The organism is Enterobacter sp. NFIX59 (assembly GCF_900113755.1).
GTDB classification, from domain to species: Bacteria; Pseudomonadota; Gammaproteobacteria; order Enterobacterales; family Enterobacteriaceae; genus Enterobacter; species Enterobacter pseudoroggenkampii.
The window spans coordinates 128,743-184,814 of record NZ_FOQN01000002.1; the positions used below are offsets into that span (position 1 = coordinate 128,743).

At 58.8% G+C, this 56,072-nt stretch carries 55 protein-coding genes and 2 tRNA genes (1 of these 57 running past the window's edge); 27 read left to right on the top strand and 30 right to left on the bottom strand.

The genetic code is table 11. From position 1 onward, the window contains the following. Position 1: 1 nt before the first annotated feature. The 11 genes from BM007_RS09350 to mltB form a co-directional block, all read right to left on the bottom strand. A tRNA-Arg gene (locus BM007_RS09350) sits at positions 2-78 on the bottom strand. A gap of 4 nt (positions 79-82) precedes the next feature. Further along, positions 83-175, bottom strand: a tRNA-Ser gene (locus BM007_RS09355). Positions 176-517: 342 nt separating this feature from the next. Continuing rightward, positions 518-703 (bottom strand): carbon storage regulator CsrA, encoded by a 186-nt coding sequence (csrA, locus tag BM007_RS09360; RefSeq protein ID WP_000906486.1) that lies wholly within the window; start codon positions 701-703, stop codon positions 518-520. Positions 704-944: 241 nt separating this feature from the next. After that, complete coding sequence (gene alaS, locus BM007_RS09365) at positions 945-3,572, bottom strand: alanine--tRNA ligase (protein ID WP_090418365.1); 2,628 nt, start codon at positions 3,570-3,572, stop codon at positions 945-947. Positions 3,573-3,703: 131 nt separating this feature from the next. After that, positions 3,704-4,204 carry a recombination regulator RecX gene (gene recX, locus BM007_RS09370; protein ID WP_024907697.1) on the bottom strand — a complete coding sequence of 167 codons (501 nt, stop codon included), beginning with the start codon at positions 4,202-4,204 and terminating at the stop codon, positions 3,704-3,706. Between the two features lie 68 nt (positions 4,205-4,272). Beyond that, positions 4,273-5,331, bottom strand: a complete 1,059-nt coding sequence (gene recA, locus BM007_RS09375) for a recombinase RecA (RefSeq protein ID WP_024907698.1) — start codon at positions 5,329-5,331, stop codon at positions 4,273-4,275. 89 nt (positions 5,332-5,420) lie between these two features. After that, positions 5,421-5,918 carry a nicotinamide-nucleotide amidase gene (pncC, locus tag BM007_RS09380; RefSeq protein ID WP_090418368.1) on the bottom strand — a complete coding sequence of 166 codons (498 nt, stop codon included), beginning with the start codon at positions 5,916-5,918 and terminating at the stop codon, positions 5,421-5,423. Positions 5,919-6,047: 129 nt separating this feature from the next. Then, positions 6,048-6,926 carry a metal ABC transporter substrate-binding protein gene (locus tag BM007_RS09385; protein WP_090418372.1) on the bottom strand — a complete coding sequence of 293 codons (879 nt, stop codon included), beginning with the start codon at positions 6,924-6,926 and terminating at the stop codon, positions 6,048-6,050. A gap of 14 nt (positions 6,927-6,940) precedes the next feature. Beyond that, on the bottom strand, positions 6,941-7,801 hold the full coding sequence (locus BM007_RS09390) for a metal ABC transporter permease (RefSeq protein WP_024907701.1): 861 nt from the start codon (positions 7,799-7,801) through the stop codon (positions 6,941-6,943). Beyond that, positions 7,798-8,451 carry a metal ABC transporter ATP-binding protein gene (locus BM007_RS09395; RefSeq protein WP_024907702.1) on the bottom strand — a complete coding sequence of 218 codons (654 nt, stop codon included), beginning with the start codon at positions 8,449-8,451 and terminating at the stop codon, positions 7,798-7,800. Before BM007_RS09395 ends, BM007_RS09390 begins: the two co-directional genes overlap by 4 nt. Positions 8,452-8,763: 312 nt before the next feature. Further along, entirely contained in the window at positions 8,764-9,864 is a 1,101-nt protein-coding gene (mltB, locus tag BM007_RS09400) for a lytic murein transglycosylase B (protein WP_024907703.1), read from the bottom strand. Positions 9,865-10,115: 251 nt separating this feature from the next. Here mltB and srlA point away from each other — a divergent pair, with 251 nt between their 5' ends. From srlA to gutQ, 7 genes are all read left to right on the top strand, one after another. Further along, positions 10,116-10,679: a PTS glucitol/sorbitol transporter subunit IIC gene (srlA, locus tag BM007_RS09405; protein ID WP_003862164.1), complete on the top strand. Its 564-nt coding sequence runs from the start codon at positions 10,116-10,118 to the stop codon at positions 10,677-10,679. Next, on the top strand, positions 10,676-11,635 hold the full coding sequence (locus tag BM007_RS09410) for a PTS glucitol/sorbitol transporter subunit IIB (RefSeq protein ID WP_024907704.1): 960 nt from the start codon (positions 10,676-10,678) through the stop codon (positions 11,633-11,635). Before srlA ends, BM007_RS09410 begins: the two co-directional genes overlap by 4 nt. Before the next feature lie 12 nt (positions 11,636-11,647). Then, on the top strand, positions 11,648-12,010 hold the full coding sequence (gene srlB, locus BM007_RS09415; RefSeq protein ID WP_024907705.1) for a PTS glucitol/sorbitol transporter subunit IIA: 363 nt from the start codon (positions 11,648-11,650) through the stop codon (positions 12,008-12,010). A gap of 14 nt (positions 12,011-12,024) precedes the next feature. Next, complete coding sequence (srlD, locus tag BM007_RS09420; RefSeq protein WP_061714567.1) at positions 12,025-12,804, top strand: sorbitol-6-phosphate dehydrogenase; 780 nt, start codon at positions 12,025-12,027, stop codon at positions 12,802-12,804. Positions 12,805-12,871: 67 nt separating this feature from the next. Further along, entirely contained in the window at positions 12,872-13,231 is a 360-nt protein-coding gene (gutM, locus tag BM007_RS09425) for a transcriptional regulator GutM (RefSeq protein WP_032648019.1), read from the top strand. Positions 13,232-13,294: 63 nt separating this feature from the next. Beyond that, positions 13,295-14,068 (top strand): glucitol operon DNA-binding transcriptional repressor SrlR, encoded by a 774-nt coding sequence (locus tag BM007_RS09430; protein WP_090418383.1) that lies wholly within the window; start codon positions 13,295-13,297, stop codon positions 14,066-14,068. Continuing rightward, the gene (gene gutQ, locus BM007_RS09435) at positions 14,061-15,026 is read left to right on the top strand and encodes an arabinose-5-phosphate isomerase GutQ (RefSeq protein ID WP_090418389.1); all 966 of its coding nucleotides are present in this window, start codon (positions 14,061-14,063) and stop codon (positions 15,024-15,026) included. Before BM007_RS09430 ends, gutQ begins: the two co-directional genes overlap by 8 nt. Here gutQ and norR read toward each other — a convergent pair. Further along, the gene (gene norR, locus BM007_RS09440) at positions 15,023-16,537 is read right to left on the bottom strand and encodes a nitric oxide reductase transcriptional regulator NorR (protein ID WP_090418392.1); all 1,515 of its coding nucleotides are present in this window, start codon (positions 16,535-16,537) and stop codon (positions 15,023-15,025) included. The genes gutQ and norR overlap by 4 nt on opposite strands. A 186-nt stretch (positions 16,538-16,723) precedes the next feature. Here norR and norV point away from each other — a divergent pair, with 186 nt between their 5' ends. The 5 genes from norV (at position 16,724) to BM007_RS09460 (ending at position 23,183) form a co-directional block, all read left to right on the top strand. After that, positions 16,724-18,172 (top strand): anaerobic nitric oxide reductase flavorubredoxin, encoded by a 1,449-nt coding sequence (gene norV, locus BM007_RS09445; protein WP_090418394.1) that lies wholly within the window; start codon positions 16,724-16,726, stop codon positions 18,170-18,172. Then, a complete protein-coding gene (gene norW / locus BM007_RS09450) occupies positions 18,169-19,302 on the top strand; it encodes an NADH:flavorubredoxin reductase NorW (RefSeq protein WP_090418402.1) in 1,134 nt (377 codons plus the stop codon). The genes norV and norW overlap by 4 nt, the downstream gene beginning before the upstream one ends. A gap of 244 nt (positions 19,303-19,546) precedes the next feature. After that, positions 19,547-19,705: a hypothetical protein gene (locus BM007_RS23220; protein ID WP_162837374.1), complete on the top strand. Its 159-nt coding sequence runs from the start codon at positions 19,547-19,549 to the stop codon at positions 19,703-19,705. Positions 19,706-19,892: 187 nt separating this feature from the next. After that, entirely contained in the window at positions 19,893-21,383 is a 1,491-nt protein-coding gene (gene nagE, locus BM007_RS09455) for an N-acetylglucosamine-specific PTS transporter subunit IIBC (protein ID WP_061714563.1), read from the top strand. Between the two features lie 132 nt (positions 21,384-21,515). Then, the gene (locus BM007_RS09460) at positions 21,516-23,183 is read left to right on the top strand and encodes an SgrR family transcriptional regulator (protein WP_090418405.1); all 1,668 of its coding nucleotides are present in this window, start codon (positions 21,516-21,518) and stop codon (positions 23,181-23,183) included. Here the strand turns inward: BM007_RS09460 and BM007_RS09465 are convergent. The 4 genes from BM007_RS09465 to BM007_RS09480 all read right to left on the bottom strand — a co-directional run bounded on the left by BM007_RS09465 (position 23,156) and on the right by BM007_RS09480 (position 28,095). Next, positions 23,156-24,178 (bottom strand): HoxN/HupN/NixA family nickel/cobalt transporter, encoded by a 1,023-nt coding sequence (locus tag BM007_RS09465; protein ID WP_090418407.1) that lies wholly within the window; start codon positions 24,176-24,178, stop codon positions 23,156-23,158. The genes BM007_RS09460 and BM007_RS09465 overlap by 28 nt on opposite strands. After that, complete coding sequence (gene hypF, locus BM007_RS09470; protein WP_090418409.1) at positions 24,156-26,396, bottom strand: carbamoyltransferase HypF; 2,241 nt, start codon at positions 26,394-26,396, stop codon at positions 24,156-24,158. Before hypF ends, BM007_RS09465 begins: the two co-directional genes overlap by 23 nt. Before the next feature lie 5 nt (positions 26,397-26,401). Further along, positions 26,402-26,947 carry an electron transport protein HydN gene (gene hydN / locus BM007_RS09475; RefSeq protein WP_029739520.1) on the bottom strand — a complete coding sequence of 182 codons (546 nt, stop codon included), beginning with the start codon at positions 26,945-26,947 and terminating at the stop codon, positions 26,402-26,404. A 134-nt stretch (positions 26,948-27,081) separates the two neighbouring features. Next, entirely contained in the window at positions 27,082-28,095 is a 1,014-nt protein-coding gene (locus BM007_RS09480; protein ID WP_032648032.1) for a LacI family DNA-binding transcriptional regulator, read from the bottom strand. Positions 28,096-28,309: 214 nt separating this feature from the next. On the opposite strand from BM007_RS09480, the gene ascF reads away from it, so the two are divergent. Together ascF and BM007_RS09490 are read left to right on the top strand one after the other, a co-directional pair. Continuing rightward, on the top strand, positions 28,310-29,761 hold the full coding sequence (ascF, locus tag BM007_RS09485; protein WP_090418411.1) for a PTS cellobiose/arbutin/salicin transporter subunit IIBC: 1,452 nt from the start codon (positions 28,310-28,312) through the stop codon (positions 29,759-29,761). Between the two features lie 18 nt (positions 29,762-29,779). Then, on the top strand, positions 29,780-31,204 hold the full coding sequence (locus BM007_RS09490) for a 6-phospho-beta-glucosidase (RefSeq protein ID WP_090418413.1): 1,425 nt from the start codon (positions 29,780-29,782) through the stop codon (positions 31,202-31,204). A gap of 54 nt (positions 31,205-31,258) precedes the next feature. Here BM007_RS09490 and hycI read toward each other — a convergent pair whose 3' ends face one another. From hycI to hycA, 9 genes are all read right to left on the bottom strand, one after another. Continuing rightward, complete coding sequence (gene hycI, locus BM007_RS09495; protein WP_090418416.1) at positions 31,259-31,744, bottom strand: hydrogenase maturation peptidase HycI; 486 nt, start codon at positions 31,742-31,744, stop codon at positions 31,259-31,261. Continuing rightward, entirely contained in the window at positions 31,737-32,147 is a 411-nt protein-coding gene (locus BM007_RS09500; RefSeq protein ID WP_048993001.1) for a formate hydrogenlyase maturation HycH family protein, read from the bottom strand. The genes hycI and BM007_RS09500 overlap by 8 nt, the downstream gene beginning before the upstream one ends. Further along, entirely contained in the window at positions 32,144-32,911 is a 768-nt protein-coding gene (locus BM007_RS09505; protein WP_090418419.1) for an NADH-quinone oxidoreductase subunit B family protein, read from the bottom strand. The genes BM007_RS09500 and BM007_RS09505 overlap by 4 nt, the downstream gene beginning before the upstream one ends. Continuing rightward, on the bottom strand, positions 32,911-33,453 hold the full coding sequence (locus BM007_RS09510) for a formate hydrogenlyase complex iron-sulfur subunit (RefSeq protein WP_048993003.1): 543 nt from the start codon (positions 33,451-33,453) through the stop codon (positions 32,911-32,913). The genes BM007_RS09505 and BM007_RS09510 overlap by 1 nt, the downstream gene beginning before the upstream one ends. Positions 33,454-33,462: 9 nt before the next feature. Next, positions 33,463-35,172: a formate hydrogenlyase subunit HycE gene (hycE, locus tag BM007_RS09515; protein ID WP_047353825.1), complete on the bottom strand. Its 1,710-nt coding sequence runs from the start codon at positions 35,170-35,172 to the stop codon at positions 33,463-33,465. A gap of 15 nt (positions 35,173-35,187) precedes the next feature. Continuing rightward, the gene (locus tag BM007_RS09520; RefSeq protein ID WP_061714555.1) at positions 35,188-36,111 is read right to left on the bottom strand and encodes a respiratory chain complex I subunit 1 family protein; all 924 of its coding nucleotides are present in this window, start codon (positions 36,109-36,111) and stop codon (positions 35,188-35,190) included. A gap of 1 nt (position 36,112) precedes the next feature. After that, positions 36,113-37,927, bottom strand: a complete 1,815-nt coding sequence (hycC, locus tag BM007_RS09525; RefSeq protein WP_090418422.1) for a formate hydrogenlyase subunit 3 — start codon at positions 37,925-37,927, stop codon at positions 36,113-36,115. After that, a complete protein-coding gene (locus BM007_RS09530; protein WP_023308971.1) occupies positions 37,924-38,532 on the bottom strand; it encodes a 4Fe-4S dicluster domain-containing protein in 609 nt (202 codons plus the stop codon). Before BM007_RS09530 ends, hycC begins: the two co-directional genes overlap by 4 nt. Positions 38,533-38,602: 70 nt before the next feature. After that, positions 38,603-39,067, bottom strand: a complete 465-nt coding sequence (gene hycA / locus BM007_RS09535) for a formate hydrogenlyase regulator HycA (RefSeq protein ID WP_032648183.1) — start codon at positions 39,065-39,067, stop codon at positions 38,603-38,605. Positions 39,068-39,278: 211 nt separating this feature from the next. Here hycA and hypA point away from each other — a divergent pair, with 211 nt between their 5' ends. The 10 genes from hypA (at position 39,279) to BM007_RS09585 (ending at position 49,206) form a co-directional block, all read left to right on the top strand. Continuing rightward, positions 39,279-39,629, top strand: coding sequence for a hydrogenase maturation nickel metallochaperone HypA (gene hypA, locus BM007_RS09540; protein ID WP_090418425.1), 351 nt, complete (start codon positions 39,279-39,281; stop codon positions 39,627-39,629). A gap of 3 nt (positions 39,630-39,632) precedes the next feature. Further along, positions 39,633-40,496, top strand: a complete 864-nt coding sequence (hypB, locus tag BM007_RS09545; RefSeq protein WP_090418428.1) for a hydrogenase nickel incorporation protein HypB — start codon at positions 39,633-39,635, stop codon at positions 40,494-40,496. Next, the gene (locus tag BM007_RS09550) at positions 40,487-40,759 is read left to right on the top strand and encodes a HypC/HybG/HupF family hydrogenase formation chaperone (protein ID WP_024909236.1); all 273 of its coding nucleotides are present in this window, start codon (positions 40,487-40,489) and stop codon (positions 40,757-40,759) included. The genes hypB and BM007_RS09550 overlap by 10 nt, the downstream gene beginning before the upstream one ends. Positions 40,760-40,761: 2 nt before the next feature. After that, positions 40,762-41,883, top strand: coding sequence for a hydrogenase formation protein HypD (hypD, locus tag BM007_RS09555; RefSeq protein ID WP_090418430.1), 1,122 nt, complete (start codon positions 40,762-40,764; stop codon positions 41,881-41,883). Then, positions 41,880-42,890, top strand: coding sequence for a hydrogenase expression/formation protein HypE (hypE, locus tag BM007_RS09560; RefSeq protein WP_090418433.1), 1,011 nt, complete (start codon positions 41,880-41,882; stop codon positions 42,888-42,890). Before hypD ends, hypE begins: the two co-directional genes overlap by 4 nt. A 57-nt stretch (positions 42,891-42,947) precedes the next feature. Then, positions 42,948-45,020 (top strand): formate hydrogenlyase transcriptional activator FlhA, encoded by a 2,073-nt coding sequence (gene flhA, locus BM007_RS09565; RefSeq protein ID WP_090418436.1) that lies wholly within the window; start codon positions 42,948-42,950, stop codon positions 45,018-45,020. 152 nt (positions 45,021-45,172) lie between these two features. After that, positions 45,173-46,171: a siderophore ABC transporter substrate-binding protein EitA gene (locus tag BM007_RS09570; RefSeq protein ID WP_032648061.1), complete on the top strand. Its 999-nt coding sequence runs from the start codon at positions 45,173-45,175 to the stop codon at positions 46,169-46,171. After that, a complete protein-coding gene (locus BM007_RS09575; RefSeq protein WP_048993019.1) occupies positions 46,171-47,208 on the top strand; it encodes a FecCD family ABC transporter permease in 1,038 nt (345 codons plus the stop codon). Before BM007_RS09570 ends, BM007_RS09575 begins: the two co-directional genes overlap by 1 nt. Beyond that, positions 47,208-47,969, top strand: coding sequence for a siderophore ABC transporter ATP-binding protein EitC (locus tag BM007_RS09580; RefSeq protein WP_090418439.1), 762 nt, complete (start codon positions 47,208-47,210; stop codon positions 47,967-47,969). Before BM007_RS09575 ends, BM007_RS09580 begins: the two co-directional genes overlap by 1 nt. 16 nt (positions 47,970-47,985) lie before the next feature. After that, a complete protein-coding gene (locus BM007_RS09585) occupies positions 47,986-49,206 on the top strand; it encodes an MDR family MFS transporter (protein WP_090418442.1) in 1,221 nt (406 codons plus the stop codon). A gap of 5 nt (positions 49,207-49,211) precedes the next feature. Here the strand turns inward: BM007_RS09585 and BM007_RS09590 are convergent, their stop codons facing one another. Beyond that, positions 49,212-49,556: a nitrous oxide-stimulated promoter family protein gene (locus BM007_RS09590; protein ID WP_024909244.1), complete on the bottom strand. Its 345-nt coding sequence runs from the start codon at positions 49,554-49,556 to the stop codon at positions 49,212-49,214. Between the two features lie 175 nt (positions 49,557-49,731). Here BM007_RS09590 and BM007_RS09595 point away from each other — a divergent pair, with 175 nt between their 5' ends. Together BM007_RS09595 and mutS are read left to right on the top strand one after the other, a co-directional pair. Continuing rightward, entirely contained in the window at positions 49,732-49,962 is a 231-nt protein-coding gene (locus tag BM007_RS09595) for a SymE family type I addiction module toxin (RefSeq protein ID WP_024909245.1), read from the top strand. A gap of 113 nt (positions 49,963-50,075) precedes the next feature. Continuing rightward, positions 50,076-52,637, top strand: a complete 2,562-nt coding sequence (gene mutS / locus BM007_RS09600) for a DNA mismatch repair protein MutS (RefSeq protein WP_024909246.1) — start codon at positions 50,076-50,078, stop codon at positions 52,635-52,637. Between the two features lie 139 nt (positions 52,638-52,776). On the opposite strand, the gene BM007_RS09605 is transcribed toward mutS, so the two are convergent. The 3 genes from BM007_RS09605 to BM007_RS09615 are packed head-to-tail and all read right to left on the bottom strand — an operon-like array spanning position 52,777 to position 55,028. Next, positions 52,777-52,998, bottom strand: a complete 222-nt coding sequence (locus BM007_RS09605) for a non-oxidative hydroxyarylic acid decarboxylases subunit D (protein ID WP_003862116.1) — start codon at positions 52,996-52,998, stop codon at positions 52,777-52,779. Positions 52,999-53,008: 10 nt separating this feature from the next. Next, complete coding sequence (locus BM007_RS09610; protein WP_090418445.1) at positions 53,009-54,436, bottom strand: non-oxidative hydroxyarylic acid decarboxylases subunit C; 1,428 nt, start codon at positions 54,434-54,436, stop codon at positions 53,009-53,011. Then, positions 54,426-55,028: a non-oxidative hydroxyarylic acid decarboxylases subunit B gene (locus tag BM007_RS09615; RefSeq protein ID WP_024909248.1), complete on the bottom strand. Its 603-nt coding sequence runs from the start codon at positions 55,026-55,028 to the stop codon at positions 54,426-54,428. The genes BM007_RS09610 and BM007_RS09615 overlap by 11 nt, the downstream gene beginning before the upstream one ends. Before the next feature lie 171 nt (positions 55,029-55,199). Here BM007_RS09615 and BM007_RS09620 point away from each other — a divergent pair, with 171 nt between their 5' ends. Then, a complete protein-coding gene (locus BM007_RS09620) occupies positions 55,200-55,607 on the top strand; it encodes a MarR family winged helix-turn-helix transcriptional regulator (protein ID WP_024909249.1) in 408 nt (135 codons plus the stop codon). On the opposite strand, the gene BM007_RS09625 is transcribed toward BM007_RS09620, so the two are convergent. Then, positions 55,604-56,072: the 3' portion of a LysR family transcriptional regulator gene (locus BM007_RS09625; RefSeq protein ID WP_090418929.1), read on the bottom strand. Its footprint extends 419 nt past the window's final position; only the last 469 of its 888 coding nucleotides appear in the window; its start codon lies beyond the right edge, outside the window — the gene reads right to left on this strand; the stop codon is at positions 55,604-55,606. The genes BM007_RS09620 and BM007_RS09625 overlap by 4 nt on opposite strands.

A 56,072-nucleotide genomic window follows, 5' to 3' on the forward strand; every position in this document is an offset into this window, starting at 1 on the left:
ATGGTGCATCCGGGAGGATTCGAACCTCCGACCGCTCGGTTCGTAGCCGAGTACTCTATCCAGCTGAGCTACGGATGCAAAATGGCGGTGAGGCGGGGATTCGAACCCCGGATGCAGCTTTTGACCGCATACTCCCTTAGCAGGGGAGCGCCTTCAGCCTCTCGGCCACCTCACCACACAACGCCTCTTTCGAGTGCTTCGAGTTACTCGTTAAGAGCTTCTCGTCGCTGCGTGGCGCATATATTACTTTCTGGGACTTATAAGTCAAACAATTTTCCAAAAGCTTTTATCGTTTGCACAAATCACACGCAATTCGCATGTAAAAGCCGCAAAGAGGGTGTTTTATAAGCGGATTTTGCAGGCATCTTCACAGAAAACCTATGCAGAAATGGCGGCGTAAGAGCGAGTTTAGGGTAACGGAGTGGTTAAAAAGAGAGCGTTTGAAATTAAACGGTAACGTTGAGCAGGAAAAATGACAGGAGGGTTGCGTCTCGCCCGACAGCGAGACGCGACAATATCAGTAACTGGACTGCTGGGATTTTTCAGCCTGGATACGCTGGTAGATCTCTTCACGGTGGACAGATACTTCTTTAGGAGCGTTAACACCAATACGTACCTGGTTACCCTTTACCCCTAAAACTGTCACGGTGACCTCATCCCCAATCATGAGGGTCTCACCAACTCGACGAGTCAGAATCAGCATTCTTTGCTCCTTGAAAGATTAAAAGAGTCGGGTCTCTTGTATCCCGGCATTATCCATCATATAACGCCAAAAAGTAAGCGATGACAAACACGTAAAGTGTAAGCAGTCACGGCATCACATTCTGTTAAACGTAAGTTTAGCCGATATACACAAACTCAACCTGACTTTATCGTTATCGATAGCACAGTGAACAAGACGCCATAACGTTACCGCTATGGCGTCTGTTTGTGCTTTGTAGTTATTACAGTTTCGCGCTTACCCAGCTTTCAACGCTGGCCAAAGCTTGCGGGAGTGCCGCCGCATCCGTACCACCGGCTTGCGCCATGTCCGGACGACCGCCACCCTTGCCGCCCACCTGCTGAGCGACCATACCAATCAGTTCCCCTGCTTTTACGCGGTCAGTCACATCCTTAGAGACGCCCGCAATCAGAGAAACCTTACCTTCTGCCACTGTCGCCAGCACGATAACGGTAGAACCAAGCTGGTTCTTGAGATCGTCGACCATAGTACGCAGCATCTTAGGCTCAACGCCCGCCAGATCGCTGACCAGCAGTTTGACGCCCTTAATGTCTACAGCCTTGCTGGAGAGGTTTGCACTCTCCTGCGCCGCAGCCTGCTCTTTCAGCTGCTGCAACTCTTTTTCCAGCTGACGCGTGCGATCCAGCGCAACGCGCACTTTCTCGCCCAGGTTCTGGCTATCGCCCTTCAGCAGCTGCGCGATGTCGTGCAGCTGATCGCTCTGCGCATGCAGGCTGGCAATCGCACCTTCACCGGTTACCGCTTCAATACGACGCACGCCTGCCGCCGTACCCGACTCGGAAACAATGCGGAACAGGCCAATGTCACCGGTGCGCGAGGCGTGCGTACCGCCGCACAGCTCGGTAGAGAAGTCGCCCATGCTCAGCACGCGAACGCGCTCGTCATATTTCTCGCCAAACAGCGCCATCGCACCTTTTTTCTTCGCGTCCTCGAGATCCATGACATGGGTCTCGATTGGCAGGTTGCGACGGATCTGCGCGTTCACCAGATCTTCCACCGCGCGGATTTCAGACGGTTTCATCGCTTCAAAATGCGAGAAGTCGAAACGCAGCACTTTGTCGTTAACCAGAGAACCTTTCTGTGCAACGTGAGTACCGAGTACGTCGCGCAGGGCAGCGTGCATCAGGTGGGTTGCTGAGTGGTTCAGACGAATGCGCGCGCGGCGAGCTTCATCCACGTTAGCCTGTACGCCCTCGCCCACTTTCAGAGAACCGGAAACCAGTTTGCCCTGGTGACCAATCGCCTGACCGTATTTCTGGGTGTCGCTGACGCTGAAGCTGAAACCATTGCCTTTCAGCTCGCCTTTATCGCCAACCTGACCGCCGGATTCCGCATAGAACGGCGTTTTGTCCAGAATGACCACCGCATCCTGACCCGCGCTGATGCTGTCTACGGCTTTACCGTCAACAAACAGGGCGGTCACTTTGCCGGTCAGTTCCAGCGCCTCATAACCTTTGAATTCTGACGCGCTATCAACGCGGATCATCGCGTTGTAGTCTGCGCCGAAGCCGCTGGACTCGCGCGCGCGACGACGCTGCTCTTCCATCGCGGCTTCGAAGCCCGCTTCGTCAACTTTGATGTTGCGCTCGCGGCAAACGTCCGCCGTCAGGTCAACCGGGAAGCCGTAGGTGTCGTACAGGCGGAAAGCGGTTTCGCCATCCAGCGTGTCGCCCTTAAGTTTCGCCAGCTCTTCGTCCAGCAGCGCCAGACCGCGCTCCAGTGTACGCGCAAACTGCTCTTCTTCGGTTTTCAGAACCTGCTCTACCTGCGCCTGCTGGCGTTTCAGCTCGTCACCGGCCGCACCCATCACGCCAATCAGTGGCCCAACGAGTTTATAGAAGAAGGTGTCCTTCGCGCCCAGCATGTTACCGTGACGGATGGCACGACGAATGATACGACGCAGCACGTAGCCACGGTTTTCATTCGACGGGATAACGCCGTCGGCAATCAGGAACGCGCAGGAACGAATGTGGTCTGCGATAACGCGCAGCGATTTGTTGTTCAGATCGGTCGCACCGGTCACTTCGGCAACGGCTTTGATCAGAGTGCTGAACAGGTCAATCTCATAGTTGGAGTTAACGTGCTGCAGTACCGCGGCAATACGCTCCAGACCCATACCGGTATCAACGGAAGGTTTCGGCAGCGGCTCCATCGTACCGTCGGCCTGACGGTTGAACTGCATGAAGACGATGTTCCAGATCTCAATGTAGCGATCGCCGTCTTCTTCCGGGCTGCCTGGAGGGCCGCCCCAGATGTGGTCGCCGTGATCGTAGAAGATCTCGGTGCACGGGCCGCAAGGACCGGTATCACCCATCTGCCAGAAGTTGTCAGACGCGTATGGTGCGCCTTTGTTATCACCGATGCGAATAATGCGCTCGCGCGGGATCCCGACTTCTTTTTCCCAGATTTCGTAGGCTTCGTCATCGGTTTCATAGACGGTAACCCACAGACGCTCTTTCGGCAGGTTGAACCAGTTTTCACCGGTCAGCAGTTCCCACGCATATTGAATGGCATCGTGTTTGAAGTAGTCGCCGAAGCTGAAGTTACCCAGCATTTCGAAGAAGGTGTGGTGACGCGCGGTGTAACCGACGTTTTCCAGGTCGTTGTGTTTACCGCCCGCACGCACGCAACGCTGTGAGGTTGTGGCGCGGGAATAATTACGCTTGTCGAGACCAAGGAACACATCCTTGAACTGGTTCATCCCGGCGTTGGTAAACAGCAGAGTCGGATCGTTGTTCGGTACCAGGGAGCTGCTGGCAACAACCTGGTGTCCCTTACTATGGAAAAAATCGAGAAACGCCTGACGGATCTCAGCGGTGCTCTTGCTCATAATTATCCTGAAATCAAGCTAACGAAATGTCGTAGCCAGCCTGTATCGGTAAACCGTTGGACAGACCAGCTACTGGAAAAAGTGGGAATAAGATAAGTTTTCTTTAGTGGGAAGTAAAATCCCGCATGCGTTCAATCGGCAAAATTACGCCAGATATCCTGAATATCTTCCATCAGAAAGCCGCGGTAGAGCAAAAAGCGCTGGATTTTGACTTTTTCTGAAAATTCACGTGGCAGCGGTTCGCCGTACTTACGAATGGCCTGATCTTTTGCCAGCTCGCACCAGTCAATGTCGCATTCGCGCATCGCTTTTTCGATGGACTCCCGGGCTACCCCTTTCTGGTTTAGCTCCTGCCGGATGCGCGCGGGCCCGTATCCCTTGCGGCCACGGCTGGCGAGAAACCGCGAGGCAAAACGCTCGTCATCAAGATAGCGATGCTCATAGCACCATGCGATGACGCGGTCATAATCTTCCGCGGTGGCATCAATCTCTTCCGGGCCGTTTTTACTCATCACCGGTGCCGACAGTTTTCGCCGCAGCTCCTGTTCACTGTGGTCACGAACGGCCAGGATGCGCACCGCGCGATCAAGTAGGCGTGCATACGCGGGTCGACGTGTTGTCGGTTCACTCATAAAAAACCTGCTGATTCAGAAATGCAAAAAGGGCCGCATCAGCAGCCCTTCATTGTTAAACGAAAGAATTAAAAGTCTTCGTTAGTTTCTTCAGCATCCGCGCTATCAACCGCGAAATCTGGCGTGGAGTCCTGGTTGTTCAGCAGAAGCTCACGTACCTTCTTCTCGATCTCTTTCGCCGCAGCCGGGTTCTCTTTCAGCCAGGAGATGGCATTCGCTTTACCCTGACCAATCTTGTCACCGTTGTAGCTGTACCAGGCGCCCGCTTTTTCAATCAGCTTCTCTTTCACGCCCAGGTCAACCAGCTCACCGAAGAAGTTAATACCTTCGCCGTAGAGGATCTGGAACTCGGCCTGTTTGAACGGCGCGGCAATTTTGTTCTTCACAACCTTCACGCGGGTTTCGCTACCCACCACGTTCTCGCCCTCTTTCACCGCGCCGATACGGCGGATATCCAGACGGACAGAGGCGTAGAATTTCAGTGCGTTACCACCGGTCGTGGTTTCCGGGTTACCGAACATCACACCAATTTTCATACGGATCTGGTTGATGAAGATCAGCAGCGTGTTGGACTGCTTCAGGTTACCGGCCAGCTTACGCATCGCCTGGCTCATCATACGTGCCGCGAGGCCCATGTGAGAGTCGCCGATTTCACCTTCGATTTCGGCTTTTGGCGTCAGTGCGGCAACGGAGTCGACCACGATAACGTCAACGGCACCAGAACGCGCCAGCGCGTCACAAATTTCCAGCGCCTGCTCACCGGTGTCCGGCTGAGAACACAGCAGGTTGTCGATATCTACACCCAGCTTACGGGCATAAACAGGGTCCAGCGCGTGCTCGGCATCGATAAACGCACAGGTTTTACCTTCGCGCTGTGCCGCGGCAATCACCTGCAGCGTCAGGGTGGTTTTACCGGAGGACTCTGGCCCGTAGATTTCTACGATACGGCCCATAGGCAGACCGCCAGCGCCCAGCGCGATATCCAGAGAAAGCGAACCGGTGGAGATGGTTTCCACATCCATGGAACGGTCTTCACCCAGGCGCATGATGGAGCCTTTACCGAATTGCTTTTCGATCTGGCCCAGTGCTGCCGCCAACGCTTTCTGTTTGTTTTCGTCGATAGCCATTATTACTCCTGTCATGCCGGGAGAAGCGACTGTGCTTCACCGTGGATTTCTGTTCTGTTGGTGCAATTATACTGTATGGTCATACAGTATCAAGTGTTTTGTAGAAATTGTTGCCAGAGCGTTTTTAACGCATAAACGGTTGCCTGACGACGCACGCTTTCGCGATCGCCGCTGAAGCACTCCCGGCGGGTGATCCCTTCCCCTTTGGACGTGGCGAACCCAAACCAGACGGTGCCAACAGGCTTCACGTCGCTGCCGCCGTCCGGGCCCGCAATGCCGCTAATGGAAATCGCGTAATCGGCCCGCGCCGCTTTGAGCGCACCAATGGCCATCTCGATCACCACCGGTTCGCTGACCGCGCCATGCTGTTCCAGCGTGGATTCGCGCACGCCAGTCATCTGTGCTTTAGCTTCGTTACTGTAGGTCACAAAACCGCGTTCAAACCAGGCGGAACTGCCGGCAATATCGGTAATCGCTTTCGCCACCCAGCCGCCGGTGCAGGACTCCGCAGTGGTGATTGTCGCGCCACGCTGCTTCAGCGCAAGGCCCACTATCTCGCTAAGCTGCATCAATTCATGGTCAGTCATTCTCGCTCCAGGCATCAGAAAAACGTGCTGCACAAGATAGCACTTTCTCGTCAGATGTGGGGATGCACTTCAGGTTTTACGAGGGGGCTTCAGAAAAAAGCCGGTACGGACGCACCGGCGGTGGAAAGGTTATTTCATGCTGTCAGCGAGAGTGTTCACATTGTGGCGAAACGCCTTAACGTAGGTGTCTGCCACCCCACCTTTTGCCGACAACGCTTCCGGATAAAGTTCGCCCCCAGGCTGCGCGCCCGTCGCCGACGCAATCTGTTTAACCAGACGCGGATCGAGCTGATTTTCCATAAACCAGGTTTTTACGCCGTCGGCTTTGATCTGATTGATAATCTCAGCCACCTGCGCCGCGCTGGCTTCGCTCTCAGACGACAGCCCCTGCGGCGCCATAAACGTCACGCCGTAGGCGCGGCTGAAATAGCCGAACGCATCATGGCTGGTCAGGACCTTGCGCTTATCCTTCGGGATCGCGCTAAAACGCGTTTTAGCCCAGCTATCCAGCTGGTTAAGCTGCGTGATATAGGGTTTACCGGAGGCTTCCAGCGCGGCTTTGTCCTGCGGATCGGCTTTCACCAGCCCGTTCAGAATATTTTGCGCATACAGCGCCCCGTTCGCCGCGCGGTTCCACGCGTGCGGATCGGTCACGGTCTTTCCATCTTCCTCAAGCGTGTGGGTTTTCACCCCGGTTGAGGCGACGACCAGCTGTCCTTTGAACCCGGAGGCTTTCACCAGACGGTCAAGCCAGCCCTCCAGCCCCAGGCCGTTCACCACCACCACATCGGCCTTGCTCAGCGCCGCGCTGTCTTTCGGCGACGGTTCGAAGGTATGCGGATCGCCGTCCGGCCCGACCAGCGTCGTCACCTTCACATGATCACCGCCCACCTCCTGGGTGATGTCCCCCAGTATCGAAAAGCTGGTGACCACATTCAGTGTTTTCGCCATCACGCCGTGCGACATCATCCCCAGCGCAAGCGCCACTACTAATCCTGTACGTTTCATCGTTTCCCCTTGCGTTAAAAATACGCCCGCAGACTGCCAGCAAGCCTGCTTCGCGTACCCAATAAAATGGAAATAAAGAACAGCGCGCTGGCGGTGAGCACAATGGATGGCCCGGCCGGTAGACTCATCGCCCAAGAGAGGCTCAGCCCCAGCCATGCGCAGAAAATACCGCTGATACCCGCCATCAGGAGTAACGCCGGTAGCGTGCGTACCCAGCATCGTGCCGCCACGGCCGGCAGCATCATCAGCCCGACGGCCATCAGCGTGCCAAGCACCTGAAAACCGGCCACCAGGTTAAGCACCAGCAGCGCCAGAAACAGTCCGTGCAGCAGGCCAGGCAGCCAGCGGGCGTTCACCTGTAGCCAGGCGGTGTCAAACGCTTCGGTAACCAGTCCGCGATAGAACATCGCCAGTACGATAAGGGTGAACATGCACACGCCCGTGACAAACAGCGCGGCGTCGTTGTCCACGGCGAGGATGGAGCCAAACAGCAGATGCAGCAGATCGACATTCGACCCGCGAAGCGACACCAGCGTGACCCCCAGCGCCAGTGAGCCAAGATAAAACCCGGCAAAGCTGGCATCTTCTTTCAGCGGCGTGCGGCGACTGACCAGGCCGGCCAGCAGCGCCACGGTAATGCCCGCGATAAAACCGCCGATACTCATCGCCAGCAGCGACATACCGCTGAGCAAATAGCCCACGGCAACACCCGGTAAAATGGCGTGAGAAAGGGCATCGCCCATCAGGCTCATCCGGCGCAGCTGAAGAAACACGCCAAGCGCGGTAGTGCTGACGGAGAGCGCCAGGCAAACCACCAGCGCGCGACGCATAAAGCCGTACTCAATAAACGGCTGAAAAAAGAGATGCCAGATCATGCCACCCTCACCCGCTCGGTTTTCCACTGGGGAACGTCAGCATCCAGCCGCAACGTCTGCGGGAAATGGCGCGACACGCGCTCGCTGTCGTGCAGTACCGCGAGCAGCGTTTGCCCCTGCATATACATCTCCAGCATCACATCCATCAGCACGTTGCAGGTGGCCTCATCGACCCCGGTAAAGGGTTCATCCAGCATCACCAGCGGCGCCTGCTGCACCAGGACGCGGGCAAACAGCATGCGCTGGAACTGGCCGCCGGAGAGCTCATCGATGGTGGATAACGCCATGGATGCCAGCCCAACGCGCTCAAGCGCACTGGTAATGCGCAGCCGCGTTTCGCGACGAAACCCGGAGAAAAGCGAAATGCCCGGCCAGCAGCCCATGCTTACGACGTCCTGCACGGTCAGCGGAAACTGCGCCTCCAGCGCGTGACGCTGTGCCAGCCAGCCGATTACCGGACGCTTACCCTGCCAGCGGAAGCCACCGCTGACGGGCGGGATAAATCCCGCCAGCGTTTTCAGCAGCGTGGATTTCCCGCAGCCGTTAGCGCCGATAATGGCGGTCATGCTTCCGCGCTCAATCGTGCCCGAGAGGGGTCGCGTAACGGGCAGGCGTTCATAACCCGCGACCAGTTCATTCATCACGATCATGGCAATGCCACCGCCCAGCGCACGGCCAGCCCGATAAAGACAACAAGCACCAGCGCCAGCAAAAGCCGGACCAGAGCAGACAGAGAAAAAAGGGACGTTGACATGTCGACACCGCATTAAATGTTATAACATAACAATAATAAAAGACGGTTAAGATGTAAATGGAGGGTTTAAAAGGGAGTGTGGCGAAATGTTTCTGCAAAACTTCCCTCTCCCGTGGGAGAGGGTCAGGGTGAGGGCATCAGGCCGCACCGTGCGCGCAGCCATGCCGGGTGGCGGCGTTGCCTTACCCGGCCTTCCCGTCGGAGCAGCTTACTGACTAAACGGTGACGCCGCCGGCACGCGGGCCTGCGATACCGCCAGCCCCAGCTGCCATACGGCCATCGCATAGTGAGTGCTGTGGTTATAGCGGGTAATGGCGTAGAAGTTCGGCAGGCCGTACCAGTACTGATAGCCCGTTCCGACATCCAGACGCAGCAGGCTCGCCTGTTGCGCATTACCCAGCGACTGCGTTGGCGTTAAGCCTGCCGCGGTCAGCTGCGAAATGCTGTAGTTGGTTTTGAAGCCATTTTCCAGCCCCGGCGCCTGACCGTTCGCCTGCACCGCCACCTGGCCGCCCGGCACCCAGCCGTGCGCTTTGAAGTAGTTCGCCACGCTGCCGATGGCATCCACCGGATCCCACAGGTTGATGTGACCATCTCCGTTAAAGTCGACGGCATACTGTTTATAGGACGACGGCATAAACTGGCCGTAGCCCATCGCGCCGGCAAACGACCCTTTCAGATCGAGCGGATCGTCCTGCTCGTTGCGCGCCATCAGCAGGAAGGTTTCCAGCTCGGAAGAGAAATACTCCGCGCGGCGCGGGTAGTTAAAGGAGAGCGTCGCCAGCGCATCCAGGATGCGGGTTTTACCCATCACGCGGCCCCACCGGGTTTCCACGCCAATAATCCCGACAATGATTTCAGGCGGTACGCCGTACACCTGCCACGCGCGGTTGAGCGCATCTTCATACTGATTCCAGAACACCACGCCGTTTTGCACGTTGTCCGGGGTAATAAACTGTTTGCGATAGCGCAGCCACGCTCCGTTTGGCCCGCTCGGCACCTGGGCCGTCGGCGCCTGCCTGTCCATCAGGCGCAGCACGTAGTCCAGACGCTTGGCCTGAGACAAAATTTCGTGCAGCTGCTGTCTGTCAAAGCCGTGTTTGCTCACCATTTTATCGATGAACTGCTCGGCCGCCGGGTTATTCGCGAAGTCGCCGCCCATCTGCATCATATTGTGCTGCGGCTCCAGCAGGAATCCTCCGGAAGGCGCGCCCGCCGTTTGCTGAACGGCTTCGGTCTTAGGTTTGCTACTACAGGCAGACAGCAGAATAAGCGCAGGCAACAGCGCTGCATAACGACGCTTGAACATGAGACATCCATTTAACGGGTTCGATAAGAACCCAGTATGGTAAAGCATCCGCAACACCTCAAGGAAGCGGTACGCACCTCCCCCACGCAAATCCGCGCTTTTTAACACCGAAAATCATTCATCACGTCAATTAACTTTCAAAATAATACATTTTTCTTTCATTGTGAGATCTAACTAACACTTTAAAACCTTTCAAAGTGATTATTATTAGCCGCAGATAGACAAAAACAAACGCCCCACAGGAGAGAAGAATGATAGAAACCATCACCCACGGCGCCGAGTGGTTCATCGGGCTGTTTCAGAAAGGCGGAGAAGTGTTCACCGGCATGGTGACCGGGATCCTGCCCCTGCTGATCAGCCTGCTGGTGATCATGAACGCGCTGATCAACTTTATCGGCCAGCAGCGTATTGAACGCTTCGCCCAGCGCTGTGCCGGGAATCCGCTGTCCCGCTACCTGATACTGCCCTTTATCGGCACCTTCGTGTTCTGCAACCCGATGACCTTAAGCCTCGGTCGCTTCATGCCGGAAAAGTACAAGCCGAGCTATTACGCCGCCGCCTCCTACAGCTGCCATTCGATGAACGGCCTGTTCCCGCACATCAACCCCGGCGAGCTGTTTGTGTATCTCGGGATCGCCAGCGGTCTCACCACGCTTGGCCTGCCGCTCGGCCCGCTGGCGGTGAGCTACCTGCTGGTCGGCCTGGTCACCAACTTTTTCCGCGGCTGGGTGACGGACCTCACCACCGCCATTTTTGAGAAAAAAATGGGCATCCAGCTTGAACAGAAAGTCCATCTTTCAGGAGCCACAGCATGAACCGGATCCGCATTGAGAAAGGCACGGGCGGCTGGGGCGGCCCGCTGGAGTTCGACGCCACCGAAGGCAAAAAGATTGTTTACATCACCGCGGGGACGCGCCCGGCGATCGTCGACAGGCTGCGCGAGCTAACCGGTTGGGAAGCGGTCGACGGCTTCAAGGAAGGGGAACCGCCGGAAGCGGAAATCGGCGTGGCGGTGATCGACTGCGGCGGCACGCTGCGCTGCGGCATCTACCCGAAGCGCCGCATTCCGACGGTGAACATTCACTCCACCGGAAAATCCGGCCCGCTGGCGCAGTACATTCTTGAAGACATTTATGTCTCAGGCGTGAAGGAGGACAACATCACGCTGGTGAATGGCAACCCCGCGCCGCAAAAAGCGGCCCCGCGCGAGTACGACACCAGCAAGAAAATCACCGAGCAGAGCGACGGCCTGCTGGCGAAGGTCGGGATGGGCATGGGTTCCGCCGTGGCGGTGCTGTTCCAGTCCGGGCGCGACACCATCGACACGGTGCTGAAGACCATTCTGCCGTTTATGGCGTTCGTCTCGGCGCTGATCGGCATCATTATGGCCTCCGGCCTGGGCGACTGGATTGCCCACGGCCTCGCCCCGCTCGCCAGCCACCCGCTCGGGCTGGTAACGCTGGCGCTGATCTGCTCCTTCCCGCTGCTGTCGCCGTTCCTCGGCCCGGGCGCGGTGATTGCCCAGGTCATCGGCGTGCTGATTGGCGTGCAGATTGGTCTGGGGAACATCCCTCCGCACCTCGCCCTGCCCGCCCTGTTTGCCATTAACGCCCAGGCGGCGTGCGATTTCATCCCCGTGGGGCTGTCGCTGGCGGAAGCGCGCCAGGACACCGTGCGCGTGGGCGTGCCGTCCGTGCTGGTCAGCCGCTTCCTGACGGGCGCGCCGACTGTGCTGATTGCCTGGTTTGTCTCCGGCTTTATTTATCAATAAGAGGTTCCTGCGATGACCGTGATTTACCAGACCACCATTACCCGCATCGGCCAGAGCGCGGCCGACGCGCTGAGCGACCAGATGCTAATCACCTTCCGCGAAGGGGCGCCTGCGGATATCGAAGAGTTTTGCTTTATCCACTGCCACGGCGAGCTGAAGGGCGAGCTGAAGGCAGGAAGCCAGCTGGAGCTGGGCGAGGCACGCTATGCCGTCACCGCCGTCGGCGACGTCGCTGAACAAAACCTGCGCGAGCTGGGCCACATCACCCTGCGTTTCGACGGCCAGCCGCAGGCGGAGTATCCCGGCACGGTTCACGTTGATGGTCCGGTTCCGCAGGCTGTCACCCCAGGCTGCACGTTAAAATTTGTTGCGTAATTAAGGAGAAACACATGAGTCAGGTTGCCGTTGTCATTGGTGGAGGACAAACCTTAGGCGAGTTCCTCTGCCGTGGGCTTGCCGCTGAGGGCTATCGCGTGGCGGTAGTGGACATTCAGAGTGAAAAAGCCGCCCGCGTGGCGGACACCATTAACACCGAGTTTGGCGAAGGGATGGCGTACGGGTTTGGTGCCGACGCCACCAGCGAGCAGAGCGTGATGGCGCTGGCCCGCGGCGTGGACGAGATTTTTGGACGCACCGACCTGCTGGTCTACAGCGCGGGGATTGCGAAAGCGGCCTTTATCAGCGATTTCGAACTGGGGGATTTTGACCGCTCGCTGCAGGTGAATCTGGTGGGCTATTTCCTCTGCGCCCGCGAGTTTTCCCGTCTGATGATCCGCGACAGCATTCAGGGGCGCATCATTCAGATCAACTCAAAATCAGGGAAAGTGGGCAGCAAGCATAACTCCGGCTACAGCGCGGCGAAGTTTGGCGGCGTGGGGCTGACGCAGTCTCTGGCGCTGGATCTGGCCGAATACGGCATTACCGTGCATTCGCTGATGCTGGGCAACCTGCTGAAATCGCCGATGTTCCAGTCCCTGCTGCCGCAGTACGCCACCAAGCTCGGCATCAAAGCGGAAGAAGTGGAGCAGTACTACATCGATAAAGTGCCGCTCAAGCGCGGGTGCGATTACCAGGACGTGCTGAACATGCTGCTGTTTTACGCCAGCCCGAAAGCCTCGTACTGCACCGGACAGTCGATTAATGTCACCGGTGGGCAGGTGATGTTCTGATCGAGCGGCCTGATGCCCTCACCCTAACCCTCTCCCACAGGGAGAGGGAATACAATAAGGAGCCGATATGGTCACCGCACTCATCACCGTTGCCGCCCTCGCCTGGCTCTGCCAGATGGCGTTCGGCGGCTGGCAAATCCACCAGTTTAACCGCGCGTTTGATGCCCTGTGTCAGAAAGGTCGCGTCGGGGTCGGACGTTCCGGCGGACGCTTCAAACCGCGGGTCGTCGTGGCTATTGCGCTGGATGAAAACAATAACGTCTGCGATTCACTGCTCATGCGCGGCATGACCGTCTTTGCCCGTCCGGTGAAAATACAGGCAATTAACGGCATTTCGTTGCAGGAATTGCAGCCTGATGTGATCTTTCCCCATGATCCACTCTGTCAGAATGCACTATCATTAGCGCTTAATCTGAAACATGGATAATTTCGTTGTGAAAGCTATAGACTTGCGAAATTATCATTTCGCAACCTAAGGAACGAAGCGCCTATGAAACCTCGTCAGCGGCAGGCGGCCATTCTCGAACATCTGCAAAAGCAGGGAAAATGTTCGGTAGAGGATCTGGCCCACTACTTTGACACCACCGGCACGACGATACGCAAGGACCTGGTATTGCTCGAAAACTCTGGCGCCGTCATTCGAACCTACGGCGGCGTGGTGCTCAATAAGGATGAAGCGGACCCGCCTATCGATCACAAAACGCTGATCAACACCCACCAGAAGGCGCTGATTGCCGAAGCGGCGGTAAAATTTATCCACGATGGCGACTCCATTATCCTTGACGCCGGCAGCACCGTCCTGCAGATGATCCCGCTGCTCAGCCGCTTTAACAACATCACGGTGATGACCAACAGCCTGCACATCGTCAACGCCCTGTCAGAGTTCGACAGCGAGCAGACCATCCTGATGCCCGGCGGCACCTTCCGCAAAAAATCCGCCTCATTTCACGGCCAGCTGGCGGAGAACGCCTTCGACCACTTCAGCTTTGATAAACTGTTCATGGGCACCGACGGCATCGACCTGAACGCGGGGGTTACGACGTTCAACGAGGTGTTCAGCGTCAGTAAAGCCATGTGCAACGCCGCGCGGGAAGTAATTTTGATGGCAGACTCGTCGAAGTTTGGCCGCAAAAGCCCCAACATTGTCTGTAGCCTGGAAAGCGTCGACAAGCTGATTACCGACGCGGGTATCGACCCGGCGTTCAGGAAAGCGCTGGAAGAGAAAGGCATCGACGTGATCGTAACCGGAGAAGGATATGAGTGATTTTCTGTTAGAAACGGGCCGCCAGACGCTGATGCTGGAACTGCAGGAAGCCAGCCGCCTGCCGGAACGTCTGGGCGAGGATTTTGTCCGTGCCGCCAACACTATTATCCACTGCGAAGGCAAAGTGATCGTGGCAGGCATCGGTAAATCCGGCCATATCGGCAAAAAGATTGCCGCGACGCTCGCCAGCACCGGCACCCCGGCGTTCTTCGTGCATCCTGCAGAGGCGCTGCACGGCGATCTGGGGATGATAGAAAGCCGCGACGTAATGCTGTTTATCTCCTACTCCGGTTCGGCCAAAGAGCTGGACCTGATTATTCCGCGCCTGCAGGAAAAATCGGTCGCCCTGCTGGCGATGACCGGGAAATCCCGCTCGCCGCTGGCGCTGGCCGCCAAAGCGACGCTGGATATTTCCGTTGATCGTGAAGCCTGTCCGATGCACCTCGCCCCGACATCCAGCACCGTCAACACGCTGATGATGGGCGACGCGCTGGCGATGGCGGTAATGCAGGCGCGCGGCTTTAACGAAGAAGATTTCGCCCGCTCGCATCCGGCGGGCGCGCTCGGGGCACGCCTGCTCAACAAGGTTCACCACCTGATGCGCACCGACGATGCTATTCCGCAGGTCAAACTCGATACCAGCGTCATGGACGCGATGCTGGAGCTGAGCCGCACCGGCCTGGGGCTGGTAGCGGTGTGCGATGACGACGGGTACGTCAAAGGCGTGTTCACCGACGGCGACCTGCGCCGCTGGCTGGTGGGCGGCGGCAAGCTGGAAACCAAAGTGTCGGACGCCATGACACAGGGCGGGCTGACGCTGAACGCCGAGAGCCGCGCCATTGAAGCCAAAGAGGTGCTGATGAAGCGCAAAATCACCGCCGCGCCGGTGGTGGATGACGCCGGCAGACTGTGCGGTGCCATCAACCTGCAGGATTTCTATCAGGCCGGGATTATCTAACCCTTCAGTCCGAGACGCTTCGCCAGCCGGTGCAGGTTGGCGACGTCCATCTCCAGCGCCCGGGCGCACGCCGCCCAGTTACGGTTATTCTGCTCCAGCGCGCGGGTAATCCTCTGACGCTGAAACGCCTCCGTGGCTTCACGCAGATTTTCATTCGCTATCCCTGGCGCCGCCTGCACGACAGCCGGTGTGGTTTCATCCTGCAGCGCAAAATGGCGCGCGTGGATCACCACTTCGTCACCCGAACGCGTCGCTCGCGCCAGCACCACCGCACGGTGGATCGCATGCTCCAGCTCGCGCACGTTGCCCGGCCAGCCGTAGCTCAGCAGATGCGCCCTCGCCCCCGGGCTTAACACCACGCGGGAAAGACCCATCCTGAGACGGCACTGTTCGCAGAAATAGCCCGCCAGCAGCACCACGTCGTCCCCGCGCTCGCGCAGCGGCGGCACGGTAAGCGGGAACACGCTCAGGCGGTGGAACAGGTCGGCGCGGAACTGCCCGGCCAGCACCGCCTCACGCAGGTCGCGGTTGGTCGCCGCCAGCACGCGCACATCCACTCTTAAGCTGCGGTCATCCCCCACGCGCTGGATGTCGCCGTACTGCAATACGCGCAGAAGTTTGGCCTGTAGCGACAGAGAGAGCTCGCCTATTTCATCCAGAAACAGCGTGCCGTTATCGGCCATTTCAAACTTGCCGCTGCGGTTGCTGATGGCCCCGGTAAACGCTCCCTTAACGTGACCAAACAATTCGCTTTCCGCCACGCTTTCCGGCAGCGCGGCGCAGTTGAGGTACACCAGCGGGTTAACCGCGCGCGGCGAGGCTTCGTGAATGGACTTCGCCACCAGCTCCTTACCGGTGCCGGTTTCGCCGAAGATCAGCACGTTCAAATCTGAGGCGGCAACAATCTCAATCTCTTTTTTGAGCTGCGCCATGCCCGGAGAGAGGCCAATCATCTCTGTGTGCGTTATCTGCTCAAACGCCGCCGGGCTGCCGGGAAGAATATTCTGGCTCTCCAGCTGTTCAATCAGCAGCGCGTTGTTAAGCGCCCCGGCGGCCAGTGCCGCAATCAGACGCAGCTCTTCATCGCTAAAGGTGTCGAACTGGTCCGGCGACAGGCCGTCGAGGGTTAACGCGCCAATCAGTTTCTGCCCAGCAAACAGCGGCAGGCCGATACAGGCGTGTACCTTCAGGCTCTCCTGTCCGGGAATAAGCCCGTCGTACGGATCGGGCAAGTCGCTGTCCGCCGGGAAGCGCACCACGTCACCCGCGCGGGCGATAGTTTCCAGACGCGGATGGCCTTCAAGGGTAAAGCGCCGTCCGAGCACATCCTTCGCCAGGCCGTCGATCGCCAGGGGAATAAACTGCCGTCCTTCGTAGCGCAGCAGCGCCGAAGCGTCGCACGCCAGCACGTGGCGCAGCGAGGAGATCAGCCGCTGAAAGCGGTCCTGATGGCCAATACCGGTTTGCAGCTCAATGGCGATCTTCGCCAGCACGTCTACGGAAAAGCTCATGTCTGCCTCGCTGTCATTTTGACAATGCATGTTGTCATAGTGACACTGCTTTGGATAGTCATAATGACTACCCATTACGGATCATAAAAATATTAATTAAGTAAAATCAATAAATTAAAAGTTGGCACGCAACTTGATAAAAGCAAACCATCTTATTTGAAAATGCTGTATCACGTAGAGGTTGCTATGTCTATTCTGGTTAAAAATAACATTCATTGGGTCGGTCAACGTGACTGGGAAGTGCGCGATTTCCACGGGACGGAATACAAAACGCTGCGCGGCAGCAGCTACAACAGCTATCTCATCCGCGAAGGAAAAAACGTGCTGATCGATACCGTCGATCACAAGTTCAGCCGCGAGTTCGTGCAGAACCTGCGCAGCGAAATCGATCTCGACGCCATCGATTACATCATCATCAACCACGCGGAAGAAGATCACGCCGGGGCGCTGACCGAGCTGATGTCTTACATCCCGAACACACCTATCTACTGCACCACCAACGCCATCGACTCGATCAACGGCCACCACCACCATCCGGAGTGGAACTTCCACACCGTGAAAACCGGCGACGCGCTGGATATCGGTAATGGCAAGCAGCTGATCTTCGTGGAAACCCCGATGCTGCACTGGCCGGACAGCATGATGACCTACATGACCGGTGACGCGGTGCTGTTCAGCAACGACGCCTTCGGCCAGCACTACTGCGACGAACGTTTGTTTAATGACGAAGTGGATCAGACAGAGCTGTTCGAGCAGTGCCAGCGGTACTATGCCAACATCCTGACGCCGTTCAGCCGCCTGGTCACGCCAAAAATCACCGAAATCCTCGGCTTCAACCTGCCGGTGGAGATGATTGCCACCTCCCACGGCGTAGTATGGCGTGAGAACCCGACCCAGATCGTCGAGCTGTACCTGAAGTGGGCGGCGGACTATCAGGAAGACCGCATCACTATTTTCTACGACACCATGTCCAACAACACCCGCATGATGGCGGACGCCATTGCCCAGGGCATCAACGAAGTGGACCCGAACGTGGCGGTGAAAATCTTCAATGTGGCGCGCAGCGATAAGAATGAGGTGTTAACCAACGTGTTCCGCTCTAAGGGCGTGCTGGTGGGCACCTCCACCATGAACAACGTGATGATGCCGAAAATTGCCGGTCTGGTAGAAGAGATGACAGGCCTGCGCTTTCGCAACAAGCGCGCCAGCGCCTTTGGCTCCCACGGCTGGAGCGGCGGCGCGGTAGACCGTCTCTCCACCCGCTTACAGGATGCGGGCTTTGAGATGTCCATGAGCCTGAAGGCCAAGTGGCGCCCGGATATCGACGCCCTGGAGATCTGTCGCCAGCACGGTCGCGACATTGCCCGTCAGTGGGCGCTCGCTCCGCTGCCGGAAGTGGCGGCAAAAACACCCGAACAGCAGGAAGCCTGCGCCTGTGCCGCCGCGGCAGCCGCCGATCTCGGCCCGCGCATGCAGTGCAGCGTCTGCCAGTGGATTTACGATCCTGACCTGGGCGAACCGCTGCAGGATGTTGCCCCGGGCACGCCGTGGCGCGACGTGCCGGACAATTTCCTCTGCCCGGAATGTTCCCTCGGTAAGGACGTCTTTGACGAACTGGGTACGGAGGCAAAATGAGCAACGGTATCGTCATCATCGGCTCGGGCTTTGCCGCCCGTCAGCTGGTGAAAAACATCCGCAAGCAGGATGCCAGCGTGCCGCTGACGGTGATTGCCGCCGACAGCATGGACGAGTACAACAAGCCTGATCTAAGCCACGTCATCAGCCAGAATCAGCGCGCCGAAGACCTCACCCGCCAGACGGCGGGGGAGTTCGCGGAACAGTTCAACCTGCGTCTGTTTCCGTACACCTGGGTCACCGATATCGACGCCGCCGCACATGTGGTGAAAGCGAAGGAGAAAACCTGGCAGTACGACAGGCTGGTGCTGGCCACGGGTGCCTCTGCTTTCGTGCCGCCGATTGAGGGCCGCGAGCTGATGCTCACCCTCAACAGCCAGCAGGCGTATCAGGCCAGCGAAACGGCGCTTCGCGACGCACAGCGGGTAATGATTGTCGGCGGGGGGCTGATCGGCACCGAGCTGGCGATGGATTTCTGCCGGGCGGGCAAATCGGTGACCCTGGTCGACCATGCGGCGAGCATTCTGTCGGCGCTGATGCCCGCAGAAGTAAGCAGTCGCTTACAGCATCGTCTGACCGACATGGGGGTGCATCTGCTGCTGAAATCGCAGCTGCAAAGCCTGCGCAAAACCGAAGGCGGTATTCGTGCCACGCTCGACCGCAGCCGCAGCGTTGAGGTGGATGTGGTTATCGCGGCGACGGGCCTGCGCCCGGAAACTGCGCTGGCGCATCGTGCAGGCGCCGAAACAGGCCGTGGCGTGAAGGTAAATAGCTACCTTCAAACCACGCAGCCCGATATTTACGCGTTAGGCGACTGCGCTGAAATCAACGGTCAGGTGCTGCCTTTCCTGCAGCCGATACAGCTGAGCGCCATGTATCTGGCAAAAAACCTGCTCGGCGGCAGCGCACCGCTGAAACTCCCCGCCATGCTGGTGAAGGTTAAAACGCCAGAGTTACCGTTGCATCTTGCGGGGGAGACGCAGCGCAAGGATCTGAGCTGGCAGATTGCCATTGAACCTCACGGAATGGTTGCACGCGGCTCTGACGCCGAAGGTCAGGTACGCGCCTTTGTGGTTAGCGAAGATCGGATGAAGGAGGCTTTCGCTCTGCTGAAATCGCTGCCCGCGTAACCCGTAATCTCTTGCCACGCTCACTTAACCATTGGATTATATTATCCGCTGCCCCGATGTCCCGGGGCTTTTTTTTGCGAATTCTATTCAGGACATAAATACAAACAAGATAAATCACCGCCATTAATCCCTTAACCATTACATCCATCAATATTTAAATACGGAACACCTGATAAACACCAGCCTGTTTTATTCCCTGTTTTCGGCTTACCCTAAAAATAGACCCATTAGCCGGAGACATCCCATGACCACCTTTAGCAAAGAACTCAACTACCTTTCCGCCTATTTTAAACAGGCTAAAAAATCAGAACATATTTTGTTTCGCTGGCTCTACCTCAGCCCGGAGGCGCGCATAGAGCGCCTGCGAGAACTGATGATGCCGGTGAGTAAACGTGATAACTGAAGCACGACCAGTTTAAAACCGGAACAAATTAGTTACTTCATCATTGTTTATGCCATGAACAATTCGCTGATAAAATATAATAAAAATTAATTTATTCCGCATCACATTTTTATTACAGGGACTTTCGCATTAAAATAAAAGGTGTTATTTTTCGTCGTGAATTAAGTCCTTTTTGGAATCCACTCTCATGAACGCATTTAGTTATCTGCAACGTCTGGGTAAAGCCCTGATGTTGCCAATCGCCACCCTGCCCGTTGCAGCGATATTATTACGCCTTGGGCAGCCTGATGTTTTTAATATTCCGTTTATAGCCAGCGCCGGTGGCGGTATCTTTGACAGTCTACCTTTGTTGTTTGCCTTAGGGATCGCCATTGGTCTGGCAAAAGACAACGCCGGTGCTGCAGCCCTCGCAGGGGCGGTGGGTTTCCTGGTGCTTACCAAAGCCACGGCCGTCATAAACTCATCCATTAACATGTCCTTCTTCGCCGGGATCATTGCCGGTGTCGTCGCGGGTCACTGCTACAACCGTTTCTCAAACACCAAACTTCCGGACTTTCTCGCCTTCTTTGCGGGCAAACGCCTGGTGCCGATCGTAACCGGGCTTATTTGCCTGTTCATCGCCTGGATTTGCGGGTATGTCTGGCCTTCCGTGCAGCACGGTATTGATACCTTCAGCCTGTTTGTCTCCCGCAGCGGCGAACCGGGATGGTTTATTTATGGTGTCCTGAACCGCGCGCTAATCCCCTTCGGTTTGCATTACATTCTGCACTCCGTCTTCTGGTTTAGCCTCGGCGACTGCCTGAAAGTGACTTACGATGCCGCCAGCGCGGTACACAATATCTGTCTGGCCCCTGACGTAGTGAAAGGGCTGGTGGTTGGCGGTGCTGTACCGGGTATTGACGGTTCCAGCATCACGCAGATTGCAACCGACCTGACCCGTGGCGACCTTAACCGCTTCTTCGCCGGTGACCCGCATGCAGGCGTTTACATGGCCTGGGCTTACCCGATCTTTATGGGAGGCCTGCCGGGTGCCGCGCTGGCGATGTATTTCGCCGCACCGAAAGCACGTCGCGCTACCGTAGGGGGGATGCTGCTTTCTGTGGCTCTGACCGCTTTCCTGACCGGCATTACCGAGCCCATCGAGTTCTCCTTCCTGTTCCTTGCCCCTGCTCTGTATGCGCTGCATGCGGTACTGGCGGGCGTGAGCATGGTGATCACCAACAGCCTCGGCGTACTGCACGGTTTTGGTTTCTCTGCCGGGCTTATCGACTTCGTTCTCAACTGGGGACTGGCTACTAAGCCGTGGATCCTGATCCCACTGATCGTGCTGTTCTTCGCGATCTACTTTGTCGTATTCACCTTCGCGATCCGCTTCTTTAAGCTGAAAACGCCGGGCCGCGAAGACGACGAGGCTGTAGCGGGTAACTCTGACGATCAAAGCGAAGCCATCACGCAATACATCGCGGCACTGGGTGGCAAAGACAACCTCAGGATTGTCGATGCCTGCATTACCCGCCTGCGCCTGACGCTCGTTGATAACAGCGTGCTGGATGAGCCCGTGCTGAAATCGCTGGGCGCGAAAGGTATTCTCAAAATGGGTACGCAGAATGCGCAGGTTATTCTGGGCCCGCAGGCAGAAAGCATTGCGCTAAAGATTCGGGCACAGCTTGAAATCTGACGCTGCATAATCCAGTTCCCTCTCCGCCCTGGAGGGGGAACAAAACCGGAACACTTTATCAATCCAGACCTTAATTATTCCGCAAAAAAACCTACACTCTCACCATCCACCTTTTATCCTGGGTACGTCGACATGCGCCAGCTTCAGAAAATCCGTCAGTATCAACGGCTTTATCAACACTATGGCGCAGAGCCAAAGCCGACGACTATCGCTGAAGTCGCCGAGGTGGCGCTGTGCAGTGAACGTCATGCACGTACCCTGTTGCGCCAGCTGGCGCAGAGCGGATGGTTAAGCTGGAATGCTCAACCGGGACGGGGACATCGAGCCATCTTGCACTGCCTGACAACCACCAGCGAACTCAGCGCCCCTCTGATGCACGCCTGCCTGGAGAAGGGGGATTACCAGAGCGCGCTGCAGCTGGCTGATGGCGATCCAGCCAGCCTGCATCACATCATCACACCCTTTTTAGGCGGAAAGTGGCTTAAGCACCAGCCAACCCTGCGTATTCCCTGGTATCGTCCACTGACGTCGCTTCATCCGGCGCTTCAGCGTCGTCGCGCTGAGCAGCACATTATCTGCGCCGTACACGCGGGATTAACGCGCTACATGCCCGGTCAGCCGCATCCAGTACCTGATCTAGCCCATCACTGGGAATTCAACGAAGACAAACGCCGCTGGCGTTTTTACCTGCGCAGCGGTGCGCACTGGCACAATGGGCAAGCTATCAGCGATGAAGATATCCTCATTGCGCTGCAACAGGTATTGGCCGATCCGGCACGCAATGCCGGTCTGACTCACGTCTGCAGGGCGTTGCTTATTGCCCCCTGGTGTCTGGAGATACAGCTGACCGTCCCCGATGCGATGCTGGCGCATCGTCTCGCGCACCACGTATGCCGCCTGCCACATCCACAGCAACCGGACATCGGTGCCGGGCCCTTTGCCATTGCGCACCACCATTCTCACTACCTGCGCCTGGAGCGCCAGCCCTGGTATTTTGCTGCCCATCCGCTACTGCATGCGATAGAGTTCTGGCGAACCCGTACGGAGGCGCAAAAGCCGGCGTGGATCACCGTCGGGAAAGGACAAAATGCGCAGGCAGCGGTAACGTCCACCAGCGGCGGATTCGCCTGGCTAATGGTAAACGCCAGGTTACCCGAGCCGCTTGCGGCCTGGCTACGTCAGGAAATTCAGAGCATTACGCATCAACAGTTTCTCCATCGGGATGATTTAGAAACCCAAACGGAAATACTGCCAGGCCTGACACCACCGCAATACCCGCAGGCTTCGGAAGCGATGCTTCCCGCCACGCTTTCGCTGGTTTGCTACCACACACCTGAACTGTGCGAACTGGCCGATATTCTGCGCGCGCGCCTGAAAAAGCACAGCTGCAACGTGACGGTGAAATGGAAAGATCGCGAAGAGTGGCATGGTCATAACGCGCTGGATCAGGCCGATCTTTTGTTGGGTGACTATCTGGCGGGTGAACTGCCAGGCTTTGCCCTGGTGGCGTGGTTTTTTGATGAGCCTGCGTGGGCCACGGCCTTAGGCGAGGACACCTGGCAAGAAGAGAAGCAGAAACTGATGGGTTATTGTGAAAGTGAGGAGACCCTGAATAATCACCTGCCCTCCTTCTTTCATTCCTTGCTGGAAAGCGGCGCCTGTACGCCGCTTTTCCACTACCGCTACCGTCTTAACACCCTGGAAAACGTGCAGGACATTGTGCTGACCGCCAGCGGCTGGCTTGATTTTACCCGCGCCTGGCTACCCCCTGCTCAGGATCGCACCACCAGCGCGTCGTAGCCGCGCCAGCGGTAGTTGACCATGGAGATCAGCCAGCAGGCAACGAACAGCCCGACCACCACAAACCCGGCGTTGCCCAGATTGTCGTTTACCGCGTCAATCAGATCCCAGACGCCGCCGCTGAGGGCAAATTTATCCATCAGCAGACCCAGCGCTTCCAGCCCGCCGATAAACAGCGCCACCACCACGGAGGTGCCGGTGATGGTCATGTTGTAATAGAGCTTGCGCTGCGGCTTGTTAAACGCCCAGCCGTAGGCACCGACCATCAACAGGTTATCGAGGGTATCCACCAGCGCCATGCCGCTGGCGAAGAGCGCCGGGAAGATCATAATTGACCACACCGACATCCCGCTGGAAGCACTGGCGGCAGAGATCCCCAGCACGCCAATCTCGGTGGCCGTGTCAAAGCCGAGGCCAAACAGGAAACCGACCAGGTACATCTGCCAGCTTTTATTGACGAGGCGGAAGGTCTTGCCAAACAGCCAGTTCATGACGCCGCCCTGGGCAGGGAGCGTGATATCGCCCTGCACGGGCCTGCCGTGTTTCAGCGCCTGAAAACTGCGCCAGACGCCGCGCAGGATTACCATATTCACCAGCGCCATCGCCAGCAGGAAGGTCGCGGAAACGGCGGTACCAATCAGGCTGCCAGTTTCGTGGAACCATTCCATGTTTTTCTGAAACGCCGTGGCGGTAGCGGCGATGGCAATGGAGGCCAGCACCACGATGGTGGAGTGCCCCAGCGAGAACCACGCCCCCACGCCGGACGGGCGCGAGCCCTGCTGCATCAGCTTACGCGTCACGGTATCAATGGCGGCAATATGGTCAGCATCAACCGCGTGACGCAGCCCGTAACACCACGCCAGCAGACTTGCCGCCATCAGCGCCGTGCTGCCGCTAAAGGTGTGCCATGCCCATCCCCAGGCCAGCAGGTTTGCCATTACCAGAGCCAGCAGCAGGAGCGCGGCGCGAGGTTCATTGCGTAACAGTCGTAACATTTTTAGTCCTTTGTAAACATGACCGGGCAGCGGCGACCACCGCCTGCCCGAAGGAGATCGCTCCGTCACCTGCGGGCAGGCGCGAAGGAAAAAGAAGCGTAAAGTCAGAAAGGTAATGACGCAGGCGCGCGCGCAGCAGACGGTTGTGCAACACACCGCCGCTGAGACAGATTGTCGACAGCGATAAGCGCCGGGCATGGAACGCAGCGAGCTCCGCCAGCCCTTTTGCCAGCGCGTCGTGAAACGCCCACGCGCGCTCGCAGGGCTCTGCCTGCCAGCTCAGCCACTGCTGCCAGAAAAGCGCGAAGTCTTCCACCGACAGCGTAACCGGGTGTTCGACGCCGTTGCACTGTGCCGCCAGCGCTTCCAGCCTGCAGGCCGCTTCACCTTCCCAGGATTGGGTTTCGATACCCAGCGCGCAGGCGACGGCATCAAACAGGCGACCGCACGACGACGCCCGCGGCGCGTTGACGCCGCGCTGGATAGCCTTCGCCAGCAGCGGCCAGTTCTGACGCTGTACCGCGCGCGTTTCCGGGTACTGCTGCCAGTCAGGGACAAACGCCAGACACTGGGCGAGCAGGTTGCGCCACGGCTGCCGCGCCGCCAGATCGCCCCCCGGCAGCGCAACGGCAGGCAAGCCACCTAAATGCGCGCACTCGAGATAGTTGACACGCAGGCACTCCCCGCCCCACAGCGCGCCGTTTTCCCCCATGCCGATCCCGTCCAGCGTCAGGGCGATAACATCTCCGCCATCGCGCGGCCAGCCGTTTTCGGCCAGGCACGCCGCCGCGTGGGCGTGATGATGCAGCACGGTTTCAACGGGCAGCCCCTGCGCCTGCGCCCACTGGCGCGCACGGTACCCCGGATGGGCGTCGCACACCACGCGCTCAGGACGGAAGGCATAGATGTCCTGCATCGTCGAGAGCGCGCCGTGCCACTGCGCTTCGACACCCTCGTCACCGAGATCGCCAAAATGCTGGCTCAGCACCGCCTGGTTGCCACGCACCAGGCAGAAGGTGTTTTTCATCTCCGCACCGGTGCACAACATGGCGGGGATATTCTCGAATCCCGCAGGCAACGTGATGGCATCCGGCACAAAACCGCGCGCCCGGCGCAGCATCGTGCCATCCCGATCCATCACCGAATCGTCCATCCGCTGAAGAATATCGCGATTGTGCAGCAGGAAGCCGTCCGCAATGTTGCCCAGTTCATCCAGCGCCTGTTGATTACTGATGGCAGGCGGCCTGCCGCTGAGGTTGCCGGAAGTCATCACCAGCGGTCGCTGGCAGTCCATCATAAGAAGGTGCTGCAGCGGGTTCGCAGGAAGCATGATGCCCACGGAATCCAGACCGGGCGCGATACCTTCCGGGAACGCGGGCAGCCAGGCTTTTGGCGTGAGCACAATGGGTGCGGCGGGTGAGCATAGCAGCGCCTGAACCGTCTCCGGCAGGTCATCCGCATGCGGGATCATCACCGCCAGCGGCTTCGCGGGCCGCTGCTTGCGTGACCGAAGCGTCGCGACCGCCTGCGGGTTACGCGCGTCACAGACGAGGTGAAAGCCACCCAACCCTTTAACCGCGACTATACCGCCGCTTTTCAGCATCGCTACCGCTGCGCGCAGAGCAGCCTCGCGCTCAGCAGTCATGTCGCCCGCACGCCACATAAGCGCGGGCCCGCAGTCCGGGCAGGCGACCGGCTGGGCGTGAAAACGGCGGTCGGCAGGATTGCGGTACTCGGCTTCACACGGCCCACAGAGCGGGAACGGCGCCATTGCCGTGGCCGGACGGTCATAGGGCATGGCGCGGATAATGGTAAACCGCGGCCCGCAGTGGGTGCAGTTGATAAACGGATAGCGATAACGGCGTTCGAGTGGGTCGCACATCTCAGCCAGACACGCCGGACAGGTGGCGGCATCCGGCACAATCTGGGTGTCCATCGTCCCGGCCGCGCTGTGGCGGATGGTAAAGTCCTCCGGTACGTGCGCCCAGGTAAACGGCTGCGCTTCCACGCGGTCAATGCGTGCCAGCGGCGGGCAGTCCTGATGCAGCCTCGCGGTAAAGGCCCCCCCATTACCCACGAGGCGCACCAGCACGCCCTCTCCGTCATTGCAGACGTCACCGGTCAACTGAAGCGCCTGCGCCAGCTGCCAGACGAAGGGACGAAACCCGACGCCCTGCACCTTGCCGCGCACGCGCAGCTGAACGCCGTTGCTGCTCATACGGTTCAGAACAGCAGCGATGACGAGGTGTCGAACGCCGCGCGACGGCGCTTTTCGGCGCTCATCTGCTCAAGCTTGTCGCGATCAACGCAGACCAGCGCGTGCGTCGGGCAGGCTTCCATACAGGCCGGGCCGGCGTCGCGGTGGTAGCACAGGTCACATTTGTTGGCTTCGGCTTTGTCCGCGCGCACGCTCAGTCCCATACCGCTGTTGCGCACTACCGGACGGACCACCACCTCCATCGCGCCATACGGGCAGGCGACCACGCAGGTTTTGCAGCCAATGCAGCGCTCCTGCATCACGTGCACAAAGCCTTTCTCGCGTTTAATCGCCCCGTTCGGGCAGACGTTGGCGCACGGTGCGTCTTCGCACTGGCGACAGATGGCGGCGGTGGAAATATTCACGCCTTTGATGACGTGGATGCGCGGCAAAAACGTGTCAGGGGTAAGCGACGCGCAGTCCTGCTCCGCCTGATGGGAAACCACGCACGCCACTTCACAGGTACGGCAACCAATACACTTACTGGCATCGGCCATAATAAAACGGTTCATCTGCTTCTCCAGCATTACAGTTATGCCCGGAGATATTCATAAACCGTGCCAATAATTAAATCATTGATTTTATTTGGTTTTAAAAATAAAAGCGGTGCTGTCATCGTCACTTATGACGATGACAGCTGTCGACATCAGCGGTGCGGGCCGTCAATAACCGAGTCGCGCAGGACAAGCTCGCCGGAGAAAATTTGCTGATATTTAAACTCGCCGCCGTCGAGCATGAAGATCAGGCGGCTGATGGTCTCTTTGATCATCTCCGTTACCGGGATACGTACGCTGGAAAGCGACGGCACAATGTAAGGCGCGATGGCCACGTCGTCAAAACCGATCACCGACACCGCGTCCGGTGCGGCTACGCCGCTGTCGTGCAGCTGCTTCATGGCGCCAATTGCCATGTCGTCATTACTCGCCACCAGCGCCGTAAAGCGTTCACCGCGAGCAAGCAGTTCGGACACCGCCGCCGCGCCGCTGGCGGGGTTCCACTTCCCCTGCGCAATCAGCCCCTCGCGCAGCGGAATACCGTGCTGCGCCAGCGCGTCCTTATAGCCGGAGAGACGCTCAACCCCGGTGGGAGAATCCAGCGAGCCGGTGATAAAGGCGATCTCCCGATGCCCTTTCGCAATCAGCTGTGACACCGCGTCCTGGCTGGAGGCTTTATGATCGGACCACACGCTGTGGCTGCTGTTTTTCCGCAGGCGGCGGTTGAGTACCATAATGGGCTGCTCGCACTTCTCGACGATCTCATCCATCTCTTCCACGCTCAGAAAACGCGGATAGATGATCACCGCGTCGCAGCGCATATCGAGCAAATACTGGATCGCCTCGCGCTCTTCATCCGCGCTGTGCTTGCCGTCCGCGAGGATCAGCTGCCGCCCTTTCTCTTCCGTCATGCGCGCGGCGTGAAACAGCAGCTCGCTAAAGTAGACGCCGTGATAAAGGGTGTTCGTCACCACCAGGCCCAGCGTCTGGGTACGTTTGGTCGCCAGGTTGCGCGCCAGCAAATTTGGGCGATAGCCGCTCTCTTCAATGGCCTGAAACACCCGATCTTTGGTCTCCTGGCTGACATAGCCATTGCCCGACAGCACCCGGGACACCGTGGCTTTCGAAACGCCTGCCCGCTTCGCCACTTCAAGCATCGTGGTCATGTTGTTATTCCGTCTGCATCTGATGGAGCGCAGTGTACTGCACTGCAGAAAAATTGTCGCAGCGGTGAAATCACGCTTTTGGCTCCTGCTGGTGATCGGTGTCACGAAATAAAAAAATGGTCAAAAAGCGATCTTGTTTCATCAAAAGAAACTCATGATGATTATGTGGAACCGGTTTCCTACATTTCTCAAAACGATAACAGGATCACATCCGATGGCCAAAAATTACGCTGCGCTGGCGAACGACGTTGTCAGCGCGCTGGGTGGCAAAGAGAACATCGTCGCCGTCACCCACTGCATGACGCGACTTCGTTTCGTTCTGAAAGACGAAAGCCTTACCGATACCGCGCGCCTGAAAAGCATCAGCGGCGTGCTCGGCGTGGTGCGCACCGACAACCAGTGCCAGGTCATCATCGGCAACACCGTTTCGCAGGCGTACCGCGAAGTGGTGAGCCTGCTGCCAACCAGCCTGCAGCCTGCCGTACCGGAAGGCCCGCAAAAGCTGACGCTGCGTCGCATTGGCGCCGGGATCCTCGACGCGCTGATCGGCACCATGTCCCCGCTGATCCCGGCGATCATCGGCGGCTCAATGGTCAAGCTGCTGGCGATGATCCTTGAGATGACCGGCGTGCTGCCAAAAGGCGCGCCGACGCTCACTATTCTGACCGTCATCGGCGACGGCGCGTTCTTCTTCCTGCCGCTGATGGTGGCGGCCTCGGCGGCGGTGAAGTTCAAAACCAACATGTCGCTGGCCATCGCCATTGCGGGCGTGCTGGTGCACCCGAGCTTTATCGAGCTGATGGCGAAAGCCGCGCAGGGCGAACACGTTGAGTTCGCCTTTATCCCGGTGACGGCGGTGAAATACACCTACACCGTCATCCCGGCTCTGGTGATGACCTGGTGCCTGTCATACATCGAGCGCTGGGTGGATCGCATCACCCCGGCGGTAACCAAAAACTTCCTCAAGCCGATGCTGATCGTGCTGATTGCCGCCCCGCTCGCCATCGTGCTGATTGGGCCGCTGGGCATCTGGATCGGTAGCGCCATCTCCGCGCTGGTTTACACCATTCACGGCTATCTGGGCTGGCTCTCCGTGGCCATCATGGGCGCGCTGTGGCCGCTGCTGGTCATGACCGGGATGCACCGCGTGTTTACGCCAACCATCATTCAGACCATTGCCGAAACGGGCAAAGAAGGGATGGTCATGCCGTCGGAAATTGGCGCCAACCTGTCGCTCGGCGGTTCGTCGCTGGCGGTGGCGTGGAAAACCAAAAACCCGGATCTGCGCCAGACGGCGCTGGCGGCGGCGGCCTCCGCCATCATGGCGGGGATCTCTGAACCGGCCCTGTACGGCGTGGCGGTGCGTCTGAAACGTCCGCTGATCGCGAGCCTGATCAGCGGCTTTATCTGCGGCGCGGTGGCGGGCATGGCCGGTCTTGCCAGCCACTCGATGGCGGCACCGGGGCTGTTTACCAGCGTACAGTTCTTCGACCCGGCGAACCCGATGACCATCGTCTGGGTGTTTGGCGTGATGGGTCTGGCAGTCGTGCTGTCGTTTGTTCTGACCCTGATACTGGGCTTTGAGGATATTCCGGTCGAAGACGACGCCGAAAAAGCGCGCGCCCTGCAGACCGCACCGGTACAGAACAACGCAGCAAAAGCATAAATTGAAAGCGAGGTAAGAATGTCTGTGTTTCCACAAGGATTTTTATGGGGCGGCGCGCTTGCCGCCAACCAGAGTGAAGGCGCTTACCGTGAGAGCGGCAAAGGGCTGACGACGGTCGATATGATCCCCCACGGCGCGAATCGCCTGGCGGTGAAACTCGGTAAGGAAAAGCGTTTCTCGCTGCGTGACGACGAGTTCTACCCGAGCCACGAGGCGATTGATTTTTACCATCGCTATAAAGAGGACATCGCCCTGATGGCGGAGATGGGCTTTACTGTGTTCCGCACCTCGATTGCCTGGAGCCGCCTCTACCCGAACGGCGACGAACCGCTGCCGAACAAAGAGGGTATTGCCTTCTACCGCGCGGTGTTCGAGGAGTGCAAAAAGTACAACATTGAGCCGCTGGTGACCCTGTGCCACTTCGACGTGCCGATGCACCTGGTGACGGAGTACGGCTCGTGGCGCAACCGTAAGATGGTCGATTTCTTTGCCCGCTATGCCCGCACCTGCTTTGAGGAATTTAACGGGCTGGTGAAATACTGGCTGACCTTCAACGAAATCAACATCATGCTGCACAGCCCGTTCTCCGGCGCGGGGCTGGTGTTTGAGGAAGGCGAAAATGAAGATCAGGTGAAATACCAGGCCGCGCACCACGAGCTGGTGGCGAGCGCGCTGGCGACTAAAATTGCTCACGAGGTGAACCCGGAAAACCAGGTCGGCTGCATGCTGGCGGGCGGAAACTTCTATCCGTACTCCTGCAAGCCGGAAGACGTGTGGATGGCGCTGGAGAAAGACCGCGAGAACCTGTTCTTTATCGACGTGCAGGCGCGCGGCAGCTATCCGGCCTATTCTGCCCGCGTGTTCCGCGAGAAAGGCGTGGTGATTGTTAAAGCCCCGGGCGATGATCTACTTCTGAAAAACACCGTCGACTTTGTCTCGTTCAGCTATTACGCCTCGCGCTGCGCCTCGGCGGATATGAACGCGAACAACACCAATGCGGCGAACATCGTCAAATCTCTGCGCAACCCGCACATTCAGGTGAGCGAATGGGGCTGGGGCATCGACCCGCTCGGCCTGCGCATCACCATGAACATGATGTACGACCGCTACCAGAAGCCGCTGTTCCTGGTGGAAAACGGCCTGGGGGCGAAAGATGTCGTTGATAAAAACGGCGAGATCAACGACGACTACCGCATTAGCTATCTGCGCGAGCACATCCGCGCGATGGGCGACGCGATTGAGGACGGCGTGCCGCTGATGGGCTACACCACCTGGGGCTGCATCGACCTTGTCTCGGCCTCAACCGGGGAGATGAGCAAGCGCTACGGGTTTGTCTACGTTGACCGCGATGACGCCGGAAACGGCACGCTGGAGCGCAAACGCAAGAAATCGTTCGGATGGTATAAGAAGGTGATTGCGAGTAACGGGGCGGATCTGGCCTAGCCCCTCACCCTAACCCTCTCCCCAGAGGGGAGAGGGGATTGTTCGGTGCGGTATTCACCCTCTCCCCTCTGGGGAGAGGGCCGGGGTGAGGGGTTCAAACCCTCCGTCCCCAACCCACTCCGCAAGCCGTGAATACACCACGTCCACCGCCTCCTTCACCGGCGGCGTCATCGGGTAATAAAACCCGACAATGTCCGGCTGAATGCCCAAAAAGAGCACCTCGCCCACGTCGTCTTTAATCTGATCGACCAGGTAGTTCAGCGGCATATTGTGGGTAGTCATCATAAACATCTCGGCGATGTCGTCCGGGTCAATCAGGCGGATCTCGCCAGGGTTGAGTCCCATATCGGTGGCATCGACGATTAACAGCCTGTCCGGGCGCAGTTCGCGAATGGCGACCACGTCGTTTTCCGGCGCGCTGCCGCCGTCAATCACCATCCAGCTGCCCTGCGGGTTCGCGGCGCACATCTCCGCCAGCAGCGGACCCGCGCCGTCATCGCCCATCATGCTGTTGCCGACACACAGTAAAACGTCAGTCACGTAATCTCCTCACCATCAGGTAGATGGCGCTCTCCTGATGAATATCGTGCAGCATGCCGAGCAGCGTTTTGCTCCACGCCTGCTGCCCGGGGGTTTGCCTGCCGAGCGCCGCGTCAAAGGCGTTGGCGAGCATCGCAATGTGGTTGGCATCGATCACGATCTCGCCGTACTTCGGCACGCCTTCCATCTTGCGACGCGCCGTACTGCCCTCCTCCAGCGTGGCGATCCACGCCAGATACTCGGACCACGGACAGCTCAGCGCCGCCTCCAGGCAGTCGATCACCCCGAGGTGATGCCCAATCGCCAGGCTGTAATAGACCACCTGCTGCGCCGCATCCGGCGTGGCATCGTTCTCATCAATAAACTTACGGCTCAGCTGGCTGAACACCACCGTTTCACTCATCGGATACGCGCCTCATCGACGATACTGTTCAGGTTCGCCACAATCTCATTGAGGCGCGGATCGTTTTCCGCCTCCAGCCAGCGTGCGACCTGATGCTCGCCCTGGCTCAGCAGGCGCAGATAGTCGTCGGCAATCTGACGGCCGTAGCGATAGCCCGCCAGCCTGCGCGCCGCGCGATCGACCTTCACCCGCAGCGGCTGCACCATATCCGGGTGCAGAATAGCCGCTGGCTGGTTGTCCAACTCGCCCGGCTCGCGCGCGTGGATTTTCTGCTCCAGCAGGCCAAGCGCCATGGCAAAGCCGTACAGCGTTGCGGCAGGCGTCGGCGGGCAGCCCGGAATGTAGACGTCCACCGGCACGATTTTGTCGGTGCCGCCCCAGACGCAGTAGAGGTCATGGAAGATGCCGCCGCTGTTGCCGCAGGCGCCGTACGAGATGCAGATTTTCGGGTCAGGGGCGGACTGCCAGGCGCGCAGCGCGGGCGAGCGCATGGCGCGGGTGACGGCCCCGGTAAACAGCAGGATGTCCGCGTGGCGCGGGGACGGCACCACTTTGATGCCGAAGCGCTCGGCGTCAAACAGCGGCGACAGGGTGGCGAAGATCTCAATCTCGCAGCCGTTGCAGCCGCCGCAGTCCACGCGGTAGACGTAGGCCGAGCGTTTGATTTTTTTCAGCAGCGACGCCTTCATGCTGGCGATGGATTCGTCCACCGTCATCGGCACCGGAATGCCGTTGTCGTCGCGCGGGCCCAGTAGGTTTTCCATCAGCTGGCCTCTCTCATATGGCGGGTAATATCAATGCGGTCGGACGGCAGCAGGCACTTCTGACGCTTGCACGCCGGGCAGGTTTCAAAGCTTTCACGGTGATGCTCCGCGCGGGCGTCGCCGTTGTGCTGCAGCAGCGCGATGGCGTAGTCGATCTCTTTCTGCACGGCGAACGGGCGTTTGCAGACGCGGCAGTTGCACAGGTCAAAGCGCGACTGCTGCAGGAAGTCTTCTTTCTTCCATACCGCCAGCTCGTACTCCTGCGACAGACGAATGGCGACCGTCGGGCACACCTCCTCGCAGCGGCCGCAGAAGATGCAGCGCCCGAGGTTGAACTGCCAGGCCAGCTCGCCGGTTTTGAGATCCGTTTCCACCGTTAAGGCGTTCGACGGACAGGCATTGACGCAGGCCGCGCAGCCGATGCACTGCTGCGGATTGTGCTCCGGCTTGCCGCGAAAGTTTTTATCCACCGGCATCGGCTCCAGCGGATAGCTGCTGGTCTGCGTGCCCGTTTTGATCACTTTTTTGATAAAGGTAAACATGGCGAGTCCTTATTTCAGCGGCGAGTTTTTACGCTCGATGCTGTAGCGCTCAAGCTCTTTGTACGGCACCACCTGGCTTTTCTTCTTGCGCACATCGACCACGGTCATGCGGTCGGTGCAGGAGTAGCACGGGTCGAGACTGCCGATGATCAGCGGCGCGTCAGAGACGGTGTTACCGCGCAGCATGTAGCGCAGGGTTGGCCAGTTGGCGTAGGTGGCCGCGCGGCAACGCCAGCGGTAGAGCTTCTGGTTGTCGCCGGTCATGCTCCAGTGGATATCGTCCCCGCGCGGCGCTTCGGCAAAGCCAAGGGCAAAGCGGTTCGGGATGTAGGTGAAGCCCTCCACCATCAGCGGGCCGCCCGGCAGGTTGTCCAGACCAAAGTCGATCATGTTCAGGGCGGTGAACACCTCGTTGATGCGCACCTTGAGCCGCGAGATGACGTCGCAGCCCTGCTCGCTGTGCACGGTCATCGGCAGCAGGCCGTAGCCGACGAACGGATGATCGGCACGCGTGTCGCGGGCGTGCCCGCTGGCGCGCACCATCGGGCCGACGTTGCTGAAGTCGCGGGCAATTTCCGGGTCAAGGCGGCCAATGCCGACGGTGCGCTGCTCAATGTTTGGCGTGCTGAGCAGCATGTCCACCAGCTCCTGCACGTCGCGGCGCATCTGCTGCGCCAGCTGGCGGGTCTGGATCATGTCGTCCTTCAGCAGGTCGCGGCGGATCCCGCCGATCAAGTTCAGGCCGTAGGTTTTACGCGCCCCGGTGAGGATCTCCGCCATCTTCATCGACGCTTCGCGCACGCGGAAGAACTGCATAAACCCGGAATCAAAGCCGACAAAGTGGCAGGCCAGGCCGAGGTTCAGCAGGTGCGAGTGCAGGCGCTCCACCTCCAGCAGAATGGCGCGGATCATCTGCGCGCGCTCCGGCACCACGATCCCCATGCCGTTCTCCACCGAGGTGGTGTAGGCGGTGCTGTGGGCAAAGCCGCAGATGCCGCACACGCGGTCAGAGAGGAAGGTCACTTCGTTGTAGCCCATGCGGGTTTCCGCCAGCTTTTCCATGCCGCGATGGACGTAGAACAGGCGGTAGTCGGCGTCGATAATGTTTTCACCGTCGACGAACAGGCGGAAGTGGCCCGGCTCGTCAGAGGTGACGTGCAGCGGGCCGATCGGCACCACGTTATTCTTCTTGCTGCCCAGCTCGTTGATGAATTCGTAGGTTTCGCTGTCGGTAGTCGGCGCCGGGCGCTGGCGGTAGTCCATGCTGTCTTTGCGCAGCGGATAGAGCTCGTCCGGCCAGTCGTCCGGCAGCACCAGGCGGCGCTCGTCCGGCAGGCCGACCGGCACCAGGCCGTACATGTCGCGCACTTCGCGCTCGCCCCAGACGGCGGCAGGCACACGCGGCGTGACGGACGGGTATTCCGGCTTATTCGGGTCGACTTCGACGCGTACGGTGAGCCAGCACTTTTCGCCCTGCTCCATCGACATCACGTAGTACACCGCATAGTTACCACACAGCTGACGCTCGTCGTTGCCGAACAGCACCGACAGCCAGCCGCCCTGCTGGTAGTAGAGAAACTCCACCACTTCCGGCAGGTAGTTCACCTTAATAGTGACGGTTACCTGGTCTTTGGTTTGCCAGGATTCCTCCAGCACCACGCCGGGGAAAGCCTGATGCAACGCGGCGAGATACTGCTGACCTTTCTTTTCTTCAGACATAAAAATTCTCTTTAATCACGCCACCAGCAAGGAGACGAACGCTAAAAATGCAAAACCAAAACCGGCCCAGGTGATGCGTGACGTTTCCACAAAACGCAGGCGCGCCATGCTGTTTTCAAACAGGGCAATCACCAGCACGCCGACCAGCAGCTTGAGGACGGCAACCACGACGGCCAGCAGCAGACCGCCCGCGGAGAAGTGCGTCATCTGCCCCCACGGGAAGAAGACGCCGACAAACATCTGCAGCACCACCAGCTGTTTGAGGCTGATGCCCCACTTCAGCACCGCGAAGCCGTAGCCGCTGTACTCGGTAAGCGGCCCTTCCTGCAGCTCCTGCTCGGCTTCCGCCAGGTCGAACGGCAGTTTACCCATCTCAATGAAGGTGGCGAACGCGCAGGCGCACAGCGCCAGCACCAGCGGGATTGAACGCGCCACCGGCCAGTGGTAAACGGTGTGGGTGATAAAGCTGATGTGGGTGGAACCCGCCACCTGCGCGGCGACCCACAGCCCCAGCAGCAGGATCGGCTCAACCAGCACGCCGAGCATCGCCTCGCGGCTGGCACCGATGCCGGTAAACGGGCTCCCGGTGTCGAGGCCCGCAATCGCAAAGAAGAAACGGGCGATGGCAAAGAGGTAGATAAGCGTAATCAGATCCCCGAGCGCCGGCAGCGGCGATCCCACCGTCACCACCGGCAGCGCGGTGGCGATGGTCAGCATGGCTCCCACCATCACGAACGGCGTCAGGCGGAAGACCCAGCCTGCGGCATCCGGCGCCACGCTCTGACGAGAAAGCAGTTTGAAGAGATCGCGGTACTCCTGAAGCACCCCAGGCCCGCGACGGTTGTGCATCCGGGCGCGCGCCACGCGCGTGATGCCCGACAGCAGCGGCGCGGCGGCGAACAGCACCAGCGCCTGAAGAATTGCCAGTAACAGACTCATGTCAGGCTCCTCGTGAAATCACAATGACCACCAGCACCGCCAGCTCGATGACCGCCAGACGGCGGAACAGCGCGGGCGCGGCGGCGCTCTGCCAGCCGGGTACCCAGGCCACCGGATTCAACCAGTGGCGCAGCTTCAGCACGGCGGCGAAGTTCTCCTTCACCGGCATGGCGAAACCGTGGGCTGTGATAACCATCGACTGTTCATGTTCGTAGCCGCAGGCCCACGCCGCACCGCGCGCGCGGGAGGTGAGCCTGTCGCGTTTGAAGAACAGCATCAGGACGAGCGGCAGCAGCGGTGCGCCAATCAGCAGCAGCGCGATCATAGGCTGAGAGACGGTGGTATTCGCCGCGGTCAGCGGCAGCGGAATGGCGTTGCCCAGCAGCGGCAACAGCCACGGCGCGGCGACGCCGCCCGCGATGCAGCACAGCGCCAGCGCGACCACGCTCACGCCCATCAACAACGGTGCGCAGCAGGCGTTTTCAGCTTCGCGGGTGCGCGGCGCGCCGAGGAAGGTCACGCCGTAGACTTTCGCCATGCACATCACCGCCAGCGCCCCGGTAATTGCCAGCCCGACCGCCAGCAGCGGGCCGAGCAAACGCGCGATAAAGAGATCGCTCTGACCGAGCGCGAAGAAGGACTGATAGATCACCCACTCCCCGGCAAAGCCGTTCAGCGGCGGCAGCGCGGCCATCGCCATCAGCCCGACCAGCATCGCCAGTGAAATTACCGGCATCTTTTTGCCAATCCCGCCCAGCTTTTCGATATCCCGATGGCAGGTGCGGAACCAGACGCTGCCCGCCCCGAGGAACAGGGTGCTTTTAAACAGGCTATGATTAACAAGGTGATAAAGACCGCCGATAAAACCGGCCGCGATTAGCGCCGGATGATTGAGCGCCAGCCCGGTCACGCCCGCGCCAATACCGAGCAGGATGATGCCGATATTTTCAAGCGTGTGGTACGCCAGAAGACGCTGGATATTGTGCTCCATCAGCGCGTACAGGCCGCCGACGAACGCGGTAATCATTCCGGCGATCAGCAGCACAACGCCCCACCACAGCGGCGGTTGTCCGCCGGTCAGTGTAATCGCCAAAATTCCGAACAGACCCACTTTCATCACCACCACCGAAAACAGCGCGGCGGCGGGCGCGGAGGCATTCGCATGCGCCTGCGGCACCCAGCCGTGCAGCGGGATGATGCCAGCGAGCAGGCCAAAGCCGATAACGCCCAGCAGCCAGACGTCATTCCCCAGCGGATGCCCGTTGAGCGCAGAGAAATCCAGCGTGCCAAAGCGTTGCCACACCAGCCAGCAGGCCAGCGCCAGCAGCAGCGTCCCCAGGCGTCCCAGCGCAAACCACAGCTTGCCGGAGGCGCTGCAGCCCGTCAGGAACACGCCGCACAGCGCCATGATTTCCGCCATCACCACCAGCGCGCCGAGGTTGCTGGCGATAACGGTACAGACCGCCGTCGCCATCAGCAGATTGACCAGCAGGCCGTTGGCTTTAGCGTGCGGGTGGCGGTGCCAGTCGATATTGAACAGGCTGATAAACAGCCCGCACAGACCAAACGTCACCAGCCAGATGGCGTTCAGGGGCGTGATCTCAACGGTGTGCCGAATCAGCGGCATCACGGTTTCTGCGGACTGGCCGCCGAGCAGGACAACGCCGCCTGCCGCCAGCGTCATCAGGCTAGCTACCGCCCCGCCAATCCCGGCGATCGCGCCGCTCAGGGTTTTATGGAATGAGAAGATCAGCGCCAGAACAGCGGCGGCAGTAAAACAGGCTACCGCGCTGGTAATCATCATTGCCGCGTTCATTTCGCCCCCTCGTTAAGCGCCTGTAGCAGAGAAAGGTCGCCAAAATCACTGTTGATGGTCAGCTCGCGTTTACGCTTGCTGGTACGGGCGATGTCGCGAATGTTAACCAGAATCAATGCCTTAGTCGGGCAGGTGCGCACGCAGGCCGGACCCTGCTCATCGAAGCTGCACAGGTCGCACTTCACCGCCACGGCGCGGATGCCGGGCACCCAGTCCAGCAGCGTGCTTACGCGTGCCGGAGCCGGTGGCGCAGGCGGGGCTTTTGGCGAGTTAGCGTTCGCCGGAATGTGCAGCGGACGGCTGCCGGAAAATTCAATCGCGCCAAACGGGCAGGCGATGCCGCACAGCTTGCAGCTTACGCACAGGCTTTCGTTCAGCTGGACAGCGCCATCAACACGGGTGATGGCATTCACTGGGCAGACACCCGCGCAGGGAGCATCTTCACAGTGATGGCAGAGCTGCGGGGCAGACTCTTTTTCATTACGCATGACGTGCAGGCGCGGCATGGACTGCAGCCCATGCAGGCGATGCGTTTCCGAACACGCCGCCTCACAGGTTCGACAGCCAATACAGACCGTCGAGTCGGCAATTACAAAACGGTTCACCGGGTCATCCTCTGGTGATAGTCATTTTTGACGAAAAACTGTCTTGTCGACACTTCTCGACACGCAAGGGTCAGGCCACGTTCGCTGAGGCATTTCCGTCCATCAGCTGCTTCAGGTTGACCGGGAGATCGCGTTCAACGGCGGCGTACAGGCCGTTATAGACCGGCGCGATTTTTTCCAGATAGTGCTCCAGCACCTGCTGGCGATCGCGGTTGCTGACGTGGCCGTCCACCATGCCGTCGGCCATCAACTGCGCCTTCGCAATACACTGTTTTTCGCCGTCTTTTGTCTCGAGGTGGTACTCAATGGTGTGGCTGTTGAAGTTATCTGCCAGGGTCACGTTGATCGTGAAATGGCCGAACAGGACAAAGCGCATATCCCCCTGTGCCGCGCAGCTCATCGCGTGGTGAAGACGCGCTTTCGAGAGGGTAATGCCCTGAACCAGCGAGTTGCAGTAAAGGTGCCACTGGTCCTGCAGCTGCTGATGACGCTGCGCGATGTAATCCGCTTTTTCGCTGATTTCCCAAATAGTCATAGAAGGTATCCGTTTAATGGAGATAGCGGCTGTTAAGCAGATTCCATGCCAGTTTTTATCTATATGATTCTTAATGGATTTAATTGCAAAACCGCTGTCAACGCCGCGGTGTCGACGTGTCATTTCGACAGCGTTGACATCGTCACGCCTTAACAAAAATCAAGCTGGCACCGTTATTGCATTCAATGGCGCAATTCACTGAGGAGGCGTCATGCACGAAATCACCCTCTGCCAGCGGGCTCTGGAACTTATCGAGCAGCAGGCAGTGCAAAACCACGCGAAACGCGTTACCGGCGTCTGGCTGAAGGTCGGGGCGTTTTCCTGCGTCGAGACCAGCGCCCTGAATTTCTGTTTTGAACTGGTGTGCCGCGGCACGCTGGCGGAAGGCTGCGAACTGCATATTGAAGAGCAGCAGGCGGAGTGCTGGTGCGAGCAGTGCCAGCAGTACGTCACCCTGCTGTCATCAAAGGTTCAGCGCTGTCCGCAGTGTCAGAGCACCGGTCTTCGCATCGTGGCGGATGACGGCATGCAGATCCATCGCCTCGAAATCGAGAAGGAGTAAAGTATGTGTAGCACCTGCGGTTGCGCCGAAGGCAACCTGTATATAGAAGGGGATGAACATCATCCCCATTCCGCGTTTCGCTCCGCGCCCTTTTCACCTGCCCCACGCCCTTCTGCGGCACTGACCGGTATCACCTTCGCTCCACAGCGCTCCGATGCGGGCGATCTGCACTACGGCCACGGGGAGGCGGGCACCCACGCGCCGGGCATCAGCCAGCGCCAGATGCTGGAGGTGGAAATCAACGTGCTGGACAAAAATAACCAGATCGCTGCCCGCAACCGCGCCCGCTTTGCCACCCGCAAACAGCTGGTGCTGAACCTGGTCTCCAGCCCCGGCTCCGGCAAAACCACGCTGTTAACGGAAACGCTCAAGCGCCTGAACGGGCGCGTCTCCTGCGCGGTGATTGAAGGCGACCAGCAAACCGTTAACGACGCGGCGCGTATTCGCGAAACCGGCACCCCGGCAATCCAGGTTAATACCGGCAAAGGCTGCCACCTGGATGCGCAGATGATTGCCGACGCCGCCCCGCGTCTGCCGCTGGCGGATGACGGCATTCTGTTTATTGAGAACGTCGGCAACCTGGTCTGCCCGGCGAGCTTCGACCTGGGCGAACGGCACAAGGTGGCGGTGCTTTCAGTGACCGAAGGTGAAGACAAACCGCTGAAGTACCCGCATATGTTTGCCGCCGCGTCCATCATGCTGCTGAACAAAGTCGACCTGCTGCCGTACCTGAATTTCGACGTGGATAAGTGCCTGGCTTATGCCCGCGAAGTGAATCCGGAGATTGAGATCCTGCTGGTCTCCGCCACGCGCGGTGACGGCATGGACAGTTGGCTACAGTGGCTGGAGAGTGAACGATGTGCATAGGCGTACCTGGGCAAATTTACGCCATCGACGGTAATCAGGCCAAAGTCGAGGTCTGCGGCATCCTGCGCGACGTGGACCTGACCCTGGTGGGCAACACAGATGAAACGGGCGCATCGCGTCTCGGCCAGTGGGTGCTGGTGCACGTGGGGTTCGCCATGAGCGTGATTAACGAAGCGGAAGCCCGCGACACGCTGGATGCGTTACAGAACATGTTTGACGTGGAGCCTGACGTGGGTGCGCTGCTGTACGGCGAGGAGCGGTAATCATGCGTTACGTTGATGAATACCGCGCGCCGGAGCAGGTGCTGCAGCTTATCGGCTACCTGAAAACGCGCGCAGCGCGACTGGACTACACGAAAGAAAGACCGCTGCGGATCATGGAGGTGTGCGGCGGACACACGCACGCCATCTTCAAATTTGGCCTCGACCAGCTGCTGCCGGAGAACATCGAGTTTATCCACGGCCCCGGCTGCCCGGTCTGCGTGCTGCCGATGGGGCGCATCGACAGCTGCATCGAAATTGCCTGCCAGCCCGACGTCATTTTCTGCACCTTTGGCGACGCGATGCGCGTGCCGGGGAAAAACGGCTCTCTGCTGCAGGCAAAAGCGCGCGGAGCCGACATCCGGATCGTCTATTCGCCGATGGATGCCCTGACGCTGGCAGAGAATAATCCCGCTCGCAAGGTGGTGTTCTTTGGCCTGGGGTTTGAAACCACCATGCCCGCCACCGCCATCACGCTGCAGCAGGCGAAAGCGCGCGGCGTCGATAACTTTTTCTTCTTCTGCCAGCACATTACGCTTATCCCCACCCTGCGCAGCCTGCTGGAAGAGCCGGGAAACGGCATTGACGCCTTTCTGGCACCGGGGCATGTCAGCATGGTGATTGGCACAGACGCCTACGGTTTTATCGCTGAACAGTACAATCGTCCGTTAGTGGTCGCTGGTTTCGAACCACTTGATCTACTGCAAGGTGTCACAATGCTGGTTGAGCAGAAAATAGCGGCCCTGAGTGCAGTGGAAAACCAGTACCGGCGCGTGGTGCCGGATGCGGGAAATGAACGGGCACAGCAGGCGATAGCCGACGTGTTTAGCGTTGAGGGCGACAGCGAATGGCGTGGTCTGGGGCTGATTGCCGAATCCGGCGTGCGCCTGACGTCAGCCTATCGCACATTCGACGCCGAAGCGCATTTCCGCCCGCAGCCGCAGCAGGTTTGCGACGATCCCCGGGCCCGCTGCGGCGAGGTGCTCACCGGCAAATGCAAACCGCATCAGTGCCCGTTATTTGGCAATACCTGCAACCCGCAAACGGCGTTTGGCGCGCTGATGGTCTCCTCCGAAGGGGCGTGTGCCGCGTGGTATCAGTATCGCAACCAGGAGAGTGAAGCATGAATACGGTTGAAATGGCGCACGGCAGCGGCGGACAGGCGATGCAGCAGTTGATTAACCGGCTATTTATGTCGGCCTTTAACAACCCCTGGCTTGCCGAGCAGGAAGACCAGGCGCGCATTGACCTCGCCCCCCTCACCGCACAGGGCGACAGGCTGGCCTTCTCCACCGACAGCTACGTCATTGATCCGCTGTTCTTCCCGGGCGGCGATATCGGCAAGCTCGCCGTCTGCGGCACGGCGAACGACGTCGCCGTCAGCGGCGCCATCCCGCGCTACCTCTCCTGCGGGTTTATCCTCGAAGAGGGCTTGCCGATGGAGACGCTTACGGCCGTGGTCAACAGCATGGCGCAGACCGCGCGCGAGGCGGGGATAGCTATCGTTACAGGCGATACCAAAGTGGTGCAGCGCGGCGCGGCCGACAAGCTGTTTATCAACACCGCCGGCATGGGGGCGATCCCCGCCGATATTCACTGGGGCGCGCAGCAGCTTAGCGTGGGCGACGTGCTGATCGTGACCGGAACGCTGGGCTGTCACGGGGCGACCATCCTGAATCTACGCGAAGGCCTGGGGCTGGACGGGGAACTGCGCAGCGACTGCGCGGTGCTCACCCCGCTGATTCAGACGCTGCGGGCCGTGCCCGGCGTGAAAGCCCTGCGGGACGCCACGCGAGGCGGCGTGAATGCCGTGGTCCACGAATTTGCAGCAAGCTGCGGGTACGGGATTGAACTCACCGAGCGCAGCCTGCCCGTTAAGCCCGCCGTTCGTGGTCTCTGCGAACTGTTGGGGCTGGACCCGCTTAACTTCGCAAACGAAGGCAAACTGGTGATTGGCGTTGAACGTGCGGCAGCGGAAGCCGTTCTTGAACAGCTGCGGGCTCATCCGTCAGGAAAAGAGGCGGCAATGATTGGTGAAGTGGTTGAGCGCAAAGGGGTGCGCCTGACCGGGCTTTATGGCGTGAAGCGCACGCTGGATCTGCCGCACGCGGAACCTTTACCCCGTATTTGCTAGAACCGCGCCAAAAGCGGTCAGCATGGATTTTTTTGCTCGTTTTTACTGGAAAGCACTATGCCGTATACACCGATGAGCGATCTTGGACAGCAGGGCCTGTTTGACATCACGCGCACACTTTTACAGCAGCCCGATCTCGGCGCGCTGAGCGATGCCCTGACCCGGCTGGTCAGGCAGTCGGCGCTGGCCGACAGCGCCGCGATTGTACTGTGGCATAGCGGAACGCACCGCGCGAGCTACTACTCAACGCGTGACAATGGCAAAACGTTTGAATACGAAGACGAAACGTATCTCGCGCATGGCCCGGTGCGCCGCATTCTCTCCCGACCTGAAGTGCTGCACTGCAACTTTGAGGAGTTCCGCCAGGCGTGGCCGCGGCTCGCGGAGAGTAACCTCTATCAGCCTTTCGGGCATTACTGCATGTTGCCGCTGGCGGCAGAGGGTCAGATTTTTGGCGGCTGCGAGTTTATCCGCACCACCGACCAGCCCTGGAGCGAGGCGGAATACGAACGCCTGCACACCTTTACCCAGATTGTGGCCGTCGTCGCTGAGCAGATCCAAAGCCGCGTCACCAATAATGTGGATTACGACCTGCTGAGCCGCGAACGCGACAACTTCCGCATTCTGGTCGCCATCACTAACGCCGTGCTGTCACGGCTCGACATGGATGAACTGGTGAGCGAAGTCTCGAAAGAGATCCACCACTATTTCAAAATCGATGCTATCAGTATCGCGCTTCGCGGCCATCGCAAGGGCAAGCTGAACATCTACTCCACGCATTACCTTGATGAAGCCAACCCGGCACACGAGCAGAGCGAAGTGGATGAAGCGGGGACCCTTTCTGAACGAGTCTTCAAAAGCAAAGAGATCCTCCTGCTCAACCTGAACGAGCAGGATCCTGTCGCGCCGTACGAGCGGATGCTGTTTAACACCTGGGGCAACAAAATTCAGACCCTGTGCCTGCTGCCGCTGATGTCCGGCAACACCATGCTGGGCGTGCTTAAGCTGGCGCAGTGTGAGGAAGGCGTGTTCACCACCGCCAACCTGAAGCTGCTGCGTCAGATCGCCGAACGTATTTCCATCGCCCTGGATAACGCCCTCGCCTATCAGGAAATTCATCGTCTGAAAGAGCGTCTGGTGGATGAGAACCTGGCCCTGACCGAACAGCTCAACAACGTGGACAGCGAGTTTGGTGAAATCATCGGGCGCAGCGACGCCATGTACAGCGTGCTCAAGCAGGTCGAGATGGTGGCGCAAAGCGACAGCACGGTGCTGATCCTGGGCGAAACCGGTACGGGTAAAGAGCTGATTGCCCGCGCCATCCACAACCTGAGCAACCGCAACAGCCGTCGGATGGTGAAGATGAACTGCGCCGCGATGCCCGCAGGGCTGCTGGAAAGCGATCTGTTCGGCCACGAGCGCGGTGCATTCACCGGGGCAAGCAGCCAGCGGCTGGGCCGTTTTGAGCTGGCGGACAAGAGCTCGCTGTTTCTCGACGAAGTGGGCGATATGCCGCTGGAGCTACAGCCGAAACTGCTGCGCGTGTTGCAGGAGCAGGAGTTTGAGCGCCTGGGAAGCAACAAGCTTATCCAGACCGACGTGCGGCTGATTGCCGCCACCAACCGCGATCTGAAAAAAATGGTCGCAGACCGCGAGTTTCGCAGCGACCTTTACTATCGCCTGAACGTGTTCCCGATCTTCCTGCCGCCGCTGCGCGAGCGCCCGGAAGATATCCCCCTGCTGGTCAAAGCGTTTACCGCCAAGATCGCGCGCAGGATGGGGCGAAATATCGACAGCATTCCTGCCGAGACGTTGCGTACCCTTTCATCGATGGAGTGGCCCGGCAACGTGCGCGAGCTGGAAAACGTCATCGAACGTGCGGTGCTGCTGACGCGGGGGAATGTGCTGCAGCTCTCCCTGCCTGAAGTGACGCTGCCTGACGTGACCCTGCCCGCCGCCGAGACAGCGAAAGAGGGAGAAGATGAATATCAGCTCATTATGCGCGTGCTGAAAGAGACCAACGGCGTGGTCGCCGGGCCAAAAGGTGCCGCCCAGCGCCTGGGGTTAAAACGCACCACCCTGCTGTCGCGCATGAAGCGACTCGGGATTGAGAAAGAGAGCCTGGTTTAAGCCCCTACTCTGGCGGTGTTTTCTGGCACCGCCTTTCGTTACCCCGCGCAATTGTCCCTCATTGACACAAAATCGTTTCCTCTGTATAAAATTCCGCCTTAATAATGAGTTTCATTTGCATCAATAATAATATTAATCAAGGGTAGCGTTTCATGAAAAAGGTCATCTGCGCGTTAGGCCTGGCGGTTGCGTCGGTCAGTTCTGCTCTGGCAACCACATATCCTCTGACCATTGAAAACTGTGGCTATAAAGAAACATTCACCAAAGCGCCGGAACGCGTCGTGGCCCTGGGACAGAACACCGTCGAAATTTTGCTCCTGCTGGGCCTGGAAGATAAGGTGAAGGCCAGCGCCTTCTGGCCGACCAAAGTGCTGCCGCAGCTGGCGGAACAGAATGCAAAAATCAAAACCCTGACGGTAGAAATCCCGACGCTGGAATCCATCCTTTCGCAAAACCCTGATTTTGTTCCTGCCCAGCTTCCTCTGCTGCTTGGGCCGGAGAGTAAGGTCGCAAAGCGTGAAGATCTGGCCACTGTCGGCGTGAACAGCTATTTATCACCGGGCATGTGCGCGACCAAAAAGGCCGCCGGCGATATGTACGGCAGCCGCCAGAAGCTGTGGGATATGACCTATCTCTATAAAGAGATTGAGGATTTCGCTAAAATTTTCAACGTTGAAGATCGCGGCCAGGCCGTCATTGCGGATTTCAAAAAACGCGAGGCCGACCTGCGTAAGGAATTCAGCAAGAATAAAAAAGACCTCTCGTTTGTCTTCTGGTTCTCCAGCTCATCCCCTTCTGCGGACGCCTACGTCGGCGGTAAAAACAGCGCCTCAGGGTTCATCGCTGACGTGCTGGGCGGGCATAACGCCATCACCTCCGAGACCGAATGGCCGACCGTGGGTTGGGAGAGCATTATTGCCGCCAATCCGGATGTGATTGTGGTCTCCAGCCTGGATCGCAACCGCTGGGCGCTGGATAACGCACAAGAGAAAATCAAATTCCTGAAAAGCGATCCGGCGGTCAGCCAGCTGGACGCCGTGAAAAAAGGCCATATCGTGGTGATGGACGGCCAGGCCATGAACCCGACGATTCGCACGATTTACGGGGCTGAGCAGGTCGGCGAACAGCTCAGAAAACTGGGGCTGAACTGATGACATCCGCCGTTCTTCAGGCCCGGCAGAGCCTGGTTCTGACGACCTCGGCTTTGCTCGCCCTGGTACTGTTATTTCTGGTGATCGCCCTGAGCGTCAGCGTAGGCGAGCTGTCCATCCCGCTGGATAACGTGTTTTACGCCATCAGTAATAAAATGGGGCTTACCGAGGTTCCGCTCACTCGCATCTATGAGAGCGTCATCTGGGACTTTCGCCTGAGCCGCGCGCTGGTGGCGGCCTGCTGCGGCGCGGGGCTGGCCATCTGCGGTGCCGTATTGCAGAGCCTGCTGAAGAACGCGCTGGCGGAACCCTACGTGCTCGGTGTGTCCGCGGGCGCGTCGACCGGGGCGGTTTCTGTCGTCGTATTGGGGATCGGCACCGGTGCGGTGTCTCTCTCCGCCGGTGCCTTTGCCGGGGCGTTCGCCGCGTTTGCGTTTGTCGCGTTTCTGACGAACGGCGCGCGCGGCGGGAATGAACGGACCATTCTGGCAGGGGTCGCCGCCTCGCAGCTTTTCAACGCCATTACCGCCTACACCATCAGCACCTCCGCCAGCGCCCAGCAGGCGCGCGACGTAATGTTCTGGCTGCTGGGCAGCTTCAGCGGCGTACGCTGGCCTGAATTCCAGCTGGCGCTGGTCGTGGTACTGATTGGATTAGCCGTTTGCCTCTACTATTCCCGGGCGCTGGATGCCTTCACGTTCGGTGATGACGCCGCCGCCTCTTTAGGTATTGCCGTCCCGTGGGTGCGCCTGACGCTCTTTACCACTACCGCGCTGATTACCGCGACCATCGTCAGCATGGCGGGGTCAATCGGCTTTGTCGGGCTGGTGGTGCCGCACGTGATGCGCTTCCTGTTCGGGCCGCTGCACCGCACGCTGCTGATTGCCAGCGCGCTGGCAGGGGCGATCCTGATGGTGCTGGCAGACATTGCCTCGCGCATGCTGATTGCACCGCAAAGCCTGCCCGTCGGGGTGGTCACCGCGCTGGTGGGCGTCCCCTTCTTTGCCGTGATTATCTACCGTTCAAGGAATAAGTGATGAGCATCTGTGCGGAAAATATTACCTGGAAGGTCGGCAAAAAGGTCATCGTTAATGACGTCTCGCTGAAGGTGTCACGGGGCGAAACGGTAGGACTGCTTGGCCCTAACGGCTGCGGGAAATCGTCTCTTTTACGGATCCTCGCGGGGCTGCGTCGCCCGGATGCTGGCTGCGTTACCCTGGACGGGCAGGACATCTCCCGCATCGCCAAAAAGCAGCTTGCCCGCCGGGTCGCCTTCGTGGAGCAGCACGGCATGACGGACGCCAATATGCGCGTGCGCGACGTGGTGAAACTTGGGCGTATTCCACACCACTCCGCCTTTTCCAACTGGAGCAACCACGATGACGAGACCGTCAGCGCCGCTCTACAGCGCGTGGATATGCTGGATAAAAGTGACCAGGGCTGGCTGAGCCTCTCCGGCGGCGAGCGCCAGCGCGTCCACATTGCCCGCGCGCTGGCCCAGACCCCGACGGAAATCCTGCTGGATGAACCGACCAACCACCTGGACATTCATCATCAGATGCAGCTGATGCAGTTGATCAGCGAATTACCGGTCACCAGCATCGTCGCTATCCACGATCTCAACCACGCCTCGATGTTCTGCGACTCGCTGATTGTGATGCAGAAAGGGCAAATTGTGGCGACGGGGACACCGCAGGATATCTTATCCGAGTCGTTGCTCTGGGACGTCTTCCGGGTCAAAACCAAAATCGAGATCTCGCCGTTCCATGGCAAAAAGCACATCCACTTTATCGTTTAGGGGCGAGTGAAAAACGATGCCCCTTCGCCCCGCCACCACGCTCTGGCCGCCCGTCTTACTGGGTAGCCAGTTTGTTTTTAACATTGGCTTTTACGCCGTTGTCCCCTTCCTGGCGATATTCCTGCGCGATGGTATGCTGCTCTCCGGCGGACTGATCGGGCTGATCCTCGGCCTGCGCACGTTCTCTCAGCAGGGGATGTTTATCGTCGGTGGTGCGCTCTCGGACAGGTTTGGCGCGAAAGTCGTTATCCTGAGCGGGTGCATGATTCGCGTTGCGGGCTATCTGCTGCTGGCGTTTGGAGGCTCGCTGTGGCCGATTATTCTGGGCGCGTGTCTGACAGGCGTGGGCGGCGCGCTGTTTTCTCCGTCTATTGAGGCATTGCTGGCGAAAGCGGGCACGCACAGCGAGGCGAAAGGAAAACGAAGTCGGGCGGAGTGGTTCGCGCTATTTGCGGTCTGCGGGGAACTCGGTGCGGTACTGGGCCCGGTTGCCGGCGCCCTGCTCACCGGCCTGGGCTTTCGCCAGGTGGCGCTGGCGGGCGCAGGGGTCTTTATCGTTGCGCTGGTGGTTCTCTACTTTTGCCTGCCCGCGTCACGCCACGCCCCCCGGACGCTGAAGCTCGTTCCCTTGTGGACGACGTTCCGCCAGCCGCGCTTTGTCGCCTTTATCATTGCCTACAGCTCGTGGCTGTTAAGCTATAACCAGCTCTATCTGGCGCTGCCGGTGGAGATCCAACGCTCTGGCGGTAACGAGAAAGATCTCGGCCCGCTTTTTATGCTGGCCTCGTTGCTGATCGTTGCATTACAGCTGCCGCTGGCGCGTTTCGCCCGGCGCGTGGGCGCGGTGAGGCTCCTGCCGGTAGGTTTTTTGCTGCTCTCCTCCGCCTTTGCGAGCGTGGCGATATTTGCCCCGATGACGCCGCCGGAAGGCTGGCTGCGCTTACTGCCCTCAGTCTGCTTTGTGACGCTGTTGACGCTGGGACAGATGCTGCTGGTGCCATCGGCTAAAGATCTGATCCCTCGGTTTGCGGAGGAGTCCACGCTTGGCGCGCACTACGGCGCTCTCGCCACCGCAGGAGGCATTGCGGTACTGGCAGGAAATCTGTTGTTTGGCAGCCTGCTGGATCGCGCGCTGGTGCCCTCAACGCAGGCAATGTATCCCTGGCTGCTGCTGGCCCTTTTCCCACTCTGCAGCGCGCTGGCCCTGAACGTGATTTGCCGCCCGCTGAGACGCTGAACCGATCACTTTTTCGGACGGTACTTCTCCGGCAGTTCCGGTACGGGACGACGATCATCAATCAGATGACGAACGGTCAGGATAGGATGACGCCATAACATACGCGGACCTGCCCAGCGCATAACCTGCTTCATCTCTTCACGTCTGGCAGGCTGGTAGCAGTGTACCGGACACTGCTTGCAGGCAGGCTTGTCCTCACCGAAAACGCACTTATCCAGGCGCTTATCGGCATACGCGTTGAGCGCCTGATAATGCCCTTCCTCCTGAGATGCCTGCGGACACTGCTTTTCATACAACGCGATCATTTTCGCGATGGTCTCTTTTTCTCGTGAGATGCGTTTACCGGACATAACGGCCTACCGAATAATAAAGTGCATTAATAATACACTTTTAAGCACTGTATTTCAGCGGTTGCATTTCGTTTCCTGAAGCCTGATTCCAGTTTTCACCCTGCACCGACCGATAATTACTGGTATTTTATACAGGCATCAGAAATGACCTTTGTCCGTGTTGTCTGGAGACCCTATGCAAGAGCTCGCGATCGGCAAACCCTATCGCCATTTAAAAGTGGGATATTTTAGAAAGCGCCATGAAGACCGCAATACCAAGATACCAAAGCGTTACAGCGTACATGCGGCGCTGAGCTTAAAAGGTGACTGGCTTGAAAAGGCGGGGTTTACGACCCATTCCAGAGTCAGAGTGGGCGTGGAGCATGGAAAAATTATCATTGAATTAATGTCGGAAGACGGCTCGTAAAGCCACGACATTTTTCTGCGCCGGACCTTTTTTTCATGCGACAATAGAAGGAACAAACGGCCACTGAGTCGATCAAAACGGTTTATATTCAAAGAAATGGACATCATAACTCCATGAGCACAATCGACAATTTCGACGCACATACGCCGATGATGCAGCAGTATCTGAAGCTGAAGGCACAGCATCCGGAAATCCTGCTGTTTTACCGTATGGGTGATTTTTACGAGCTGTTTTATGACGATGCTAAGCGTGCATCGCAGCTGCTCGACATCTCGTTGACCAAACGTGGCGCATCGGCAGGTGAACCCATCCCGATGGCAGGTATCCCGCACCACGCGGTAGAAAACTACCTGGCGAAACTGGTGAATCAGGGTGAGTCCGTCGCCATCTGCGAACAGATCGGCGATCCGGCGACCTCAAAAGGCCCGGTGGAACGCAAAGTCGTGCGCATCGTCACGCCTGGCACCATCAGTGATGAAGCCCTGTTACAGGAGCGCCAGGATAACCTGCTGGCAGCGCTGTGGCAGGACGGTAAAGGGTATGGCTACGCGACGCTGGATATCAGCTCCGGACGTTTTCGTCTGAGTGAACCGGCTGACCGTGAAACGATGGCAGCCGAACTGCAGCGTACCAACCCGGCAGAATTGCTCTATGCCGAAGATTTCGCCGAAATGGCGCTGATTGAAGGCCGTCGTGGGTTGCGTCGTCGTCCGCTGTGGGAATTCGAAATTGATACCGCCCGCCAGCAGCTGAATCTGCAGTTTGGCACCCGCGACCTGATTGGCTTTGGCGTTGAAAATGCCCCGCGCGGGCTGTGTGCGGCAGGGTGTCTCCTGCAGTACGTGAAAGATACCCAGCGCACCTCCCTGCCGCATATCCGCTCTATCACCATGGAGCGCCAGCAGGACAGCATCATCATGGATGCCGCCACGCGCCGTAATCTGGAGATCACGCAGAACCTGGCGGGTGGCGTAGAAAACACGCTCGCGTCGGTCCTCGACAGTACGGTAACGCCAATGGGCAGCCGCATGCTGAAACGCTGGCTGCATATGCCGATTCGCGATACCGCTACGCTGGTTTGCCGTCAGCAGACGATTGCCGCCCTGCAGGATCGCTATACCGAGCTGCAGCCTGTCCTGCGCCAGGTGGGCGATCTGGAGCGTATCCTGGCTCGTCTGGCGCTGCGCACGGCACGACCGCGCGACCTCGCGCGGATGCGTCATGCTTTCCAGCAGTTACCGGAACTCCGTGCACAGCTGAGCGACGTTGACAGCGCGCCGGTACAGAAACTCCGCGAAACCATGGGCGAATTTACCGAGCTACGCGAACTGCTGGAGCGCGCCATTATCGATGCGCCTCCGGTTCTGGTGCGTGATGGCGGCGTGATTGCCCCTGGCTACAACGAGGAACTGGACGAATGGCGCGCGCTGGCCGACGGTGCGACGGACTACCTCGACAAGCTGGAAATCCGCGAACGCGAACGTCTCGGGCTCGACACCCTGAAAGTGGGTTATAACGCGGTACACGGCTACTATATTCAGATCAGCCGCGGGCAGAGCCATTTGGCGCCGATTCACTACGTGCGTCGCCAGACGTTGAAAAACGCCGAACGCTACATCATTCCTGAACTGAAAGAGTACGAAGATAAAGTCCTTACCTCGAAGGGTAAAGCGCTGGCGCTGGAAAAACAGCTTTATGACGAGCTGTTCGACATGCTGATGCCGCACCTGGCCGACCTGCAGCTGAGCGCCAGCGCGCTGGCGGAACTGGACGTGCTGGTGAACCTGGCAGAACGCGCGGAAACGCTGAACTACACCTGCCCGACCTTTACCGACAAGCCTGGCATTCGTATCACTGAAGGTCGTCATCCGGTAGTAGAGCAGGTGCTGAATGAACCGTTCATCGCCAACCCGCTGAGCCTGTCACCGCAGAGAAGAATGCTGATCATTACCGGTCCGAACATGGGCGGTAAGAGTACCTATATGCGTCAGACGGCGCTGATTGCCCTGCTTGCCTATATCGGCAGCTACGTTCCGGCGCAAAACGTGGAGATTGGCCCCATCGACCGTATCTTTACCCGCGTCGGGGCTGCGGACGATCTGGCGAGCGGTCGCTCTACCTTCATGGTCGAGATGACCGAAACGGCAAACATTCTGCATAACGCGACGGAGCACAGCCTGGTGCTGATGGACGAAGTCGGACGCGGAACGTCAACCTATGACGGTTTGTCACTGGCATGGGCCTGTGCGGAAAGCCTCGCGAACAAAATCAAGGCCATGACGCTGTTCGCCACCCACTACTTCGAGCTGACGCAACTGCCGGAGAAAATGGAAGGGGTTGCGAACGTTCATCTGGATGCACTGGAGCACGGTGATACCATAGCCTTCATGCACACGGTGCAGGATGGCGCGGCAAGCAAGAGCTATGGCCTGGCCGTCGCGGCGCTGGCAGGTGTACCGAAAGAGGTGATCAAGCGCGCGCGTCAGAAACTGCGTGAACTGGAAAGCCTGTCACCGAATGCGGCGGCGACGCAGATTGATGGTACGCAGATGTCGCTGCTGGTACCGGCGGAAGAGACATCGCCTGCCGTGGAAGCGCTGGAAAACCTCGATCCGGATTCACTGACGCCACGTCAGGCGCTGGAGTGGATTTATCGTTTGAAGAGTCTGGTTTAGTTCTCTGCGGTCTTTTGCCCGGTGGCGCTGCGCTTACCGGGCCTACGGGTTTTGTAGGCCGGGTAAGGCGAAGCCGCCACCCGGCAAAACAGACCGCACGATGTTATCGCCCGGTAAGCGCAGCGCCACCGGGCTTTTTTTACAACAGCGGCGGGATTGTCGGCACCTGCGGCGCCTCATCGATATCCTTCTGCGTCATGCGGAACGCTTCCGGGTAATGTTCGCGGCTGGTACGACGCAACGGTTCGGTATCGCGCCAGGTATAAAGACAATGCTGGCACTGGTAAACGGTCCAGACCCCTTTCACCGGTGACGTCGCCATCACTTCAATATGCTCATCGGCACAACGTGGACAAATCATCTTTTCCTCCTTATTGGCGTGCAGCCAGCATCGCGGTCAGTTTTTCAGCCCAGGCTTTAGTTTCAGGCAGATCCTGTACCGGCTGGCTATAGTGGCCCCGGGTGTCCGGTGCGACAGGCGTAGTGGCATCGATAATCAGTTTGTCGGTAATGCCCGCCGGGCTGGATCCTGGATCGAGTTCCAGCACCGACATGTTCGGCAGCTGCACCAGATCGCCTGCCGGGTTGACCTTCGATGACAGCGCCCACATCACCTGCGGGAGGTTGAACGGATCGACATCCTCATCCACCACGATCACCATCTTCACGTAGCCCAGACCGTGCGGCGTGGTCATTGCACGTAAACCGACCGCGCGGGCAAAACCGCCGTAACGTTTTTTGGTGGAGATAATCGCCAGCAGACCGTGGGTGTACATCGCGTTAACCGCCTGCACTTCCGGGAATTCTGCTTTCAGCTGCTGGTAGAGCGGCACGCAGGTAGCCGGTCCCATCAGATAGTCGATCTCGGTCCACGGCATGCCAAGGTAAAGGGATTCGAAAATCGGTTTGGTGCGGTAAGAGACTTTGTCGATACGGACAACCGTCATGTTACGGCCACCGGAGTAGTGCCCGGTAAACTCGCCGAAAGGCCCTTCGATTTCACGCTTGCGGCCTTCAATCACCCCTTCCAGGATCACTTCAGAACCCCACGGCACGTCGAAGCCGGTCAGCGGCGCGGTGGCAATAGGGTACGGGCTTTCACGCAGCGCGCCGGCCATTTCATACTCGGACTGATCGTATTTCAGCGGCGTGGCGCCCATCAGGGTGATGATCGGGTCGTTGCCGAGGGTAATCGCAATCGGCAGGTCTTCGCCGCGCTCTTCCGCTTTGTGCAGATGCAGAGCGATATCGTGCATCGGTACCGGCTGCAGGCCGAGCTTGCGCTTGCCCTTCACTTCCATGCGGTAGATCCCGACGTTTTGCTTGCCGAAGTGATCCGGGTCAAGCGGATCGCGCGAGACGACACACGCTTTATCGAGATAAAAGCCCCCGTCACCGTCGTTCAGACGGAACAGCGGCAGAATATCGAACAGGTTGATGTCTTCACCGTCCACCGTATTCTGCACCCAGGCCGGGTTAGCGCGGCGCTCCGGTGTGACGGGGAATTTATCCCAGCGGCGGATAAACTCGTCGATCTGTTTTTTTACCGGAGTGTTCGCCGGCAGCCCCATCGAAATGGCGTGGTTCTGCCAGGAGCCGATGGTGTTCATCACCACGCGGGCATCGGTAAAGCCACGAATGTTGTCGAACCACAGCGCGGGCGCACCGTCGCCAATGCGGCCGGTCGCGTTGGCTGCCGCTGCCAGATCGGGCTCAGCGTTTACCTCTTCCTCAATTTTCAGCAGTTGCCCTTGCTCATCGAGCGCCTGGAGGAAGCTTCTCAAATCATCAAATGCCATCTTTATTCTCCTGTGAAAAATGTTTCGCCTCCCGCAGCCCGTTCCAGCGTCGCGCCTTTTTATGCTCCAGACCGAACTGGTCGAGCACGCGTGTCACAATATGCTGGGTAATGTCATCTGCGGTCTGAGGGTGGTTGTAATACGCAGGCATAGGCGGCACCATCGCCACGCCCATGCGGGAGAGCGCAAGCATGTTCTCAAGATGAATGGTGCTGAGCGGCGTTTCACGGGGAACCAGCACCAGCTTGCGCCCCTCTTTCAACACCACATCCGCCGCACGTCCCACCAGCCCTTCGGCGTAACCCGCGCGGATACCCGCCAGCGTTTTCATGCTGCAGGGAATGACGATCATGCCGTCGGTGCGAAACGAGCCGGAAGAGATAGTGGCGGCCTGGTCAGCCGGGCTGTGGACAACGTCAGCCAGCGCAGCGACGTCCTGCGCGGTGTAAGGCGTTTCCAGCTCAATGGTGGTTTTTGCCCACTTAGACATCACCAGATGGGTTTCCACCTCCGGCATGTCACGCAGTGCCTGCAATAAAGCCACACCCAGCGGCGCGCCCGTTGCTCCCGTCATTCCTACTATCAATCTCATTCATCACCTCAATAATTTGTTCGTACACGAACATTATAAATAAGCTACTCCAGGATTGTTTTTCTGACAAGATCGTTCGCATACGATCACACGAATGGCTAAAAAATGCCGCGTTAAAATTGAGAGCAATAGCGGCTATCATAGGGAGAGATTTTTTCCGTCGGAGTGTTCATGGAACTAAGACAAGAGGCGTTCCACCTGTTACGTCAGCTTTTTCAACAGCATACCGCGCAGTGGCAACATGCCTTGCCGGAACTGACCAAGCCACAGTATGCGGTGATGCGCTCCATTGCCGAGCATCCGGGCATTGAACAGGTGGCATTGACTGAAGTCGCGGTCAGCACGAAAGCGACCCTGGCGGAGATGCTCAGCCGCATGGAGGCGCGCGGTCTGGTCAAACGCGAGCACGACCCTGCGGATAAGCGCCGTCGCTTTGTCTTCCTGACGCCAGAAGGGGAAGCCCTGCTTGCAGACTGCAAGCCGGTAGGCAATGAAGTTGATGAGGCCTTTTTAGGCCGTCTAAGCAAGGCCGAACGGGAGCAGTTCTCGGCGCTCATCAAAAAGATGATGCACGATTAATTCACGCTGGTGCGCATAAAATCGATAAAGGTGCGTACTTTCGCTGACACATGCCGGGCATCAGGATACACCGCATAGATACCCTGCCGCGCAAAGGTATATTCCGGTAATACCGGGGCCAGTTTTCCAGCATCAAGCGCACCGCGTACCAGCCATTCCGGCAGTAACGCCACCCCACCGCCTGCGAGCGCAAAAGCCATAAGGGCCTGAGCGCTGTCGGCAAACAGGCGCGGCGCTTGTTTTATCTCCAGTATTTCAGGCGCACCGCTGGCATCTCTCACCTGCCAGCGCAGCGGCGAGGCCAGGCGCTCGTGAATAATCCAGTCCGCGTGGGCCAGCTGCGCAAGCGTTTCTATCGGATGGTTAACGAGCCACCCGGGCGTCGCCACAGGGATAATAGAAAAGTGGGAAATCAGCGCGGCGTGGTTGCGCGAATCGGCAAGCGTTCCCAGCCGGATGGCCACG

Excerpts from the sequence above, each read along its gene's own strand:
- recA (WP_024907698.1), bottom strand. The coding sequence starts at position 5,331 with ATGGCTATCGACGAAAACAAACAGAAAGCGTTGGCGGCAGCACTGGGC.
- BM007_RS09575 (WP_048993019.1), top strand. The coding sequence starts at position 46,171 with ATGACATCCGCCGTTCTTCAGGCCCGGCAGAGCCTGGTTCTGACGACC.
- BM007_RS09460 (WP_090418405.1), top strand. The coding sequence starts at position 21,516 with ATGCGCCAGCTTCAGAAAATCCGTCAGTATCAACGGCTTTATCAACAC.
- mutS (WP_024909246.1), top strand. The coding sequence starts at position 50,076 with ATGAGCACAATCGACAATTTCGACGCACATACGCCGATGATGCAGCAG.
- norR (WP_090418392.1), bottom strand. The coding sequence starts at position 16,537 with ATGAGCTTTTCCGTAGACGTGCTGGCGAAGATCGCCATTGAGCTGCAA.
- BM007_RS09615 (WP_024909248.1), bottom strand. The coding sequence starts at position 55,028 with ATGAGATTGATAGTAGGAATGACGGGAGCAACGGGCGCGCCGCTGGGT.
- BM007_RS09490 (WP_090418413.1), top strand. The coding sequence starts at position 29,780 with ATGTCTGTGTTTCCACAAGGATTTTTATGGGGCGGCGCGCTTGCCGCC.
- norW (WP_090418402.1), top strand. The coding sequence starts at position 18,169 with ATGAGCAACGGTATCGTCATCATCGGCTCGGGCTTTGCCGCCCGTCAG.
- BM007_RS09550 (WP_024909236.1), top strand. The coding sequence starts at position 40,487 with ATGTGCATAGGCGTACCTGGGCAAATTTACGCCATCGACGGTAATCAG.
- BM007_RS09620 (WP_024909249.1), top strand. The coding sequence starts at position 55,200 with ATGGAACTAAGACAAGAGGCGTTCCACCTGTTACGTCAGCTTTTTCAA.
- srlD (WP_061714567.1), top strand. The coding sequence starts at position 12,025 with ATGAGTCAGGTTGCCGTTGTCATTGGTGGAGGACAAACCTTAGGCGAG.
- hycA (WP_032648183.1), bottom strand. The coding sequence starts at position 39,067 with ATGACTATTTGGGAAATCAGCGAAAAAGCGGATTACATCGCGCAGCGT.
- gutM (WP_032648019.1), top strand. The coding sequence starts at position 12,872 with ATGGTCACCGCACTCATCACCGTTGCCGCCCTCGCCTGGCTCTGCCAG.
- BM007_RS09410 (WP_024907704.1), top strand. The coding sequence starts at position 10,676 with ATGAACCGGATCCGCATTGAGAAAGGCACGGGCGGCTGGGGCGGCCCG.
- BM007_RS23220 (WP_162837374.1), top strand. The coding sequence starts at position 19,547 with ATGACCACCTTTAGCAAAGAACTCAACTACCTTTCCGCCTATTTTAAA.
- BM007_RS09480 (WP_032648032.1), bottom strand. The coding sequence starts at position 28,095 with ATGACCACGATGCTTGAAGTGGCGAAGCGGGCAGGCGTTTCGAAAGCC.
- BM007_RS09610 (WP_090418445.1), bottom strand. The coding sequence starts at position 54,436 with ATGGCATTTGATGATTTGAGAAGCTTCCTCCAGGCGCTCGATGAGCAA.
- alaS (WP_090418365.1), bottom strand. The coding sequence starts at position 3,572 with ATGAGCAAGAGCACCGCTGAGATCCGTCAGGCGTTTCTCGATTTTTTC.
- csrA (WP_000906486.1), bottom strand. The coding sequence starts at position 703 with ATGCTGATTCTGACTCGTCGAGTTGGTGAGACCCTCATGATTGGGGAT.
- hydN (WP_029739520.1), bottom strand. The coding sequence starts at position 26,947 with ATGAACCGTTTTATTATGGCCGATGCCAGTAAGTGTATTGGTTGCCGT.
- BM007_RS09605 (WP_003862116.1), bottom strand. The coding sequence starts at position 52,998 with ATGATTTGTCCACGTTGTGCCGATGAGCATATTGAAGTGATGGCGACG.
- BM007_RS09590 (WP_024909244.1), bottom strand. The coding sequence starts at position 49,556 with ATGTCCGGTAAACGCATCTCACGAGAAAAAGAGACCATCGCGAAAATG.
- BM007_RS09520 (WP_061714555.1), bottom strand. The coding sequence starts at position 36,111 with ATGAGTCTGTTACTGGCAATTCTTCAGGCGCTGGTGCTGTTCGCCGCC.
- BM007_RS09595 (WP_024909245.1), top strand. The coding sequence starts at position 49,732 with ATGCAAGAGCTCGCGATCGGCAAACCCTATCGCCATTTAAAAGTGGGA.
- pncC (WP_090418368.1), bottom strand. The coding sequence starts at position 5,918 with ATGACTGACCATGAATTGATGCAGCTTAGCGAGATAGTGGGCCTTGCG.
- flhA (WP_090418436.1), top strand. The coding sequence starts at position 42,948 with ATGCCGTATACACCGATGAGCGATCTTGGACAGCAGGGCCTGTTTGAC.
- BM007_RS09570 (WP_032648061.1), top strand. The coding sequence starts at position 45,173 with ATGAAAAAGGTCATCTGCGCGTTAGGCCTGGCGGTTGCGTCGGTCAGT.
- BM007_RS09390 (WP_024907701.1), bottom strand. The coding sequence starts at position 7,801 with ATGATCTGGCATCTCTTTTTTCAGCCGTTTATTGAGTACGGCTTTATG.
- BM007_RS09385 (WP_090418372.1), bottom strand. The coding sequence starts at position 6,926 with ATGAAACGTACAGGATTAGTAGTGGCGCTTGCGCTGGGGATGATGTCG.
- BM007_RS09505 (WP_090418419.1), bottom strand. The coding sequence starts at position 32,911 with ATGGAAAACCTACTGGGCCCGCGCGACGACAACGGCATTCCGGTGCCG.
- norV (WP_090418394.1), top strand. The coding sequence starts at position 16,724 with ATGTCTATTCTGGTTAAAAATAACATTCATTGGGTCGGTCAACGTGAC.
- BM007_RS09580 (WP_090418439.1), top strand. The coding sequence starts at position 47,208 with ATGAGCATCTGTGCGGAAAATATTACCTGGAAGGTCGGCAAAAAGGTC.
- mltB (WP_024907703.1), bottom strand. The coding sequence starts at position 9,864 with ATGTTCAAGCGTCGTTATGCAGCGCTGTTGCCTGCGCTTATTCTGCTG.
- BM007_RS09430 (WP_090418383.1), top strand. The coding sequence starts at position 13,295 with ATGAAACCTCGTCAGCGGCAGGCGGCCATTCTCGAACATCTGCAAAAG.
- nagE (WP_061714563.1), top strand. The coding sequence starts at position 19,893 with ATGAACGCATTTAGTTATCTGCAACGTCTGGGTAAAGCCCTGATGTTG.
- recX (WP_024907697.1), bottom strand. The coding sequence starts at position 4,204 with ATGAGTGAACCGACAACACGTCGACCCGCGTATGCACGCCTACTTGAT.
- BM007_RS09395 (WP_024907702.1), bottom strand. The coding sequence starts at position 8,451 with ATGATCGTGATGAATGAACTGGTCGCGGGTTATGAACGCCTGCCCGTT.
- srlB (WP_024907705.1), top strand. The coding sequence starts at position 11,648 with ATGACCGTGATTTACCAGACCACCATTACCCGCATCGGCCAGAGCGCG.
- BM007_RS09585 (WP_090418442.1), top strand. The coding sequence starts at position 47,986 with ATGCCCCTTCGCCCCGCCACCACGCTCTGGCCGCCCGTCTTACTGGGT.
- hypF (WP_090418409.1), bottom strand. The coding sequence starts at position 26,396 with ATGAGCAGCAACGGCGTTCAGCTGCGCGTGCGCGGCAAGGTGCAGGGC.
- hycC (WP_090418422.1), bottom strand. The coding sequence starts at position 37,927 with ATGAACGCGGCAATGATGATTACCAGCGCGGTAGCCTGTTTTACTGCC.
- BM007_RS09500 (WP_048993001.1), bottom strand. The coding sequence starts at position 32,147 with ATGAGTGAAACGGTGGTGTTCAGCCAGCTGAGCCGTAAGTTTATTGAT.
- hypB (WP_090418428.1), top strand. The coding sequence starts at position 39,633 with ATGTGTAGCACCTGCGGTTGCGCCGAAGGCAACCTGTATATAGAAGGG.
- BM007_RS09465 (WP_090418407.1), bottom strand. The coding sequence starts at position 24,178 with ATGTTACGACTGTTACGCAATGAACCTCGCGCCGCGCTCCTGCTGCTG.
- srlA (WP_003862164.1), top strand. The coding sequence starts at position 10,116 with ATGATAGAAACCATCACCCACGGCGCCGAGTGGTTCATCGGGCTGTTT.
- hypE (WP_090418433.1), top strand. The coding sequence starts at position 41,880 with ATGAATACGGTTGAAATGGCGCACGGCAGCGGCGGACAGGCGATGCAG.
- hycE (WP_047353825.1), bottom strand. The coding sequence starts at position 35,172 with ATGTCTGAAGAAAAGAAAGGTCAGCAGTATCTCGCCGCGTTGCATCAG.
- hypD (WP_090418430.1), top strand. The coding sequence starts at position 40,762 with ATGCGTTACGTTGATGAATACCGCGCGCCGGAGCAGGTGCTGCAGCTT.
- BM007_RS09510 (WP_048993003.1), bottom strand. The coding sequence starts at position 33,453 with ATGTTTACCTTTATCAAAAAAGTGATCAAAACGGGCACGCAGACCAGC.
- gutQ (WP_090418389.1), top strand. The coding sequence starts at position 14,061 with ATGAGTGATTTTCTGTTAGAAACGGGCCGCCAGACGCTGATGCTGGAA.
- ascF (WP_090418411.1), top strand. The coding sequence starts at position 28,310 with ATGGCCAAAAATTACGCTGCGCTGGCGAACGACGTTGTCAGCGCGCTG.
- hypA (WP_090418425.1), top strand. The coding sequence starts at position 39,279 with ATGCACGAAATCACCCTCTGCCAGCGGGCTCTGGAACTTATCGAGCAG.